The sequence below is a fragment of the Robiginitalea marina genome, from assembly GCF_024006985.1.
Classification (GTDB): Bacteria; Bacteroidota; Bacteroidia; order Flavobacteriales; family Flavobacteriaceae; genus Robiginitalea; species Robiginitalea marina.
Genome location: NZ_JAMXIB010000009.1, coordinates 57,330 through 115,000, shown reverse-complemented (window position 1 = coordinate 115,000; position 57,671 = coordinate 57,330). Strand labels below are relative to the sequence as shown.

The 57,671-nt window shown below is 55.9% G+C and carries 50 protein-coding genes (2 of these 50 cut by a window edge); 19 read left to right on the top strand and 31 right to left on the bottom strand.

Going from position 1 to position 57,671, the window contains the following annotated elements; all coding sequences use genetic code 11:
• Together NG653_RS11620 and NG653_RS11615 are read right to left on the bottom strand one after the other, a co-directional pair.
• Positions 1-783, bottom strand: the 5' portion of a protein-coding gene (locus NG653_RS11620) for a DUF819 family protein (protein WP_252741879.1). The gene continues 480 nt to the left of window position 1, outside the view; only the first 783 of its 1,263 coding nucleotides appear in the window; its start codon is at positions 781-783; the stop codon falls past the left edge of the window.
• Between the two features lie 65 nt (positions 784-848).
• Positions 849-3,047, bottom strand: coding sequence for a DUF5916 domain-containing protein (locus NG653_RS11615; protein WP_252741878.1), 2,199 nt, complete (start codon positions 3,045-3,047; stop codon positions 849-851).
• 151 nt (positions 3,048-3,198) lie between these two features.
• On the opposite strand from NG653_RS11615, the gene NG653_RS11610 reads away from it, so the two are divergent.
• Positions 3,199-3,972, top strand: a complete 774-nt coding sequence (locus tag NG653_RS11610; protein WP_252741877.1) for a S1/P1 nuclease — start codon at positions 3,199-3,201, stop codon at positions 3,970-3,972.
• Between the two features lie 4 nt (positions 3,973-3,976).
• On the opposite strand, the gene NG653_RS11605 is transcribed toward NG653_RS11610, so the two are convergent.
• The 3 genes from NG653_RS11605 to NG653_RS11595 are packed head-to-tail and all read right to left on the bottom strand — an operon-like array spanning position 3,977 to position 5,789.
• Entirely contained in the window at positions 3,977-4,261 is a 285-nt protein-coding gene (locus tag NG653_RS11605) for a TIGR03643 family protein (RefSeq protein ID WP_252741876.1), read from the bottom strand.
• A 38-nt stretch (positions 4,262-4,299) separates the two neighbouring features.
• A complete protein-coding gene (locus tag NG653_RS11600) occupies positions 4,300-4,908 on the bottom strand; it encodes an alpha-ketoglutarate-dependent dioxygenase AlkB family protein (RefSeq protein WP_252741875.1) in 609 nt (202 codons plus the stop codon).
• Complete coding sequence (locus tag NG653_RS11595; protein ID WP_252741874.1) at positions 4,908-5,789, bottom strand: AraC family transcriptional regulator; 882 nt, start codon at positions 5,787-5,789, stop codon at positions 4,908-4,910. The genes NG653_RS11600 and NG653_RS11595 overlap by 1 nt, the downstream gene beginning before the upstream one ends.
• A 205-nt stretch (positions 5,790-5,994) precedes the next feature.
• Between NG653_RS11595 and NG653_RS11590 the strand changes: the two genes are divergently transcribed.
• Complete coding sequence (locus NG653_RS11590; protein WP_252741873.1) at positions 5,995-6,357, top strand: hypothetical protein; 363 nt, start codon at positions 5,995-5,997, stop codon at positions 6,355-6,357.
• A gap of 65 nt (positions 6,358-6,422) precedes the next feature.
• Here NG653_RS11590 and NG653_RS11585 read toward each other — a convergent pair whose 3' ends face one another.
• The 3 genes from NG653_RS11585 to htpG form a co-directional block, all read right to left on the bottom strand.
• Positions 6,423-7,055: an MOSC domain-containing protein gene (locus tag NG653_RS11585; protein ID WP_252741872.1), complete on the bottom strand. Its 633-nt coding sequence runs from the start codon at positions 7,053-7,055 to the stop codon at positions 6,423-6,425.
• A gap of 40 nt (positions 7,056-7,095) precedes the next feature.
• Positions 7,096-7,431, bottom strand: coding sequence for a DoxX family protein (locus tag NG653_RS11580; protein WP_252741871.1), 336 nt, complete (start codon positions 7,429-7,431; stop codon positions 7,096-7,098).
• A gap of 109 nt (positions 7,432-7,540) precedes the next feature.
• Positions 7,541-9,427, bottom strand: coding sequence for a molecular chaperone HtpG (gene htpG / locus NG653_RS11575; RefSeq protein ID WP_252741870.1), 1,887 nt, complete (start codon positions 9,425-9,427; stop codon positions 7,541-7,543).
• Between the two features lie 359 nt (positions 9,428-9,786).
• On the opposite strand from htpG, the gene NG653_RS11570 reads away from it, so the two are divergent.
• Both NG653_RS11570 and NG653_RS11565 read left to right on the top strand, forming a co-directional pair.
• Positions 9,787-10,446, top strand: coding sequence for a TetR family transcriptional regulator C-terminal domain-containing protein (locus tag NG653_RS11570; RefSeq protein ID WP_252741869.1), 660 nt, complete (start codon positions 9,787-9,789; stop codon positions 10,444-10,446).
• A 15-nt stretch (positions 10,447-10,461) separates the two neighbouring features.
• The gene (locus NG653_RS11565; protein ID WP_252741868.1) at positions 10,462-11,769 is read left to right on the top strand and encodes an ABC1 kinase family protein; all 1,308 of its coding nucleotides are present in this window, start codon (positions 10,462-10,464) and stop codon (positions 11,767-11,769) included.
• 13 nt (positions 11,770-11,782) lie between these two features.
• On the opposite strand, the gene NG653_RS11560 is transcribed toward NG653_RS11565, so the two are convergent.
• Complete coding sequence (locus tag NG653_RS11560; protein WP_252741867.1) at positions 11,783-14,218, bottom strand: alpha/beta hydrolase family protein; 2,436 nt, start codon at positions 14,216-14,218, stop codon at positions 11,783-11,785.
• 199 nt (positions 14,219-14,417) lie between these two features.
• Here NG653_RS11560 and NG653_RS11555 point away from each other — a divergent pair, with 199 nt between their 5' ends.
• On the top strand, positions 14,418-15,425 hold the full coding sequence (locus tag NG653_RS11555) for a 3-oxoacyl-ACP synthase III family protein (RefSeq protein WP_252741866.1): 1,008 nt from the start codon (positions 14,418-14,420) through the stop codon (positions 15,423-15,425).
• A 139-nt stretch (positions 15,426-15,564) separates the two neighbouring features.
• On the opposite strand, the gene NG653_RS11550 is transcribed toward NG653_RS11555, so the two are convergent.
• Positions 15,565-18,024 carry a TonB-dependent receptor gene (locus tag NG653_RS11550; protein ID WP_252741865.1) on the bottom strand — a complete coding sequence of 820 codons (2,460 nt, stop codon included), beginning with the start codon at positions 18,022-18,024 and terminating at the stop codon, positions 15,565-15,567.
• Positions 18,025-18,326: 302 nt separating this feature from the next.
• Between NG653_RS11550 and NG653_RS11545 the strand changes: the two genes are divergently transcribed.
• Entirely contained in the window at positions 18,327-18,686 is a 360-nt protein-coding gene (locus tag NG653_RS11545) for a CoA-binding protein (protein ID WP_252741864.1), read from the top strand.
• On the opposite strand, the gene NG653_RS11540 is transcribed toward NG653_RS11545, so the two are convergent.
• Entirely contained in the window at positions 18,683-20,164 is a 1,482-nt protein-coding gene (locus NG653_RS11540) for a sodium:solute symporter (protein WP_252741863.1), read from the bottom strand. The genes NG653_RS11545 and NG653_RS11540 overlap by 4 nt on opposite strands.
• A gap of 134 nt (positions 20,165-20,298) precedes the next feature.
• Here NG653_RS11540 and recR point away from each other — a divergent pair, with 134 nt between their 5' ends.
• The 12 genes from recR (at position 20,299) to rimO (ending at position 30,590) form a co-directional block, all read left to right on the top strand.
• A complete protein-coding gene (gene recR, locus NG653_RS11535) occupies positions 20,299-20,916 on the top strand; it encodes a recombination mediator RecR (RefSeq protein ID WP_252741862.1) in 618 nt (205 codons plus the stop codon).
• Between the two features lie 80 nt (positions 20,917-20,996).
• Positions 20,997-22,343, top strand: a complete 1,347-nt coding sequence (locus NG653_RS11530; protein WP_252741861.1) for a dihydrolipoamide acetyltransferase family protein — start codon at positions 20,997-20,999, stop codon at positions 22,341-22,343.
• Between the two features lie 78 nt (positions 22,344-22,421).
• A complete protein-coding gene (locus NG653_RS11525) occupies positions 22,422-23,198 on the top strand; it encodes a 3'-5' exonuclease (protein WP_252741860.1) in 777 nt (258 codons plus the stop codon).
• Positions 23,199-23,241: 43 nt separating this feature from the next.
• Positions 23,242-23,853 carry a fumarylacetoacetate hydrolase family protein gene (locus NG653_RS11520; protein WP_252741859.1) on the top strand — a complete coding sequence of 204 codons (612 nt, stop codon included), beginning with the start codon at positions 23,242-23,244 and terminating at the stop codon, positions 23,851-23,853.
• A gap of 1 nt (position 23,854) precedes the next feature.
• Positions 23,855-24,193, top strand: a complete 339-nt coding sequence (locus NG653_RS11515; protein WP_252741858.1) for an Hpt domain-containing protein — start codon at positions 23,855-23,857, stop codon at positions 24,191-24,193.
• Positions 24,193-25,440: a competence/damage-inducible protein A gene (locus NG653_RS11510; protein ID WP_252741857.1), complete on the top strand. Its 1,248-nt coding sequence runs from the start codon at positions 24,193-24,195 to the stop codon at positions 25,438-25,440. The genes NG653_RS11515 and NG653_RS11510 overlap by 1 nt, the downstream gene beginning before the upstream one ends.
• A gap of 72 nt (positions 25,441-25,512) precedes the next feature.
• Positions 25,513-25,752, top strand: a complete 240-nt coding sequence (gene rpmB, locus NG653_RS11505; RefSeq protein WP_252741856.1) for a 50S ribosomal protein L28 — start codon at positions 25,513-25,515, stop codon at positions 25,750-25,752.
• Between the two features lie 20 nt (positions 25,753-25,772).
• Positions 25,773-25,955, top strand: a complete 183-nt coding sequence (rpmG, locus tag NG653_RS11500) for a 50S ribosomal protein L33 (RefSeq protein WP_014033526.1) — start codon at positions 25,773-25,775, stop codon at positions 25,953-25,955.
• A 6-nt stretch (positions 25,956-25,961) separates the two neighbouring features.
• Positions 25,962-26,114, top strand: coding sequence for a DUF4295 domain-containing protein (locus NG653_RS11495; protein ID WP_252741855.1), 153 nt, complete (start codon positions 25,962-25,964; stop codon positions 26,112-26,114).
• A 148-nt stretch (positions 26,115-26,262) separates the two neighbouring features.
• Entirely contained in the window at positions 26,263-27,225 is a 963-nt protein-coding gene (gene ftsY, locus NG653_RS11490) for a signal recognition particle-docking protein FtsY (RefSeq protein WP_252741854.1), read from the top strand.
• 46 nt (positions 27,226-27,271) lie between these two features.
• Entirely contained in the window at positions 27,272-29,044 is a 1,773-nt protein-coding gene (locus tag NG653_RS11485; RefSeq protein WP_252741853.1) for an amidase family protein, read from the top strand.
• Positions 29,045-29,288: 244 nt separating this feature from the next.
• The gene (gene rimO / locus NG653_RS11480; protein ID WP_252741852.1) at positions 29,289-30,590 is read left to right on the top strand and encodes a 30S ribosomal protein S12 methylthiotransferase RimO; all 1,302 of its coding nucleotides are present in this window, start codon (positions 29,289-29,291) and stop codon (positions 30,588-30,590) included.
• 22 nt (positions 30,591-30,612) lie between these two features.
• Here the strand turns inward: rimO and NG653_RS11475 are convergent, their stop codons facing one another.
• The 18 genes from NG653_RS11475 to NG653_RS11390 form a co-directional block, all read right to left on the bottom strand.
• Positions 30,613-32,844, bottom strand: coding sequence for a DUF349 domain-containing protein (locus NG653_RS11475; RefSeq protein ID WP_252741851.1), 2,232 nt, complete (start codon positions 32,842-32,844; stop codon positions 30,613-30,615).
• Positions 32,845-32,940: 96 nt separating this feature from the next.
• The gene (locus tag NG653_RS11470; RefSeq protein ID WP_252741850.1) at positions 32,941-33,672 is read right to left on the bottom strand and encodes a shikimate dehydrogenase family protein; all 732 of its coding nucleotides are present in this window, start codon (positions 33,670-33,672) and stop codon (positions 32,941-32,943) included.
• Positions 33,665-34,684 carry a DUF368 domain-containing protein gene (locus tag NG653_RS11465; RefSeq protein WP_252741849.1) on the bottom strand — a complete coding sequence of 340 codons (1,020 nt, stop codon included), beginning with the start codon at positions 34,682-34,684 and terminating at the stop codon, positions 33,665-33,667. Before NG653_RS11465 ends, NG653_RS11470 begins: the two co-directional genes overlap by 8 nt.
• Before the next feature lie 6 nt (positions 34,685-34,690).
• A complete protein-coding gene (locus NG653_RS11460) occupies positions 34,691-35,614 on the bottom strand; it encodes a DUF368 domain-containing protein (RefSeq protein WP_252741848.1) in 924 nt (307 codons plus the stop codon).
• Between the two features lie 29 nt (positions 35,615-35,643).
• Positions 35,644-37,044 (bottom strand): tetratricopeptide repeat protein, encoded by a 1,401-nt coding sequence (locus NG653_RS11455; RefSeq protein WP_252741847.1) that lies wholly within the window; start codon positions 37,042-37,044, stop codon positions 35,644-35,646.
• An 86-nt stretch (positions 37,045-37,130) separates the two neighbouring features.
• The gene (locus tag NG653_RS11450; protein ID WP_252741846.1) at positions 37,131-38,324 is read right to left on the bottom strand and encodes an aspartate aminotransferase family protein; all 1,194 of its coding nucleotides are present in this window, start codon (positions 38,322-38,324) and stop codon (positions 37,131-37,133) included.
• Positions 38,321-39,988: an OstA-like protein gene (locus NG653_RS11445; RefSeq protein WP_252741889.1), complete on the bottom strand. Its 1,668-nt coding sequence runs from the start codon at positions 39,986-39,988 to the stop codon at positions 38,321-38,323. Before NG653_RS11445 ends, NG653_RS11450 begins: the two co-directional genes overlap by 4 nt.
• Before the next feature lie 81 nt (positions 39,989-40,069).
• Positions 40,070-41,347 carry an adenylosuccinate synthase gene (locus tag NG653_RS11440; protein WP_252741845.1) on the bottom strand — a complete coding sequence of 426 codons (1,278 nt, stop codon included), beginning with the start codon at positions 41,345-41,347 and terminating at the stop codon, positions 40,070-40,072.
• Between the two features lie 11 nt (positions 41,348-41,358).
• Entirely contained in the window at positions 41,359-41,811 is a 453-nt protein-coding gene (locus tag NG653_RS11435; protein ID WP_252741844.1) for a Fur family transcriptional regulator, read from the bottom strand.
• A 94-nt stretch (positions 41,812-41,905) separates the two neighbouring features.
• Positions 41,906-44,113, bottom strand: a complete 2,208-nt coding sequence (locus tag NG653_RS11430) for a RelA/SpoT family protein (protein ID WP_252741843.1) — start codon at positions 44,111-44,113, stop codon at positions 41,906-41,908.
• Between the two features lie 205 nt (positions 44,114-44,318).
• Positions 44,319-45,416 (bottom strand): DUF6515 family protein, encoded by a 1,098-nt coding sequence (locus tag NG653_RS11425; RefSeq protein ID WP_252741842.1) that lies wholly within the window; start codon positions 45,414-45,416, stop codon positions 44,319-44,321.
• Between the two features lie 14 nt (positions 45,417-45,430).
• The gene (locus NG653_RS11420; protein WP_252741841.1) at positions 45,431-46,153 is read right to left on the bottom strand and encodes a DUF2092 domain-containing protein; all 723 of its coding nucleotides are present in this window, start codon (positions 46,151-46,153) and stop codon (positions 45,431-45,433) included.
• A 405-nt stretch (positions 46,154-46,558) separates the two neighbouring features.
• On the bottom strand, positions 46,559-46,918 hold the full coding sequence (locus tag NG653_RS11415) for a hypothetical protein (RefSeq protein ID WP_252741840.1): 360 nt from the start codon (positions 46,916-46,918) through the stop codon (positions 46,559-46,561).
• A 70-nt stretch (positions 46,919-46,988) separates the two neighbouring features.
• Positions 46,989-48,248 carry a M48 family metallopeptidase gene (locus NG653_RS11410; protein ID WP_252741839.1) on the bottom strand — a complete coding sequence of 420 codons (1,260 nt, stop codon included), beginning with the start codon at positions 48,246-48,248 and terminating at the stop codon, positions 46,989-46,991.
• Positions 48,249-48,337: 89 nt separating this feature from the next.
• Entirely contained in the window at positions 48,338-49,147 is an 810-nt protein-coding gene (locus tag NG653_RS11405; protein WP_252741838.1) for a TrmH family RNA methyltransferase, read from the bottom strand.
• Between the two features lie 65 nt (positions 49,148-49,212).
• Positions 49,213-50,502, bottom strand: coding sequence for an amidohydrolase family protein (locus tag NG653_RS11400; protein WP_252741837.1), 1,290 nt, complete (start codon positions 50,500-50,502; stop codon positions 49,213-49,215).
• A gap of 28 nt (positions 50,503-50,530) precedes the next feature.
• On the bottom strand, positions 50,531-53,482 hold the full coding sequence (locus NG653_RS11395) for an amidohydrolase family protein (RefSeq protein WP_252741836.1): 2,952 nt from the start codon (positions 53,480-53,482) through the stop codon (positions 50,531-50,533).
• 124 nt (positions 53,483-53,606) lie between these two features.
• Positions 53,607-54,677, bottom strand: a complete 1,071-nt coding sequence (locus NG653_RS11390; protein ID WP_252741835.1) for a DUF3810 domain-containing protein — start codon at positions 54,675-54,677, stop codon at positions 53,607-53,609.
• A gap of 74 nt (positions 54,678-54,751) precedes the next feature.
• On the opposite strand from NG653_RS11390, the gene NG653_RS11385 reads away from it, so the two are divergent.
• Entirely contained in the window at positions 54,752-56,206 is a 1,455-nt protein-coding gene (locus NG653_RS11385; RefSeq protein WP_252741834.1) for an aminoacyl-histidine dipeptidase, read from the top strand.
• Between the two features lie 98 nt (positions 56,207-56,304).
• Here the strand turns inward: NG653_RS11385 and NG653_RS11380 are convergent, their stop codons facing one another.
• Complete coding sequence (locus NG653_RS11380) at positions 56,305-57,405, bottom strand: peptidylprolyl isomerase (protein ID WP_252741833.1); 1,101 nt, start codon at positions 57,403-57,405, stop codon at positions 56,305-56,307.
• Between the two features lie 7 nt (positions 57,406-57,412).
• On the bottom strand, positions 57,413-57,671 hold the final stretch of the coding sequence (gldI, locus tag NG653_RS11375) for a gliding motility-associated peptidyl-prolyl isomerase GldI (RefSeq protein WP_252741832.1). Its footprint extends 302 nt past the window's final position; the window shows 259 of its 561 coding nt (coding positions 303-561); its start codon lies beyond the right edge, outside the window; the stop codon is at positions 57,413-57,415.

The following is a 57,671-nucleotide window of genomic DNA, read 5'->3' as shown; positions in this document are numbered from 1 at the left end:
CTCAAAGGAATCGCTCAGTCGCCCGCTCAGGCCATTTCCGAGGAAATGGGCCAGGCCGACGGCCACAAAGGCGAGGGAAAGCATTATCAGGTAATCCCTCAGGCTGGGGACCCGCGTGATGCTTTCCGAAAAGGCAGTCACCTTTTTTTTCAGGGCTTCAATGGACGAGGAGTCGGCTTTCAGCCAACGGTCGATCGCCTGGTTCCGGCCCACCCCCAGCAAGAGGATCGCCATCCAGATATTTGCGCATACCACGTCCACCAGGATCATTTCCCCATACCGGTCGGGGTTGAACTGGAAGATCTCGAACATGGCAGCCTGGTTGGCGCCCCCGCCGATCCAACTGCCGGCAATGGTCGCCAGGCCCCTCCAGATGGCATCGAAATCATTTCCCCCAACGGTTTCCGGGGAAAAAAGGGAAACCAGCATGATCGCCACCGGCCCGCCGATAATAATCCCCGCGGTTCCGGTGAGGAACATGATCAGTGCCTTCGAGCCCAACCGGGCGATGGCCTTCAGGTCGATACTGAGGGTCATCAGCACCAGGGCCGCCGGCAGCAGGTAGCGGCTGGCCATGAAGTACAGCCGGGAATGTTCATCCGAAATGATCCCAAGGCTCGCCAGGATGGCGGGAAGGAGGTAACATAAAAGGATGGCCGGCACCCAGTTGTAGAATTGTTTCCAAAATCCCTTTTGCAGGCCCGAGGTATAGAATACCAGCCCCAGGCATAGGGCCAGCAATCCGAATACGATGGTGTCGTCAGTAATCAGGGGTGTTTCCATTCCGGGAAGTTTTTGCCGGAAAAGATAGGGTAAAATTCAGGAACGCGAAGGCAGCCCCCCGGGGCTTAGATATTGAGCCAGTAAGTGAGCTTCAGGTTGATGGAGCGAAACTTGGGGTTGAAGGTGTCCACAAAGTAATTGTCGGTATAGACCAGAAACAGGTCCGAAAGGGGGGCAAAGCGCCATTGCAGGCGGCTGTTGATGCCCAGGTTGTCCCTCTGGTTGCTGTACTGGATCAGGGTCGACCAAAACAAGGACCTGGAAAAGGTAAGCTCCATGCGCGGTACGATAAGCCAGATATCAGCAGAGGGAAACGGATCAGGTAGCATGAGCTTGTCGTAATTCACCTGCACCGAGAGGAAGGCTCTGGGCTGAATCCTGAGGTTGGCCCCGGCTTCCAGGGAAAACCGCTGCCCGTTAAAAAATTCCCCTATGGTGCTTTGGGCGCGATAGGAAAAAATCCGCCTTCTGTCGGACTGGTAATCCAGGCGGACGCTATTGTAGTAATAATCCGAATCTTCAGGGAGCGGCGTCCCATCCGACCCGGTGGGATCGAAATCGTCGAACAGGTAAGTATATTGGGAGCGCATCTCGATGCTTGCCTGTGACTGGTCAGTGAAGCGGGCCTCCCAGGACCCCTGCAGCCGGTAATCGGTAAGTTGCATATCCAGGCTGGGGCTCCAGATCTGTTGGGAAAGCAACTGGAAGGTGTGGTTGTTCAGGTAACTGTCTTCCGGCCAGAAGGTGCGCGAAAAACCGCTGGTCCCTTTCACAATGTCGACCCTGGGGATAAACCCGAGGTCGGAACGAAAATTTTCCCCGATATAAACCCAGTCTGTGAAGGCGCCGTAATTGCGGGAATTGTAGCGCACGGTAGCCCCTGAAGACAGGTCTTTCCCGCTGGCATCGGGCTGGAAGGAACGGTGCAGGTAAAACCTCCCGTTCCACAGGTTGTCCTGGGAAATCAGGTTATAGTCCAGGCCCAGGACACGATTGAAACGTTCGTCCCGGGAAATGAAATCATCATTCCCCCCGGCCACCCGGTTGATGAAAAACAGGCCGATGTTGGAACGGGCAAAGACCACATGCTGTAAAGCCAGCATGGTATGGTTGTTCGACGGGATTTCATTGGGGGCGTCCTTTTCGGTCTGGATGCTGAAGAAACCAAGCCGCAGTTTCGGGTTCAACTTCCCGCTTAGGCGGACCCCGCCTACCAGGCGGTTCTCAATGGTGTTTCCGGCGGTGTCTTCGGCAATCCCGATGCGGCGCGAAAAGAACGGGTTGGCGTCTCGGGAACCCCCAAAATCAGCGAAGAGGTCGTTGTTGTCTATGAAGAATTGCCTTTTTTCAGGCAGTGATACCTCAAAACGGCTGAGGTTGGTCACCTGGTCATCTACTTCCACCTGGGAAAAATCGGGGTTCAGGGTCACATCCAGGTTCATGCTGTTGCCGATGGAAACCTTCGCATCGCCGCCTACCTTAAATAAGTTTTCGTTTTCCCGGTTTTCCCGGTCGTTAAAACTGCCTGCAGTTATATAGGGGATCAGGGCAAAGGGGGTGCGCGATTTGCCCAGGGGCCTTTCAAAGACCATGTCGCCCATAAAGGTCAGCCCGTAGATATTCTGGTTCTGGGGGATGTGTACCCAGGTACTCTGCTCGTTGGACTGGGTGTCAAACCGGTAGCTGTTGAACCGCCACTTGGTTTCCCCCTCCCTGAATTTGAAGGAAGTCAGGGGGATGATGAGTTCGGAAGTGTAATAGTTGTCGTAGATCTTCGATTCCCCTCTCCACTTTACGTCCCAGGAAATCGTAAACCCCCGAAGGTCGAGCCCGCCCCCGGAAACCAAACCCTCACGGCGTACCCCATAGGGATTGATCCCAAACAGGAAGGCATTGTTGGCATCGTTGAAGGTGTCGAACAGCAGGGTGATGTTATCGGAATTCCCGGCGCGGAAATCGCGCCGCAGGGACTCTATAGCATAGTTCCTCCCTGCGGTATGCACCGTAATCCCCACATAGAGGTTGGTGTCGTCATAGAGCATCTTGATTTCGGTCTGCTGCCGGGCGGAAATACTGTCTACGGGAAAATATTCCCAGAAATCTTCTGCCGCTTCCGCCAGGGACCAGACATATTCGTCAAGAACGCCGTCAAGCACGACGGGGTCAGTGACATATCGAACTGTAAAAGCCTTTTCGGGAAGGTTTTGCGTGTATGAAAGCAGAGGAACCAGCAGGAAAACCACCAGCCACCTTAATCTTTGCATGCGTTTGGTTTAATCGACCCTAAATGTAACCTTATCCTTCCAAAAAAAAGGTATTTTAAGGAACCTTTAACCGTTTTTTCGACCCGACCCCCTATGAATTCCAGGGACTTTTTTTTCGGGAATATGTACTTTTACGCCGAAAAATTATACCATGAAGAAAATCCTCCTGCTCTTATTTATTCTACCCTTAATGGCGCAGGCCGGAGCCCCCTATTGGGGAAAGACCGGCCATCGGGTGGTTGGGGAAGTCGCGCAGATGCACCTGTCCAGGAAGGCCCGGAAGGCAGTGGCCGAACTCCTCGGGGGGGAGGGCCTGGCAGAGGTATCCAATTTTGCCGATGACATAAAATCTGACCGCACCTATGACCGGTTCACCCCCTGGCATTACGTGAATTTCGGACCCGACGAGGCATATGGGGAAGGGAAGCTGAGTCCGGAAGGGGACCTGGTGGTGGCGATTGAAAAATGTATTGCAGTCCTGGAAACCCCTGAAACGCCACGGGACGAAAAGGTATTTTACCTTAAAATGCTGGTGCATTTTATCGGGGACCTGCACCAGCCGATGCACCTGGGCCGGGAGGAAGACCGGGGGGGCAACGACATCCAGGTGCAATGGTTTGGCCGGGGCTCTAACCTGCACCGGCTATGGGACTCCAACCTGATCGACAGCTATGGGATGAGTTATACGGAATTGGCCGGGACCCTTCCGAGGTGGTCGCGCCACAAAATGAAAGCCGCGCAGCAAGGCACCCTGCTCGATTGGGTGGGGGAGGTGCACCAGGTGACCAATGAGGTCTATGACTCCGTGGAGGCGGGGGAAAAACTGGGCTACGACTACAGCTACCAGTGGTGGGACACCGTGGAGCAGCAGCTCTTGCTGGGAGGGCTCCGTTTGGCAGAGGTCCTTAACCGGATTTATGGATAGGGGGCTACTTCCGCTTCGAAATTGCATTTCTGCTAATGGCCCGCTGGCGTGAGCACCTGAACCGGGTCACCCCCTTCGGGCGCAGCCCCAGGTGCTTGGCAGCCCTTCCCTGTACCCGCTTCCTCCAGCGCCGGAAACTTCCCGGTTTCAATTCCCGGCGCATCAACACGATGACTTCCGCCTCGGAAAGCCCGAACTGACCCGTAATTGCCTCGAAGGGCGTGCGGTCTTCCCAGGCCATCTCGATAATGCGGTCCCTGTCTTCCACGGGTAAAGAATCGCGCTCCATGGTTCAAAAATACGTTGCAAAATGGGAACATGCCAATCCTATTGGTGCCCCTGGGCGAGGATTTTTCGGAAGGTGAGGTTAATCCGTTGGCCCACCGGTTTCCGGGTCTTTGGCACCTGGTGAAGCCAGTGGTGCTGCATGGCCCCGCCCATGAGCAGCAGGCTCCCGTGTTCCAGCAGGAGCTTGAAACGCAATGCGGGGTCTGTCCGGTGTTTGAGGTGGAAGGCCCGGACTTGTCCCAGGGAAACAGAGGCGATGGCCGGGTTGGGCCCCAGTTCCCTTTCGTTGTCGGCGTGCCAGCCATTGCTGTCTTCCCCGTCCCGGTAAAGGTTCAAAAGGCAGGTGGTGAATTCATGCCCTGATTGCTCCTCTATGGAGTTGCGGAGGGTTTCCAGGGCAGGGGGGAAGGGTTCCGGGTGCATGGTGATGCCCGAATAGGTGTAGGTCCTGCCCGATTCCCCATAAAGGGCGGTCAGGCGGGGTTGGGGGTAGGTCTTCCCGAAAATGCGGATGTCGTCCTGCCTCCAGGGCACCTGCTCTAAAAGGAGCCTGAAAAGGGTGTCTGCATGTCCCTGGGGTAGGAACCCGGGGATATAATTCAACTCCGCATCGGGGAGCAGGGCCGACCCTGCCTGCAACAGTTCCATCAGCGCACCACCGATTTCAGCTCACTGCGGTACCGGGAGGGGCTCATGCCCGTAAAGGCCCGGAACGACTTGTTGAAATGCGAAAAATTGTTGAACCCGCTCTCGTAGCAGATTTCCGTTATGCTCATCTTGTTTTCGGAAAGCAGGTTGGAAGCGTGTACCAGCCGGTACTCATTCACAAATTGCACAAAGGTTTTATTGGTGACCTTTTTGAAATAGCGGCAGAAGGAGGGCACGGTCATATGCACCAGGTCCCCCATGGTTTCCAGGGAAATGGGTTGCTGGTAATGCTCCTTCACATAATTGAAGATGTCATTGATCCGTTCGTTTTCCTTCGATTGCAACTCCATGGAGAGGTGGTCGGCGTTCAAAAGCTCGTATTCCGAGGTATTGGCCAGTTCGTTGAGGATATTCAGGATGGCCAGCAGTCGCTGGAATTCCGATTTATACTCCAGGATTTCGATTTTCTCCCCGATTATTTTCTTTGCCGTACCCGTAAAGGCCAACCCGGCCTTCGATTTTTCAAATAGCCTGCGGATTCCGGTCATTTCCGGCAGGTTCATAAAATCGGGTCCGAGGAAGTCGGCCTTCATCTGCACCACGGATTCGCTGGTATTCCCCGTACAGGCATCCGTAAATCCGCAGTGCGGCAGGTTGGAACCGATCAGGATGAGGTCTCCGTTGGTATAATACGAGATATGGCTTCCGATTTGCCTCCTGCCCGTTCCGCCATTTACATAAACCAGTTCCACTTCGGGGTGGTAATGCCATACATTGTTTTTGTTCGGCCGGCTTGCATCGAATTTTTGATAGGTATAGGAATGCCCGAAATCGGGGGCAATGGATTCGAAAGCTGGTTTTGGGCTGATGAGTGTGTTCATAGCAAAAGTCTTCCTGTCCACTAAATTACGTTGGCTCTAACCCGGGAGATGGTGCGAAATTAACCAAAAACTATGCTATATTATCATTTAAGAGGTTTTTAACACCAGGAGGCGATAATATAGAACATATATTGGATAATCCGGTGGAAGTTTTCCGGGGGCTCCCCCCCTAAATTTGTACCTGTTAATCAAAAAACAAACAGTCATGAAAAGAAATTTGAAAAACTTCAGCGCAGCCCTTGTATTACTGGCCGTTACGGCAAAAGCAGGAGCAGCAACCACAGATCCCGTAAAGGACCCGGTGGAGGTTAAGGAGATCAAAGCCGGTACCCCGGTGGTACAGACCAAAGGCCAGAAGGTTTTTGTAAACCTGCTGAACCTCGAAGGGGAATCAGTAACCGTAAAGGTACTCGATAGCGACAACCGGGTATTGTACCTCCAGATTTTTGAGCAAACCCCTGTGGTGGAAAAGGCCTTCAGTTTCGAGCAAGCCTATTCCGGTACTTACAGCGTGGTAGTGCGCAACGGCGAAGACCTGTATTCGGCCTCCGTGAGGGTGTCGCGCTAGGCATCGGTTAGTTTAGTTTAGTTTGGTTTAATTCAGGAGAGGGGGGCTTTGGCCCCCTTTTCTTTTCAGCCTCTTTTAAGGAGTTGTTGCCTTTTTAATTCGGGCAGCCAGGCATGGGAAAGGGCTTTACTGACCAGTTCCCCGTCCCCGGGCCCGAAGAAAAGCAGCCTGTAGAATTCGGCAATACTGATCTTCTGTTCGGGCGCCTCCAGCAGTTCCATGGCATCGCCCGGGCGGACCGCCCCGGCTTCAAGGACCTGGGCATACGATCCCGGGTATCCCCTTTGGTGAAATTTTTCAATAATCCCCTGGTCGGCAAAACGGATACCCAGTTTGTAGCAGGGTTCCCGTGGGGTGGTGATACGCAGCAGGGCTTCCCCGACGCGGTAAATGCTGCCCAGCCATAGCCGGCTTTCATCGAGCCCTGCTACCGTGAGGTTCTCCCCGAACATCCCGTATTCCCAGCTCAGGCCGGGGTACTGTTCCCGCCAGTACGGGTATTGTTCATGCGAAAACAGGTAACAGGCCTTCAGGGCACCCCCGTGCGCTTTGGGGTTGCCAATGGTATCGCCCTCCACCCCCGAAAGTTTGAGGAAAATCCCCTCCGGACGGGGCGCCTTGTAGATACCCGTGACCTGGTTTTGTCCTTTCCACAGGATTTCCACGGGTTGGGCGGTATTGGTACTGGTGATTTTCATAGCGGGGCTCTCGTTTCCCAAAGATAGGGGATTACAAGGTTCAGAGGTAGCTAAAGGCCCAGTAGATCAGCAGGCCCTGAAGGGGGATCCGCAAGGCCAAAAACCAGGAGGGCAGGCCCATGGCCGCCTTCCGGTCGCGGAGCATGTGTATGTGTACGGGAATAAACATAAAAAGCAGGGCGAGGATGCCATAAAGGCCTGTTTCGCGGGTCGCCGGGAAAAAAAGCGCTGCCCCGAAGGCAATTTCCAGCAGGCCGCTGAGGTAAACCATAGGTTTTGGTCCCGGGATCCAGGGGGGGATGATCTTCTGGTATACCTTTGGGTAGATAAAATGGAGCACCCCGGCCAGGAGGTACAGGCAGCCCATCAGAACCATATGCCAGGGGGTTTCCACCCCCTAAAGATAGGCAGGGAATCCGGACTCAGGGACGCCAAATAAAAAAAACCGCCCCGTCAGGGGCGGTTTTTTGTCGTACAAGGACGACTTACTTTACCAGATCATAACTCCGTCGGATGAATGTGGTCAGTTCCTCCCCTTTAAGCAATCCTTTTGAAAGCCGTGCCAGGTCCACGCACTGGTTGATCAGGCGCTGGCGCTTCTTTTCGGTTTTCGTGGCCAGGATCTCCCCGACCAGGGGATGGTTGGTGTTCACCACCAGGTTATAGAGTTCGGGCATATTGCCCAGGCCAAACATGCCACCGCCGGTTCGCTGCATCTCCTTCATGCGCCTCATGAACTCGGGTTCTGTGATCATAAAGGGGGCTGCTTCGCTGTCTGCAGGTTCAAGCTGCACGGTATACGGGCTTTTCTCACCCAGTACGTCTTCCAGTTGCTTTTTCAGGGTCTGTTGCTCCTCGTCCGAAAGTTTTGATATCTGGGTGTCCTCCTTGCGGATGAGTTTGTCGAGGGAGTCGGCATCGACCCTGGCAAAGGAAAGGTTTTCCTTGCTGGTTTCGAGTTTTTGCATCAGGTGGGCCACAATGGGGCTGTCCATCAACAGCACCTCATAGCCTTTATCCCTGGCAGCGCGGATGTAGGCGTGCTGGGCTTCCCGGTCAGAAGCGTAGAGCAACACCAACTTGCCGTCCTTGTCGGTCTGCTGCCCTGACACCTTTTCCCGGAGCTCCTCAAGGGTATAATACGCCCCGTCAACGGTGGGGTAAAGGGCAAAACCCTCTGCCTTCTCAAAGAATTTTTCTTCCGACAGCATACCGTACTCGATGACAATCTTGATGTCATTCCACTTCTTCTCAAAATTTTCCCTGTCTTCCCTGAAAAGTGAATTCAGTTTGTCGGCCACCTTCCTGGTGATATAGGAAGAAATCTTTTTGACCGCCCCGTCGGCCTGCAGGTAGGACCGGGACACGTTCAGGGGGATGTCCGGGGAATCGATGACCCCGCGGAGCATGGTGAGGAATTCCGGGACAATCCCTTCTACATTGTCTGTGATGAAAACCTGGTTCTGATAGAGCTGGATCCGGTCTTTCTGAAGGGCCAGGTCCTGGTTGAGTTTGGGGAAATAGAGGATTCCCGTCAGGTTGAAGGGGTAATCCACGTTCAGGTGGATGTGGAACAGGGGCTCCTCAAATTGCATGGGATAGAGTTCCCTGTAAAAAGAGTTGTAATCCTCGTCCTTGAGGTCTGCCGGTTTCTTGGTCCAGGCCGGGGTAGGGTTGTTTACGATATTGTCGACCTCCCGGGTAGGTGCCGGTTCATCTTCCCCGGCCCCTTCAGGTTTGGGCAGCGTCTCGGTACGGGTGCCGAACTTGATGGGGACCGGCATGAACTTATTGTATTTGAGCAGCAATGCCCTGATGCGTCCTTCCTCCAGGAATTCCCCTGAGTCTTCGGCGATATGCAAAATGATCTCTGTACCCCGCTCTTTCTTTTTGCCCTTTTTAAGGGTGAACTCGGGGCTCCCATCGCAACTCCAGTGCACGGCAGGCGCGTCCTGGTAGCTTTTGGTCAGGATTTCCACCCGGTCGGCCACCATGAAGGAGGAGTAAAAACCGAGGCCGAAGTGCCCGATAATCCCGGCGTCCTTCCCGGCATCCTTATACTTGTCGAGGAATTCCTCCGCCCCCGAAAAGGCCACCTCATTGATATATTTTTTTACCTCTTCCTCCGTCATGCCAATACCCTGGTCAAGGATGTGCAGCGTTTTTGCCTCCTTGTCGATCTTTATTTCGATGAGGGGATCTCCCAGCTCAACCTTAGCCTCCCCGATGGAGGCCAGGTGTTTTAGTTTGAGGGTGGCGTCGGTTGCATTGGAAACAAGCTCCCTCAAAAAGATTTCGTGGTCGCTGTAGAGGAACTTTTTGATCAGCGGAAAAATATTTTCAACGGAAACATTGATTTTGCCTGTGGCCATAGCTAAAATTTCTTTTGTTAGTCAGTCCTGAGAAGATCAAAAAGGATACCAGCTCCCGGCAAAATGACAAACTGGCATTTACGGCACGGCCGGAATGTCACGAATTTAAATTTTAACACTATTTTTTGTTTCACAATAATGATTTATGTCTGAACATTGTTATCTTTGAAATGTTTTCGATTTTAAAGATTCCCACTTGGGCATTCTTATTTGAGAAACAGTTTGTTTATTAATTGGTTAGGTTGTTTGAAAAGCGCACTTTGCTGAAAAGTGCGCTTTTTCTTTTGCGCCTTTTGGGGAGATATTAACAGTTATAGTGTATAAGAAAACGTACATTTGATTAGACAAAAAGAATTGAAATGAGCCCTAAGAAAAAACCTGAAATATCGACTGGGGAAACCCTTGTGGCTGCCTACATGTCCGATACCCTGGAAAGGGAGAAATTTCCTGTTTCCGTCTATCGGTTTTGTAAGGATAATGCCCTGGAAGAATCTGAATTTTATAAGCATTTCGGCTCCCTTGAGGCCCTCCAAAAGGAAATTTGGGTCTCCTTTTACGACAAAACCCTTGGGCTGCTCAGAGAAGAGACGGCCTATGACGGGTATGCCCCCCGGGAGAAGATGCTCGGGTTCTTTTTTACTTTTTTCGAACTCCTGACGCTGAATCGCAGCTATGTGCTTTTTGCCCTGAAACAGGGGGAGAAGCCCCTGGAACGCTTTTCCCAGCTCAGCGGATTGCGCACCCGGATACGGGGCTTTGCCAGGGAGCTGGTGGAGCAGGGCAATGAGGAGCGCAGCAGTGCCATTACCCGGCATAGCCCGGCCCTGTTTTCCGAAGGCGCCTGGTTGCAATTCATGTTTTTGTTGCAGTTCTGGATGAAGGATGGTTCCCCGTCCTTCGAAAAAACCGATATGGCGATTGAAAAATCGGTCAACACGATTTTTGATGTCTTTGACAACACGCCCCTGGAACGGGTCCTGGATTTCGGGAAGTTCCTCTACAAGGAACATTTTGCTTAACCCCCCGCACCCCCTATGAAAACCCTCGACCGCATCCCCACTTCCAAGATAGAACGGGCTGGAAAGCTCGTGCAGACCGGAGTTAAGCTGGGGGGCAACTACATGAAGTTTTATGGGAAGAAGCTCCTGAACCCCGACCTCGAAAGGGAAGGGCTGGATCAGGACAACGCCCGTGACGTCTATGACGGGTTGAAGGACCTCAAAGGCAGTGCCCTGAAAGTGGCCCAGATGCTGAGCATGGAGAAAAATTTACTCCCCCGGGCCTATGTGGACCGGTTTTCCCTGGCCCAGTTTTCCGTTCCTCCCCTGTCTGGCCCCCTGGTGCGAAAAACCTTCCGGCGGTATCTTGGATGCAACCCCGAGGACTTGTTTGACCATTTTGAGCCCGAGTCTGTCAATGCCGCCAGTATCGGGCAGGTCCACCGGGCCAGGAAAGACGGGAAGGACCTGGCGGTTAAAATACAGTATCCGGGGGTTTCAGAGAGCATTAGCAGCGACCTGGCCCTGGTGAAGCCTGTGGCCACCCGCATGTTTAACCTGAAGGGGAAGGACACGGAGAAATATTTTAGGGAAGTAGAGGAAAAATTGAAGGAAGAAACCGATTACCTCCTGGAGCTTCGCCAGAGCAGGTCCATCACGGAGGCCTGCAGCGGGCTGAGCGGGATTCGTTTTCCCACCTACTACCCGCAGTGGTCCGGGGAGCGGATCCTGACCATGGACTGGATGGAAGGGGAGCACCTTGGGGAATTTACCAAAAACCCTTTTGCCCCGGATACGGGGAACCGCCTTGGGCAGGTCCTGTGGGATTTCTATATGTATCAGATCCACCACTTGCGCAGGGTGCACGCCGATCCGCATCCGGGGAATTTCCTGGTAGGGCCCGAAGGCGACCTGATCGCCATAGACTTCGGGTGCATCAAGGAAATCCCGGATTCCTTCTATACCCCGTATTTTGAGCTGGCCCGTAAAGAAACGTTCCTCGATGAGTCCCTGTTTACCCAAAAACTGTTCGAACTGGAAATCCTTTCCCCGGCCGACAGCCCTGAGGAACTCTATTTCTTCAAAGACCTGTTCCGCGAGATGCTGGAGCTTTTCACCCGTCCTTTCAACCAGGAGGAATTTGATTTTTCCTCCCCGGCATTCTGGCAGCAAATCGGACAGCTGAGCGAGCGCTACTCCAGGGATCCCCAGATCCGAAAGATGAATGCCAACCGGGGTTCCAGGCACTTCCTCTACATCAACCGCACCTTTTTCGGCCTGTACAATTTATTGCACGACCTCAGGGCAAGGGTGAGGATCCACGACTACCTCCAATACCTGTAGGCGGCCGACCGCTCTACCTGCCTTTGGCGTCCTCCCCGGGCCCGGGCTTCAGGTACTGCTCGAGCCACTGGTCCTGTTCCCAGAGCATGTGCAGGATGCTTTCCCTGGCCCGGTAGCCGTGGCTTTCCTTTGGGAGCATCACCAGGCGGACCATAGCCCCGAGTCCTTTGAGGGCATTAAAATAGCGTTCGCTCTGCATGGGGTAGGTGCCGGAATTGTTGTCGGCTTCCCCGTGGATCAGCAGTAGGGGTGTCTTCATCTTGTCGGCATGCATAAAGGGCGACATGTTGTAATAGATTTCAGGAGCTTCCCAGTAATTCCGCTGTTCGCTCTGGAACCCGAATGGGGTCAGGGTGCGATTGTAGGCCCCGCTGCGCGCAATACCAGCTGCGAACAAATCGCAGTGAGACAGGAGGTTGGCCACCATAAAAGCCCCATAGCTGTGCCCCCCGACCGCCACGCGTTTGGGATCGATATACCCCATGCGGTCCACGGCCTCGATGGCCGCCCTGGCATTGGCCACCAGCTGGGTGCGAAAACTGTCGTTGGGCTCTTCATCCCCTTCGCCGATAATCGGGAAGGCCGCATCGTCCAGCACGGCATACCCGCGGGTGACCCAGTATATGGGGGACCCCCAGGACGGATAGGTAAATTCATTGGGGTTCTGCGTATTCTGGCCGGCACTCCCCTTGTCTTTGAATTCCCGGGGATACGCCCACAAGATCATGGGGAGTTTTTCCCCTGATGCCCTGTCGTAGCCTTCGGGGAGGTAGAGGGTGCCGCTGAGCTCCAGGCCGTCTTCCCGGGTGTAGGTTATAACTTCCTTGTGGACTTCCTGCAGGCTTTTAAACGGATTTTCAAAGGAGGTTAGGGCCATGGGGGCCTTGCGCCGAACCAGGCTTTTGAAATAGTAGTTCGGGTACTGCGAAGGGGATTCCAGTTGTACCAGCAACTGGTCTTTTTCCGGATCGTACTCCAGGAGGGTTTCCTTTTTCCCGGGGATCCGCGATTCGTACAGCCGTAACTTCTGCCCCGACTCAAGGTCAATCCGGTCCACGAAGGGGAATTGCCCTTCTGCGGTAAACCCGTCTCCCAGCAAAAAGGCGTTTCCCTTGCGGTCGAGGGCCAGCACGGGTACCTGGAAGTCATTCCTGGTGGTCGCAAAAGAGCCCGGGTCACTGTACTGATCCTGATAATTGCGGTCAGAAAGGATTACCGGCTCCCGGGACGGGTCGGACGGATTGAACAGGTAGGTCTTCGTATTCCGCGTATCCCACCAGCGGTCGGTGGCGATGGCGGTCGTCGCATCCCCCCACAGGATGCCCCCGAAGCGGTTGATGGTTTTCAGCACCGGGGTGCCCTGCCCGTCAAATGGGGCTTCCAGCAGGAACACCTGGTCGCGGAAAGGAACGGCCACGGCGGGGTCGCCCCCATCCAGGGCTTCCACATAGACCAGGGTGGCCGGCTGGTCGTTTCGCCACGACAGGTCGCGCCGTCCGGGGCGTTCGGCCATAAAGCCTTTGGGGAGGTCCTCGATCAGGGGCACCTCCAGGACCTTGCGGACCAGGGTTCCATCCCTGTTGTAAATGGTTGTGGTCGCCGGGAAGCGGTAGTAGGGCACCAAATAGGAAAAGGGCTTTTCCAGGGTAACCGCCATCAGGTAGTTCCCGTCGGGGGAAAAGCTGAGCCGGTCATACATGGCAGCTTCTTTCCAGAGGGTAACCCGCCCGTCGAGGTGGACCCGCCTGAGTTCAGACCGGGCCAACTGTTCAAAATTAAAAGCGTCATCGGGGTTTTTCAGCAGGTCCTGGTAGGTCCGGTTCTGGGCCTTTTTCCCGTCGTTGGTCGCGATGGTCGGCCCGGAGGGCACCCGGTCTTCCCGCTCAATGAGGGGCTTCCGGTCTGCAGGCAGCATCTTTACCAGCACGGACTGGCTGTCTTTAAACCAGTTCACCACATCCCCGAGGTTGGCATTGAGCTGCGGGCTGGTCAGCCGCCGGGCGGCCGCGCGCTCCAGGTCTACCATCCACAGTTCCACGCCCTGGTCGGTGGTATGGGTCATGGCCAGGGTTTCTTCATTGGGCGAGAGGCTGAAGTTGGCCAGCCTGGGGTTTTTGGGGAGGCCACTAACCTGGCGTGTTGCCGGATCCCCCGGTTTTTGCACCCGCAGGTTGTGGTAGTAGGTGGTCCGGCTGCCGATATGGGTGACCGGGTTGATCCGCAGGCCCCCCAGGCGTAATTCGGGTTCGGAAAGCTCCGCGATGCTTTTATAGGGGCTGCGGTACATGAGCAGCATGTGCTGCCCGGAATCGGTGATCCAGACCCGCGGGGCCAGCGGGGCCTCGGCCAGTTCCAGGATTTTGGCAGGGGGCGTCTGGTAGGTCAGTTCTACCTGCGCATAGGTGCTGAACAGGCCGGCGAACAGGAGGAAAAAGAGGTATTTTTTCATGCGATTCGGAGTAAAAGGGGCTATTGGATTAAACACCTTTCCAAGGTACGGGAAATTTCAGAATTCATTGCGGGGCTGTTGTGCTCCCCATCACTTTGGGGGCTTTTTTTTAGGACAACTTGGCTTTTATGGGTATTTTTAAAGTTCGGCCGGGGGGGTGTTTCCCACCGCAACCCCGGCGACAAACTAAACGAAGCGTATGTACAACTCGAAGATTGTCGGGCTCGGATATTATGTGCCCGACCAGATCGTTACCAATGATGACCTTTCCAAAATCATGGATACCAATGACGCCTGGATACAGGAGCGCACGGGTATAAGGGAACGCAGGCACGTGCGGGCAGGGGAGGATACCACCACTTCCATGGGGGTTAAGGCAGCCCGGCTGGCGATCGAAAGGGCCGGGATAGACAAGGATGAGATTGAATTTATCGTATTTGCCACCCTGAGCCCCGATTATTATTTCCCGGGCCCAGGAGTGCTGGTACAGCGCGACCTTGAACTTCCCACCGTGGGCGCAGTGGATATCCGCAACCAGTGTTCCGGCTTTGTCTATGGGTTGTCCCTGGCCGACCAGTACATCAAAACCGGCATGTATAAAACCGTCCTGGTCATCGGCTCAGAACTCCATTCCCGCGGGCTCGATATGACCACCCGCGGACGGGGGGTTTCCGTGATCTTTGGCGACGGGGCCGGTGCTGCTATCCTGAGCCGGGAAGAAAACCCGGAAAAGGGCATCCTGTCATCCCACCTCCACAGCGAGGGGCAGCATGCAGAGGAGCTTTCCGTGATCGCCCCGGGAATGGGCACGCGATGGGTGACCGACATCCTGAAGGACAACGATCCGGACGATGTCTCCTATTACCCGTACATGAACGGGCAGTTCGTCTTCAAGAACGCCGTGGTGCGCTTCAGCGAGGTTATTATGGAAGGGCTGAAAAAGAACAACCTGCAGCCTTCTGATATCGATATGCTCATCCCGCACCAGGCCAACCTGAGGATTTCCCAGTTTATCCAGAAGAAATTCGGGTTGTCCGACGAACAGGTGTTCAACAACATCATGTATTACGGGAATACCACGGCGGCCAGCATCCCGATTGCCCTTACCGAGGCCTGGGAAAAAGGGAAGATCCGGGAGGGCGACCTGGTGGTCCTTGCCGCTTTTGGAAGTGGCTTTACCTGGGGGAGCGTAATCATCCGGTGGTAACCGCACCGGCTGTTTTTTGCACCCTCATTTTCCCGATGAAAAAGAAGGAACCCCGGCCTGAAAAGCCGGGGTTCCCGTTACACAGCGGGCCGGGAGGCCAACCAACCCATCCCCCCCGGTGCTGCGCTTTGCATGTGTTTCAGAAAAGCCCGCCGCTTCCCTCTTTGGTATTGCGGTCGCGGTTTTTCCGGCCCGAAGTCTGGTTCTTCCCGCTTCCGAAGCGATAGGAAAGCCCCACAAAAAGGTTCTGGCTTTCCCAGTTGAACTGCCCGCTCTGTATAAAAGGTTCGTCGGCGTCAAAGGCAAAGCGCATGGTGTTGAACACGTCGTTGAAATTCACGCTGACGCTCCCTTTTCCCTGGGCAAAGCTGTACCGGGCCCCAAGGTTTACAAAGTACATGGGGTCTGCCGTAAGCTGTATGGTGCGGTTTTGTCCGCGATAAAAGCCAAATACCTGAAAGGTTAGGTTTTCGGTAGCCTTCAGGCTGTTGTTCATCCTGAGGTTCCAGGCCGTGTTGTCGACCTCCTGTTCCACCACCACGATGTCATCCACCGTGGCATTCGACTGGTCGGTCAGCAGGCGCTCCGTGCGCCCGCGCTGGGTTTGCTGGTACAGGTCAAAGCTCATGTTGATGCTCCACCATGAGGTCGCCTTGAGGTTCCCCGACACCTCCACCCCATAAGCCGAGGTGTCGTCGAAGTTGTCGTAGGTAAGGATCATGCGGTTCAGGTCGAGCCGGTCCACAAAAACCGCCCGGTTGATCTCGTCCTGGATGGCCCGGTAGAACACCCCGGCCGTGAGGCTCCCAATCTTGAACCGCCGCGTGTAATTGGCCTCATAGGAATCGGTGAACTGGGGCAATAGTTCCGGGTTCCCGAAGGAAGAGATCAGGGGGGTGGCGAATTCCCGGATGGGGTTTACCTGCGTAAGCCCTGGCCGGTCTACCCTTCGGCTGTAGCTTAATTGGTACTGGTTTTTTTCGCCGGGGGTGTAGGTAAGGAAGGCCGAAGGATACAGCTGGGTGTATTCGTCGGTAAAGGAACGCACCCCATTGGTGTCGGCCTGTACCTCAACATCTTCCAAACGGAGGCCGGCCTGGAAAGACCAGCGCTCATAATTTCGCCCATAGGTGGCATAGGCCGAATAGATATCCATCCCATAGGTGAATTCAGTGCTTGGGGTAGGGACCAGGGTCCCCTCAGGGGTAAAGGACAGGCCGGTGGAACGGTAGCCCACCTCGGTTTCGAATACCCTGGCTTCGAGGCCGGCCTCGAGTTTGGATATGGTATCGAGGGGGATCACATAGTCGAGGTTTGCGATGGTCTGTAGCCGGTCAATATCCACAAAATCGGTGTAGTCCGGCAGGGTGGCTGCCCCGGTGGAGCGGAAATCGGCATCCTCCTGGCTGGTGTACCGGTTATGGTCGAACTCCAGCTCCAGGCTATGGCCTTCCCTGGGGAACTCCCATTTATAGTCGAGGTTGTACTGCTCACTCCGGTTATCGTTCAGGGTCAGCAGGTCAAGGGCTGTGTTGCGGGAAGGACTGTCGGCATAGGTGACCTGAACCCCCCCATTCCCCCGGCTGTCAAACAGGTTCTGGTTCGTAAAAACGGAAAGGGTATGGCGGTCGTTGAGATAGATGTCGATGCCGGCCTTATAGAGGTGCGACTTGTTGTTGTTGAGGAAATCAAACTCCTGCAGGGAGTTCTCAACGGGGCGAAAAATATGTCCGTCATTGACATACTTGCCTATATTGTTGCCGTAACTCCCATAGAGGTTCACCTTCCCCTGGCGATAGTTCAGGTCCACAGAGCTGTTGAACTTGGCTTCGATCCCTTTGGTCAGCCCCAGGTTGAGGTTGCCATTGAACCCGATATTCGCGTTTTTATGCAGGATAATGTTGATTAGCCCGCTCATTCCTTCGGGGTTGTATTTGGCCGAGGGGTTGGTAATCAGTTCAATCGCCTTGATGGATGTAGACGGGATTTGCCGCAGCAACTGTTCCACGGGCACGTTGGAAAGCTTCCCGTCAACCATTACCCGAACGTTGGTGTTTCCCCTCAGGCTGAGTTCCCCGGTCTGCTGGTCTACGTTCAGGGAAGGGATATTGTTCATGATTTCTGCAGCGGTGGCTCCGGTTGTGGTCAGGTCCCTGCCCACATTTACGACCTTCCGGTCCGTTTTTTGTTCAATGGTGGTGCGCTCCCCGACCACTTCCACCCCGCTCAATTCCATGGTGGCTTCTTTCAGGGAAATGGTCCCCAGGCGGACTTTCTTATCCTCCTTGCTGATTTCAAAGGGGATGGAATACGTCTGGTACCCAATGAACTGAACCTCCAGCAGATACTTTCCTTCAGGCAATTTTTCGATGTGGAATTGCCCTTCTTCCGTGGTTATCCCCCCGGTAATGGGCTCCCCGGTTCCGGGAGCGGTTTTGATGACCACGGCCGCATAGGCCACGGGTTGGCCAAGGCCCTGATCGATGACGGTTCCTTCAACGGAACCATCTTTCAGGTCGGGTTCAGGATTGGGCGCGGAAGCCAGGGATGGCCACAGGGCCATAAGGAAGCACCCCAGCAACAGGAGATGGGTTTTCATGACAGTTCGTTTTTGATGATTGATTGATGATAATTAAAAGACGACCCCGGTGGTTTTTTGTTACAAAGGCCCGTTGGCGGCAAGGCGGGAGGGTGCAATTCGCCGGGGGTATAAACGTCGAAACCCCATCGAAATCCGGATCCGGATTGATGGGGTTTCTGGTATTGACAGGCCTATCCAAACACTAACCACTAACTTAAGAACAAGGCCTGTCAAAGCGATCAGCTTTGCATCGTATCTTTATAGACGAAAACCCTGAAAGGTCGTTACAGGGCTTAACACACTTTAACAGGAACCGCGGCATGAAAAAAACCCTGGTATTCGGCGCATCGGTGAAACCACACCGCTATAGTTATATCGCCATCCGCCGGTTGGTGGATGCCGGGGTGGAAACGGTGGCGTTCGGCCTGAGGGAAGGGACCGTAAAAGGGGTGGCGATACAAACCAGCCTTCGGGGGTTCACCGGTATCCACACGGTAACCCTCTACATGCGCCCATCGCGTCAGGTACCCTTTTACGGGGAGATCCTCAGGTTACAACCCAAAAGGGTGATTTTCAACCCGGGAACGGAGAACCCGGAATTCTATACCCTGCTTCGGAAGGAGGGGGTGGAGGTCCTGGAGGCCTGTACCCTGGTCATGCTCTCCATGGGGCAATACTAAAGGCTGGCCCCTGTTTTTTCCCCTTTGTCGCGGATCAGCCACAGGCCTGCAAAGGTAAGCAGGCCGTTGAGGGGCAGCAGTTCATAACCCACCTGGTAGCCCCCCAGCCAGGACGGGGGCAGGTTCGCGATAAGGATGACCAGGCAAATCACCCCCAGGGCCACGGCCCAGACCAGGGAATCCTTAAGTTGGTAGCGGGTAAAGATCCCGAAGGAAAACAACCCGAGAAGGGGGCCGTAGGTGTAGGTGGCCACGGTCAGCAGGCCGTCGATGACATTTCGGTCCAGCACATATTTGAAGAGGATTACCACGGCAATCAGCAGGGCGCTCATGGCCAGGTGGGTCCGTTTGCGGATGCGTTTTTTGAGGGGTTCCGGTTTTTTCTGGATCCCCAGGAAATCGACGCAAAAAGAAGTGGTCAGGGAGGTCAGGGCGCTGTCTGCGCTGCTGTAGGCCGCAGCGATCAACCCGAGCATAAAGGTGACCGCCACCCCCCTGCCCAGGCCGGTATTCAGGGCGATTTCCGGGAACAGGAGGTCCGATTTCGGACTGCCATCCATCAGCGGGACCGTCACGCCGAAAGCCTCTGCATAAATAAACAACAGGGCGCCGAGCAGCAGGAAGACCAGGTTTACCACCACCAGGACCAGGCTGAAGCTGATCATGTTCATCCGCGCTTCCTTCAGCGACCGGCAGGTGAGGTTCTTTTGCATCATGTCCTGGTCCAGGCCAGTCATGCAGATGGTTATGAACATCCCGCCCACGAATGACTTCACCAGGTGGTTGCGTTCATTCCACGACCCGGTAAACCAGGTTTTGCTATACTGCCCCAATTCCGGGGAGCTGAGGAAATCGAAAAACCCCCAGCCCAGCCTCTGGTTGATGAAATAGATGGAAAGCCCCACGGAAGCCAGCATAAAAAAGGTTTGCAGGGTATCCGTCCAGACGATGGTCTTGATCCCGCCCCGGAAGGTGTAGACCCAGATCAGGGCTATGGACAGGACCACGGTCAACTCGAACGGGACGCCCCAGGCGTCGAATACGAATTGCTGCAGTACCAGGGCCACGAGGAATAGCCGGAAGGCTGCCCCCAGTACCCTGGAGATGAAAAAAGAGAGGGCACCGATTTTATAGCTCATCCACCCGAAGCGCTGCTCCAGGTATTCGTAGATGGAAGTCACATTGAGGCGGTAGTAAATGGGCAGCAGCACGAAGGAGATCACCAGGTACCCGGCCAGGTAGCCCATCACCACCTGCATATAGGAAAAGGAAGCGCTTTGGACGGCTCCGGGAACGGAAATGAAGGTGACCCCTGAGAGGGAGGCCCCGATCATCCCGAAAGCCACCAGGTACCAGGGGGAAGACTTGCCCGCCCGGAAGAAATCCTCGTTTGAGTCATTCTTCCCCGTAAAATACGAAATCAGCAGCAGGAGCAGGAAATAGGCTCCCACCAGGGCCAGGATAAATGCAGGGGTCATATGCCGACGGGCTAGTCGGGCTTCGGGGTACCCTTCGGCCAGGGGGGCTGCACCGGGCCAGGACCCACCAGAAGCCCTATTTTTATTTGGCTCCCAAAGTACAAAACTTAAAATAGATACGTAATTTTGTGCCTATGGAAATTTCATCCAAACTCCTGGAAAAGGCCGTTGCGGAGATGTCCCAATTGCCGGGGATTGGAAAGCGGACGGCCCTCAGGCTGGTGCTGCACCTGCTCAGGCAGCCCGTTTCCCAGACTGATTCCCTGGCCCAGGCCCTGCAGGAGTTGCGCACCCGCATCCGGCATTGCCGGGAATGCCATAACATCTCCGATTCCGACCTGTGCGAGATCTGCAACAGTTCCCGTCGCGACCGTTCCCTGGTCTGCGTGGTGGAAGACATCCGCGACGTCATGGCCATTGAAAATACCGGGCATTTCCGGGGGTTATACCACGTCCTGGGGGGGAAGATCTCTCCCATGGAGGGGGTGGGTCCACAGGACCTCACCATTGCTTCCCTGGTGGAAAAAGTAAGGGGGGGAGAAGTCAGGGAGCTCATCTTTGCCCTTAGCGCGACCATGGAGGGGGACACCACCAATTTTTATATCTACCGCCAGCTCGAAGGGCTGCCGGTAACCCTGTCGACCATTGCCAGGGGCGTCCCGGTGGGGGATGAACTCGAATACGCCGATGAGGTCACCCTGGGCCGTTCCATTTTACAACGGATTCCCTTCGAAGGTTCCCTGAATCGTTGAGGAAAAATATGTCAAAAATCGGGGGGTAATTTTATTATTTTTGCAAAAAATATCTTGTAGACAGCTATCCGGTTAAGAATATGTCAAGATTTGAACTGAAATTGCCACAAATGGGAGAAAGCGTGGCGGAAGCCACCCTGACCTCCTGGCTCAAAGAAGTAGGTGATCCTATAGAAGCGGATGAACCCGTTTTCGAGATTGCCACCGACAAAGTGGATTCCGAAGTCCCCAGCGAGGTGGAAGGGGTCCTGGTGGAGAAATGCTTTGAGGTGGACCAGGTGATCAAGGTTGGGCAGACTGTGGCCATCATAGAGGTAGGCGCGGGAAGCAGCGCACCTTCGGGGGTAGTTTCAGAAATGGCCCCGGTCGTGGAAGCTGCGGCGCAAGCTGAACAGGCAGTAACCCGGGCTGTGGAAACGGCTGCCCCGGTAGCTGCCCCGGAGGCCGTCCAGTCGGGGTCAGAGCGTTTTTATTCCCCCCTGGTACGGAATATGGCCCGGGAAGAAGGGATCAGCCAGGAGGAACTGGATGCCCTGCCCGGAAGCGGCAAGGACGGACGGGTGACCAAAGACGATATGCTGGCCTATATCGAGGGCCGCAAGAAGGGCCAGCCGGCTAAGGTCGCAGCCCCGGAAACGCCCCGGGCAGCTGCCCCCCAGGCCCAGGCAAGCGCTCCCCAGGCCCCGCCGGCCCCGAAACCTTCCATTTCCGCAGGGGCAGGGGACGAAGTGATCCCGATGACCCGCATGGGCAAACTGATTGCCAAACACATGGCGGAAAGCGTGTCGACTTCGGCCCATGTCCAGAGCTTTATTGAGGTGGACGTCACTAAAATCGTTCTCTGGAGGGACCGGGTGAAGGATGCCTTTCAGAAAAGGGAAGGGGAGAAGCTCACCTTCACCCCCATTTTCCTGGAAGCCGTGGCCAAAGCCCTTAAAAAGTTCCCCATGATGAACATCTCTGTTGACGGAGATGCCATTATCCGCAGGAAAAACATCAATATAGGGATGGCTGCCGCCCTCCCTGACGGGAACCTGATCGTCCCGGTCATCAGGAATGCCGACCAGTTGAACCTGGTGGGGATGGCCCGCGCGGTAAATGATTTGGCAGAACGGGCCCGAAACAATGCCCTGAAACCCGATGAAATCAAGGACGGCACCTATACGGTGACCAATGTGGGGACCTTTGGCAGCGTCTTTGGCACCCCTATCATCAACCAGCCCCAGGTGGGTATCCTGGCCCTTGGGGCCATCAGGAAGGTGCCTTCCGTGATCGAGACCCCGGCCGGGGACTTTATCGGCATCCGGTCGAAGATGTTCCTCTCCCACAGTTACGACCACCGGGTGGTCAATGGCGCCCTGGGGGGGATGTTTGCCAAAGCCGTGGCCGATTACCTGGAGGCCTGGGACGAGGACCGCGAATTCTGAAGACCGGATCGCCCGGTTACAAACAAGTAAGCAGGGGCCGTTGCAGGCTGCCCCAGTGAATACAGTTAACCATTTGGCATGGAATTAAACCTGAGCAGACCCATTTGTTTTTTCGACCTGGAGACCACCGGCACGAACATCGCCCAGGACCGCATTGTGGAAATCGCCATCCTGAAGGTATTTCCCAATGGGAACAAGGAGAGTAAAACCTGGCTGGTAAATCCGGAAATGCCCATCCCGAAGGAAGCCACTGCCATCCATGGGATTTCAGATGAAAAGGTGGCCGGGGAGCCCCCCTTCAGGGAACGTGCCCGGGAAGTGTACCAGATGATCCAGGGGTGCGACCTGGCGGGATTCAATTCCAACCGGTTTGACATCCCGTTGCTGGCCGAGGAACTCCTTCGGGCGGGCCTGGATTTCGATATGAAAAATACGGTGGCCGTGGACGTTCAGACCATTTTTCACAAAATGGAAAAGCGCACCCTGGAGGCAGCCTACCAGTTCTATTGCGGGAAGGAGCTGCGCGATGCCCACAGCGCGGCGGCCGATACCCTGGCTACCTATGAGGTCCTGCTTTCCCAACTCGACCGGTACCCGGAACTCGAGAATGATGTGAAAGCCCTTGCTGCGTTCTCCTCCCATTCGGAATCGGTCGATTTCGCCGGCTTCATCCAAAGGGATGATTCAGGGGACGAAATTTTTTCGTTTGGAAAACACAAGGGCAGGAAGGTCCTGGAGGTCCTGGAACAGGAACCCGGTTACTTTGGATGGATCCTCAATGCCGATTTCCCCCTGTACACCAAAAAGGTACTGACGCAGATCCGCCTGGCCCGCCTCAACAACCGTTTGTCCTGAGGATTGCCCTGAACGTTCTGGAAACCCATTAAAACCCCTGGAAATGAAATTAATTTGTGTAGGGCGCAATTATGCGGCCCATATCGAGGAGCTGGCCAATGAGCGACCCGCTTCCCCCGTGCTGTTCATAAAGCCCGATTCGGCCATTTTACCAAGGGAGCAGGATTTTTTCATCCCCGAGTTTTCCGGCTGCATCCACTATGAGGTGGAATTGCTGGTAAAGATCAGTAAAGTGGGCAAGCATATCGACAGGGCCTTCGCCCCTAAATACTATGACGAAATTTCCCTGGGCATAGACTTTACCGCCCGGGACCTCCAGGACCAACTCAAGGCGGCAGGCCTTCCCTGGGAAAAGGCCAAGGGGTTCGACGGTTCCGCCGTAATCGGGGAGTGGCTTCCGAAAAGCAGCTTCCCCGACCTGGGCCACCTTCGGTTTACCCTGGAGCGAAACGGGCAGGTGGTACAGGATGGGGATACGCGGCAGATGCTATGGAAGGTCGATGAACTGATCGCTTATATCTCCACTTTTTTCACCCTGAAAAAGGGGGATGTAATTTTTACCGGCACGCCTTCCGGGGTTGGGCCGGTAGCCCCAAATGATTACCTTTCCGGAAAGCTGGAAGGCAACGAAGTCTTTTCATTAAAAGTGCGTTAGTATGATTTACAGCCTGGATAAAATACAGGAGATGGCTGAAGGGGATGCCGAGTTCGTGGAATCGGTCCTCTCGGTATTCCTGGAAGAAGTCCCCACTGACCTGCTGGCCCTTGAAGGAGCAGTGAAGGCAGGCGATTACGAGCAAATTTATAAGATGGCCCACAAAATCAAGCCCAATGTTGACCTGTTGGGCATGGAACAGGCCCGGGCCCTGGCCCTGGAAATTGAAACCCTGGGGAAGGCTTCCGGGGACCTCGGGCTGATACGCAGCCATTTCCCCGTCCTGAAACAACAGGTGGAACAGGCGGTTTCTGAACTCCGGAAGGAATTTGGCTTCTGATGCTTGCGGAGATCATTACCATCGGGGATGAAATCCTGATCGGGCAGATCGTGGATACCAATTCGGCATTCCTGGCCCAGGAACTGCACCGGATCGGGGTTTTGGTCCAACAGATCTCCTCGGTGCAGGACGACCGCACCCATATCCTGAATGCCCTTCAGGAAGCCGAATCGCGGGCTGAGCTCGTGGTGATTACGGGGGGTCTCGGCCCAACCAGGGACGATATCACCAAGCATACCCTATGTGAGTTTTTCGGGGATCACCTGCGGGAAGACCGGGAGGTCCTGGCCCATGTGGAGGCGTTGTTCCGGGAGCACATTTCCACCCCCATATCCGACCTGAACCGCCAACAGGCGCTGGTTCCCTCCAGGGCCGAGGTGCTCCATAACCCCTACGGTACGGCTCCCGGCCTGTGGATGAGGGGAAAAAGGGCCGTTTTTGTGGCTCTTCCAGGGGTGCCTTTCGAAATGAAACAATTGTTTGCCGACCAGGTACGCCCGAGGATCCTCAAGGCGTTCCAGCGCCCGGTACTGCTGCACAGGACCCTGGTGACCTACGGGTTGGGTGAAAGTGCCATCGCCGGGCGGCTCGCAGGGTGGGAAGACACCCTGCCCCCCCATTTCAAGCTGGCATACCTCCCGAACCTGGGAAAGGTCCGCCTCAGGCTTTCAGCCCGGGGCTCAGAACTACAACCCCTGGAACAGGAACTAAACCGTTTCACCGAAGCCCTGAAAACCCTGGTTTCCGACATCCTGTTTGGGGAGGAAGACGGGGAACCGCTTGAGGAAACCCTTCGCAAGCGCTTCACCGACAAAAAAGCCACCCTGGCTGTGGCAGAAAGCTTTACGGGGGGGCGGATAGCTTCGCAGCTCACCGCTATCCCGGGGGCTTCGGCCTATTTTAAAGGGGGGGTGGTCAGTTATGCCACCGGGGCGAAAATTTCGGTGCTGGGGGTGCCTGAGCAGCTCATCGCCTCACATTCGGTGGTGAGTGCCCCAGTGGCCCAGGCCATGGCTGAAAATGTACGCATCCTCCTGGATGCCGATTTTGCGGTAGCCACAACCGGGAATGCAGGGCCGTCCAAAGGCGATTCCGATGAGGCCATCGGAAAAGTGTACCTTGGGATTGCCGGACCCCAGGGGTCTTATGCCCTTGAATTTTCAATGGGAAACCACCGGGAACGGATCGTACAGAAGTCGGTGCACAAGGCCTTTGAGCTCCTGCTCAAAGAAATCATAAAATTCTAAATAAGAAGTTTGGGCATACGGCAAAAATGACGTAAATTTGCACCCTGTTTTGAACCAAGTTAACCCTGCGCAATGGCAAAAGTCTGCGAAATTACCGGTAAGAAGGCAATGTTTGGGAACAATGTTTCCTTTTCCATCAACAAGACCCGGAGGCGTTTTGACGTAAACCTCTCCAAGAAAAGGTTCTACATTCCAGAGGAAGACCGGTGGGTTACCCTTCGCGTTTCCACCCGGGCCCTGAAGGCCATCAACAAGAAGGGGATTTCGGCAGTCCTGAAGGAAGCGAAACAGAAAGGGATTCTCAACAAGTAATCGCCTAAACACAGAGCATCATGGCAAAGAAAGGCAACAGAGTACAGGTGATCCTGGAGTGCACAGAGCACAAGGAGTCGGGTATGCCCGGGACATCCCGCTACATCACCACCAAGAACAAAAAGAATACCCCGGACCGGATGGAGATTAAAAAATTCAACCCCATCCTGAAGCGGATGACGGTACACAAAGAGATAAAATAAGGAATCATGGCAAAGAAAACGGTAGCAACCCTTCAGTCCAGTTCAAAAAGATTGACCAAGGCCATCAAGATGGTGAAGTCGCCCAAAACGGGTGCCTACACCTTCGTAGAGGCGGTAATGACCCCCGAGATGGTGAACGACTGGCTCTCCGAAAAATAGGAGTTCCGATAGCGAGTTAAAGCGATAAAGTGGCCGTTTCCCAGGGAAACGGCCACTTTTTTTTGGCATTGGCTAAGGTTCGCCTATCCCGGGACGTACCCCTCCAAAAGGTTTAAAGTGCTATATTTGCCGGGACACGCATTGGGCTATGAGTCTTTTCAAAAAGTTTTTTTCTTCTGAAAAAAAGGAAACCCTGGATAAGGGGCTTGAAAAATCCAAATCCAGTTTTTTCTCCAGGCTGAGCAAAGCGGTTGTGGGCAAATCGCGCGTCGACGACGAGGTTCTCGACGACCTGGAAGAAGTGCTGGTGACCTCCGACGTGGGGGTGGAAACCACCCTGAAGATTATCGAACGGATCGAGGCCCGGGTGGCCCGGGACAAATATGTGGGAACCGATCAGCTCGACAGTATCCTGAGGGAGGAAATTGCCGGGCTCCTCGCTGAAACCCACCACGGGGAAGCCACCGAATTCGAAGTGCCCCGGGTGGACGGCCCTTATGTAATCATGGTGGTTGGGGTCAACGGGGTGGGGAAGACCACCACCATCGGGAAACTGGCCCACCAGTTTAGCAAGCAGGGTAAAAAGGTCGTCCTCGGGGCGGCGGATACCTTCCGGGCTGCTGCCATAGACCAGCTCCAGGTCTGGGCCGACCGCGTGGGGGTGCCGCTGGTAAAGCAGAAAATGGGTAGCGATCCGGCCTCCGTCGCCTTTGATACCCTTAGTGCAGCCCTCAAACAACACGCCGATGTGGTGTTGATCGACACCGCCGGACGCCTCCACAATAAGGTGAACCTGATGAATGAGCTCACCAAGGTCAAACGGGTCATGCAGAAGGTGGTCCCGGATGCCCCCCATGAGGTCCTCCTGGTCCTGGATGGCTCCACCGGGCAGAACGCTTTTGAACAGGCGAGACAGTTTACGAAAGCCACTGAAGTGACGTCCCTGGCCGTCACCAAGCTCGACGGCACCGCCAAAGGCGGGGTGGTTATCGGGATTTCGGACCAGTTCCGCATCCCGGTAAAATATATTGGGGTGGGGGAAGGTATAGAGGACCTGCAGGTATTCAACAAACTGGAATTCGTGGATTCCTTTTTCAACCGTTCCCGCTGATGGCGCCCGCTTTTTCGAACACCCAAACCTGAAAAACCAGAAAACCATGGTTCGATATTCCCTTAAAGGCATCCCCAGGGTCTTGCTCCTGCCTGCTTTTGCCCTCGTGATGGGGCTTGCCCTTCAATCCTGTAAAGAGAAAACCCCTGCCCCCGGGGAAGTGACCCCCCCGGCCGGGGTGGACATGAATGAAGCCGTTTCCGGCGAAGAGCCAGACCCCGGCGCCCTTTGGACCCCCTACGACGATTCACTGGAGGTGGCAGCCAATGCGGACCATCCCCTGCCCAGGATGCGCTATAAACTCATCCAGTCGCGGGTGCTCGACAAAAACGCCGTCTTTTCGCCCCTCTACCCGGAGGTCCGGAAAATGACGGAGGCCGACTATTCCCGGCTGAAGCCGTTGATCCTGGAGAAATCCATCCCTGAAGTCCAGGCCCAAATCAAAAACGGGGACTTCAGTTATGAAGACCTCTGCCGGTTTTTCCTCTACCGGATTTACAAATACGAACTCGATCCCGCCACGACGCTGAATACAATAATTGCCCTAAACCCCAATCTTTTCCGGGAGGCCCGGCGCAGGGATTCGCTCAGGGCCATTGACCCTGCGGCCGACCTGCACCCCATTTTCGGGATGCCCGTGCTGCTGAAAGACAATATCAACACCGAAGAGATGCCCACTACTGCGGGGGCGATAGCCCTGATGGGCAACCGGACGGGTGATGCCTTTATCGTGGAGCGCCTTAAGGAAAAGGGGGCCATCATCATGGGCAAAGTAAACCTGAGCGAATGGGCGTACTATATGTGCCGGGGTTGCCCGGTAGGGTATAGCGCCGTGGGGGGACAGACCCTGAACCCCTATGGCCGGCGCCTCTTTGAAACCGGTGGCTCCAGTTCCGGGAGCGGGACGGCCATAGCTGCCGGCTATGCCATGGCTGCCGTGGGAACGGAAACCTCCGGTTCCATTTTGTCGCCTTCCAGCCAGAATTCCGTGGTGGGGCTGAAACCTACGGTGGGCATGCTCAGCCGCAGGGGCATCGTGCCAATTTCCAGTACCCTCGATACCCCGGGGCCCATGACGCGCAATGTCACCGACACCGGGATTTTGCTCGACGCCCTGATGGGGTATGACCCGCTGGATATGCAGGCATTCCAGGTCGGCTGGGATGCGGGGTGGTACCTTCCCGGGGGGGCCACCCTCCGCGGAAAGCGCCTGGGGGTTTTCCGCGCGCTGATGGAGTCCGATTCCCTGTATCGGGAAACCGTTTCCGGCCTGGAGGCGGCAGGGGCTGAGGTCATTCCCTTTGACCCCCCCGAAGTGGAACTCGAAGGTTTCCTGACCTTGTTGAACCTCGATATGAGGGAAGACCTCCCGGCCTACCTAAATTCCCAAATAAGGGATACGGTGGCCGTCGGGGTGCGTTCCGTGGCCGATGTGGTCGCCTTTAACAGGGCTGACACCCTTTTGAGGGTCCCTTACGGGCAGGCCCTGCTCGAAGGGATCCTGGCCGACAGTACCGGGGAGGAGGCCTTTGAAAAAGTGCGGTCCGACCTTAGGGCGGCTGGCCGGAGGTTCTTCACTGAACCCTGGGAGGCACACCGCCTGGACGCTGTCCTCTCCGTAAACAACTACCATGCAGGGTATGCCGCCGTAGCCCGGTATCCGGCCCTAACGGTGCCTATGGGGTACAGGGAATCCGGGGAACCCACGGGCCTCACCTTTATCGGGAAGCCCTTCCAGATCCCGGAATTGTTGCGCCTCGCCCATGCCTTTGAACAACTGGGCCCGGCGCGCCGCATGCCGGCAGGCTTTACCGACTAGGTGGACGGCCGGTCGATTGAATGCGTTGGCCTCCGGGCCGGGGCTTTTTGTTAACCGAATGGGGTCCTTTCCTGAAGGGAGCCGCCCTGCCGCGACCCGATCCGAAATGGGGCAGCCGCCGTCCTGAAAGCAATCCCATCCCGTATCCCTGGCCTTAGGGCATTCACGCATGCAAAAATGAAAAGACCGGCAAAATGGTCCATGATGTATCTCCAAGTCGTATTTTTGCACTTCAGTTGAACCGATGCGCACCAAATCCATTAAAAAGAATACCATTAATGTGATCACCCTGGGGTGTTCCAAGAACCTCTACGATTCCGAAGTCCTTATGGGCCAGTTGAAGGCCGGGGGCAAAGATGTGGTCCATGAAGGGGAAGGGAACATCGTGGTGATCAATACCTGCGGTTTTATAGCCAATGCCAAGGAAGAAAGCGTAAATACCATCCTGGAACAGGTGCGGGAAAAGGAAGCCGGACGTATCGACAAGGTTTTTGTGACCGGATGCCTCAGTGAGCGGTACAAACCGGACCTGGAGAAGGAGATCCCCAACGTAGACGCCTATTTCGGAACCCGCGACCTGCCGCGCCTGCTGAAGGCCCTGGGGGCTGATTACCAGCATGAACTGGTAGGTGAGCGGCTGACCACTACCCCGGCCAACTATGCCTACCTGAAGATCGCGGAGGGCTGTGACCGCCCGTGTTCCTTCTGCGCCATTCCCCTGATGCGTGGAAAACACCGCAGCCAACCTATTGAAGCCCTTGTACGGGAGGCGGAGGTGCTCGCTGCCAAAGGGGTAAAGGAGCTGATCCTCATTGCCCAGGACCTGACCTACTACGGCCTGGACCTCTACCGGAAAAGGGCCCTGGCCGATTTGCTCCGCGCCCTGGCGCGTGTGGAGGGCATCGAGTGGATACGCTTGCATTACGCCTTCCCCACCGGCTTTCCCCTCGATGTGCTCGAAGTCATGCGGGAAGAACCGATCATCTGCAATTATATAGACATTCCCCTGCAACATATTTCGGACCCTGTATTGAAGGCCATGCGGCGGGGGACGACTATGGAGAAAACCAACCGCCTGCTCGCGGAATTCCGCCGGCAGGTGCCCGGGATGGCAATCCGTACCACCTTGATCGTCGGCTTCCCCGGGGAAACGGAGGCGGATTTCCAGCTCCTGAAGGAATGGGTGCGCGAACAGCGCTTTGAACGCCTGGGGTGTTTCACCTACAGCCATGAGGAGAATACCCATGCGTATTCCCTCCCCGACGATGTCCCCGAGCACGTCAAGCAGGAGCGGGCCAATGAAATCATGGAATTGCAGTCACAGATCAGCTGGGAACTTAACCAGGAGAAGATAGGGCGTACCTACCGGTGCATGATCGACCGTATGGAAGGCGGCTATTATATCGGCCGGACCGAATACGACTCCCCGGATGTGGACAACGAAGTGCTGGTGGACGCTTCTTCCCATTACCTGCGCCTGGGAGCGTTTGCCGACGTGCGCATTACAGGGGCGGCGGATTTTGACCTGTACGGGGAGCCGGTCTAGGGGCCTTCCCGCCCGGGCTTCCTTATTCTGCTTCCTCTTCTTCGGGGCCAGCCTCCTCATGCTGGAGCTGGTGCTTAAGGATATTGAGTTTTTTGAGCTTGCCTTTCCATCCGTCCAGGGCGTCCTTTTTCCCTTCGATGTTTTCGATGACTTCCCGGGCTAAAGGGTTTTCTTTTGTGGGGTCCGAAAAGAAATTAAGGTTATTTTCCAACTGCCTGATCTCCCCTTTGACCTCTTCTATTTTTTTCCTGACGAATTGCCGCTCCTGTTCCACAGCCCTTTGGTCCTCAGCCTCGGAAAGCTGCTGAATCCGGTCTCCATACCGAAGGATTTCCCCTTCCTGCTTACTGATGCCCGATTTTCGCAGCAGGGCCTCCAGGATTTTCTGAAAGCGGGAGTTCAGGTGCTTTTTGTTTCGTGGTACATGGCCGATTTCGTTCCAGCGGGCAAGGAACCCTTCCAGGGCGGCAACATCCTTGTCGCGGTCGCCGGTAAGGGTATACTCCCGCAACTCTTCCAGCAGGGCCGATTTCAGCTCAAGGTTTTTCAACTCTTGTTCGCCGGCCCGGTTCCTGCCGGCGTGCACCCGGTCAAAGTACTGGTTGCAGGCTTCCTTGAATTGTTTCCAGATTTTATCGGAATATTTGCGGGGCACGTGGCCCGTTTCTTTCCATTCCTTCTGGAGTTGTTTCATTTCCGGGGTGGCGGCTTCCAGGTCTTCGCTGTCTTTGAGTTCCAGGGCGCGCTGCAGCAGGGCCCGTTTTTTGTCGAGGTTTTCCTGTTGTTCCTTTTTCTGGTTCTTGTAGTAGGCGTTTTTGGCCCGGTTAAAGGTCCGTACCGCCTTTTTAAATGAGGCCCAGGTAGCTTCATTGGATTTCTGGGGTACCTTCCCTGCCTTGAAAAACCGATCCCGAAGGGCTTCAACTTCTGCCATTTGCTTCTGGATGGCGCGGTGGCTGTTCCCCACGTTGCTGCCCAGGGCTTCGATTTGGGAGATGATTCGCTGTTTTTCCTCCAGGTTGGCCACGTACTGCTGCTCTTGCTGCTGGAAATATTCCTGCCTGCGCTGATGGATTTTTTTGGTCGCCTCGCTAAAACGGTTCCAGATAGCCTCGCGCTCTTCCTGGGCCACGGGTCCCAGGTCTTCCTTCCAGACCTTGTGGAGGACCTGCAGCTCCCGGAAAGCTTTGTTTATGTCTTCCTCTTCCAGAAGGGCCTCCGCCTTCAGGCATAATTTTTCCTTTTCCTCCAGGTTGAATTTAAAATCCAGGTCGCGCAATTCGCGGTTCAAGTGGAGGAAGTCATAAAAAATCTCCACATGGTGGTGGTAGGTCCGCCACACATCGTTATAGTTCGCACGGGGGATGGCTCCGGCCTTCCGCCAGCGCTCCTGCAGGTCCTTGAAGGTCTTGTAGGTGGTGGTCATGTCCTCCTCCATACTGACCAGGCCTTTGAGTTCCTCAATGATCGAGAGCCGGTTCTGCAGGTTTTCTTTCAGGTCACGGTCCAGGTTTTTGTAATACTGGTTTCGCTTTTCCCGGTATTCTGCGAAAAGTTCGTTGAACTGCCGCTTGGTTACCGAGTTGTACTTGAAATCGGCCTCATTGCCCCCCCGGGTTACAAAGGCATCTTTTTTCTCCTCGATAAAGTCCTGGAATTTCAGGTCGAATTCGTGCTTTATCGCATCCACATGCTTGCGGATTGCCTGAACCTTTTCCGTCCGCAACAGGCGCTGTAATTCGCCTACAAGGTTTTCCAGGGAAAGGGAGTGGTAGTCCAGAAAGGGGATTTGGTGCCTCCTTTCGTTTTCGGAGTCCTCGGCATCTTCAGCATTGGACTGGTCTATTTCTTCTTCAGGGTCCCCGCCCTTTTCCTCATGCGATTCAGAGTCCCCTGCAGCCTCTTCTCCAGTGGTTTCATGAGGTTCCCCTTTGGGTTTGGGCTCCGTTTTGGATTGAGCTTCCTGCGCGGGTTCGGCTACCCCTGTGGAATCGGATACCTTTTTGGCCTCAGGCTCTCCCGCGGGATGGGGTTCCTCTATGGCATCAGGCACTCTTTTGGTCCCAGCGTCCTGTGCGGGTTGGGGTTCCCCTATGGGTTCAGATGCCCCTTTGGTATCAGGTTCTCCCGCGGTTTCAGGTTTCCCTGTGGTCTCCGATTCCCCGGGTTCCGGAGCCATTTCTTTATCGGTATGTCCGTTTTGACCTTCCCCCCCTGCAGCGGGCTGCAGTGCTTGTTTTTCCTCTTCCGGCATGAGTCTGAATTTACAGTAATGCTGCGATCTCCATTCTAAGATACTAACATGGGGGCTTATCACAAAGGCAAAGCCGTGTTTTTTCGGCCCCCGGACTTATGGGCTCCAGAGTTCCCAGGAGGCTTCGGCCTGCAGCTGGAGCATTTCCAGGCCATTCTTGGTCCGGGCGCCCTGTTGCGCCCCCTTCCTGAGGAATTTGGTCTGTTCCGGGTTATAGATGAGGTCGTAGAGCAGGTGGGCAGGGGTAATGGCGGCATAGGGTATTGCAGGGGCCCCGGAAACCGCCGGGTAGGTGCCCAGGGGGGTACAGTTTATAATGACTGGAAATTCCCGCAACATTGCTGCATCCAGGGCTTCATAGGAAAGTTGCCCGGGGCCGGGGTCCCTGGAAACGAACCGCAGGGGAATGCCGAGCTGGCCCAGGGCATAGGCCACTGCCTTGGAAGCCCCCCCGGTACCCAGGATCAGGGCTGCGGTGTCAGACCCCCGCAACAGGGGCCTGAGGGAATCCCGGAAACCCACCACATCGGTATTGAATCCCTTCAACCCCCCGGGGGATACCCTGATGGTATTCACCGCACCAATGGCAGCGGCAGTCGGGTCCAACTCCTGCAGGTAAGGGATCACCGCTTCCTTGTACGGGATGGTGACATTGAGGCCTTCCAGGTCCGGATAACGGCTCAACAGGGCGGGGAATTCCCCGATTTCCCCAAGGTCGAAAATATCGTAGCGGCAATCGGCCAGGCCCATGCGGAGGAACTTCTCCCGGAAGTGCCCGGGTGAAAACGAATATGAGATGTTTTTTCCGATAAGACCAAACCTACGCATTGTTCAACCGGTATTTGCCGTACCATTCCAGGAAGACCAGCAGGGCAATGCCGGCCAGGATAAACCCCAGCGCCAGGGCCGTTTCTGCCGAAAAGAGTTCGGGAAGGTACCGCTGGTAATTGACGATAATCCGGTCGCCATTGGAGTCGAGCAGCAGGGTGCCTGCGCTGTCCTGGAGGTATATGGTTTTTTTCCAGGGCCAGACCACCCCCAGGGAACCGGTAATGAACCCGATGATCGCAGCGGTGGTCATGTGCCTGAAATGTTTCAGTACATATCCGAGCAGGTGAGACAGGCTCACCAAACCGGTTGCGGAACCCGCCGTGAAAACCGCCAGGATAAGCAGGGTATGCAGTCGTTCCCGGTTGTTTACAAAGCTGAAATCGGCCCGGAAAATTTCTGCCATGGTGTCGTAGAGGGCATTCACCGAATCGACCAGCAGCAGCACATAATTCCCGAGCAGGATGAGGATAAAGGACCCTGAAAGGCCGGGGAGGGTCATCCCCGAAACACTGATAATCCCGCAAAAAAAGACGAATATGAGGTTGTCATTCTCTTTGGCGGGGCTCAGGAAACTAATCGAAATCCCCACCAGAAGGCCCAGGAGGCCAATGGGAAGGGTTTTTTTATTCCAGTGCTTGAAGTCTTTGGATATAAAATAGATCGATCCGATGATCATGCCGAAAAAGAGCGACCAGACATAGAGCTCCTTTCGGTCCAGGAAATAATCAAGGACTTTGGAGACGCTGAAGTAGCTGAAAAGCATCCCCATGATAAGCAGGGAGAGAAACGGGCCATTCACATACCGGTAAAAACTCTTCCACCGCCCGCCCAGCAAAAGTTTGAAGGCCTTGAGGTTTACCTTCCGCAGGGAATAGATGAATTCCTCGTAAAACCCGACCACGAAGGCCACAATACCCCCGGAAACCCCGGGTACCTTGTTGGCGGCACCCATGGCCAGGCCTTTGATGAACAAAAGCACTTTGTCCGATAGGGATCTGGGGTGGTACATGCAGGGTCAGGAATTTTTTTGTGAAGCGAGGCGCTCCAAGACAAAAATAAGGCAAAATCCGAGGATAGCCAGCCCGAGGGCAGCTGCCCACTCAGGGTCGTCCGCATAATGCCAGGGGGCCACGTTGGCCTCGCGGACCACGACGGTTTTGCCGTCGAAATTACGCGTTTCGAGGGTTTCCTTCCAGGGCCAGATTTTCGGGAGCGAACCCAGGATAAAACCCGTGAGCAGGGAGAGGGTGGCATCCCTGAAGCGGGAAAACATCCATTTGAGCAGGCGCGAAAAAGTGAGCAACCCCACGATAGCCCCGGCCCCCACAAAGAAGATGATTTGCAGGTCGCGTTGGTGGACGGCATCCAGCACGCTTTTATAGGACCCCAGCAGCACCAGGATAAAGGCGCCTGAAATCCCCGGAAGGATCATGGCGCAAATCGCCAATGCCCCTGAAAGGAAGAGGTAGGGGAGGGTGGCCTGCTCTTCGGATACCGGCAGGGATACCAGCCCGTAGGCCACGACCATCCCGAGCAGCCCCATGGCCAGGATTCCGGGGCTGCGGACCCGGATGCTTTTGGCCACGTATAAAACACTGGCCAAAACCAGGCCGAAGAAAAAGGACCAGACCAGTACCGGCTGGTGTTCAAGCAGCCAGCTGATCCCTTTCGCCAGGGAGGCGACGCTTATGGCGATCCCGGAAAGGAGTGCCAGCAGGAAGCTCCCGTTGGCAGCCTTCCAGAAGGCGGCAAACCCTTCTTTCCTCCAGGTAAGCAGCAAGGCGGGTCGCAGGTTGTTCAGGGAGCCGATGAGTTCTTCATAAATGCCCGAGATAAAGGCAATGGTTCCCCCGGAGACCCCGGGGACCACGTCGGCTGCCCCCATGGCCATGCCCTTTAGCACAATCCATAAAAAGTGAATGGGAGTTCGTCCTGACATATCCGGTAAAAGCGCAAAAGTAGCCTTTTTTATTGGGAAGCCTTCTGGCATTCCCTTATAATGCGCTGTACCCCTTTGGCCCTTGAGATTTCCGGAAAAGCCTTCTTGAACAGGGTCAGTTTCTCCGGGGCTTTCTTCAGGGCCTTTCGCAACAGGCCCTCCCCTTCTTCCACCTGGTGGAGCAGCAGGGTGAACCCTGCAAGATGGAAGAGGAGTTCCACCGCATCGGGGTGGAATTCCATGCCCTGCTCCAGGATGGAAGCGGCAGCCTGCAGTTCCCCGCATTCCCTGAGTACCTCTGCCCAGAGCAGCCAGGAATCCACTTCGTAGTTGCCCAGCTCCGTGGCCTGCTTGAAGGCAAAATCGGCTTCATGCCACTCGCCGAGCGCCTTGTGGATAATTCCCGAACGTTTCCAGTAGGTGGGGTTTTCCCCATCTATATTCAGGGCCTTGTCGATATACTCCCGGGCCTTCAGGTAATCTTTCCTGCGGAGATAATAGTCGGTGATGGCCAGCCATCCCTTGTCGAGCAGGGGGTCCTCATGAACGGTCAGGTAGTAGTAATGCCTTGCCCGGTCGTCTTTGCCGAGTTTTTCATAACACCGCCCCATACGAAGGTAGGCGTGGGAGGTAGGATCCTCCATTTCGGTGGTGGCGGAATAATTTTCTATGGCTTCCCGGTACCGCCCCAGTTTTTCCAGCACCCGCCCTTTCTCGAAATAGGCGCCAAGGAAGGTGTCGTCTGAGATGATGGCGAAGTCAAAAGCCGCCAGGGCCTCCTCATAGCGTTTCAGGGTATAATATTGCTTTCCGAGCTGGTGCCAGGCGATCTGGCAGTACGGGTTGGTCTCCAGGTAGGCATTCAGGTACCGGATGGCCCCGTGGAGGTCGTCCAGGTATTCAAAGCAATAAATGATATTGTACAGGGAGGCATAATCTTCCGGGTCCGAATCCAGGCATTGCATAAAGCAATCCCGGGCTTCCCCATAGGCATCCATGAAAAGGTACTCCATGCCCAGGAGGGAGTAGAGGTCTGCGTCATCCTCGGCGATTTCGAGGGCTTGTTTGAGGAATTCGATGGCGCGTTCGTGGTTATCCTGCTTGGAGCAGATGTTTGCGCGCTGTACATAGATTTCCTCGTTGTTCGGATCCAGTAATTGAACCTGGTCGAGGACCTTTTCCGCTTCGTCGAACCGGTTTTCGAAGACCATTACTTCTACCTCAAGTAACCGGATGTCAAGGGAATGCGGGTGCTGCTGCAACCCCATGCGGATGGCTTTTTTGGCGAGGGAGATTTTTCCGTGGTTCAGGTAATGGTGGATAATGTCTTCAAATTCCTCAGCGTCAAAGAAATAGACGTCATCAGTCTTCAGCATGGATTCAAACTTCGAAATAGGGGGGGTGGGTTGCTCGTTCGGATCAGACGACATACATACCTTTTTGGGTTCCGTATGGAACTAAAAATATTTTTTTACGGGCTTGAACCCGGGTGGCCCCCGGGTTTCTTATCAACAAATTAGTTAACACCGGCCGGGGGGAGGGCATCTAGCAGTTCCAGGATCAGGGCGCAGCCCTCCCTGATTTCGCTTTCCGACAGGGTCAGCGGGGGGCTGATCCGCACTGCCCGGGGTTCGAAAAGGAGCCAGAAGAGCAGGAGTCCGGCCTCCATGGCTTTAAGGACCAGGAAGTTGGCAGTTTCAGGATCGTCCAGGATCAGGGCTAGCATCAGGCCCCTGCCCCGGATTTCCCGGATGCGGGGGTGTACCAGGAGCTCCCTGAAAAGCCGTTCTTTTCGCAGGGTTTCTGCAATCAGGTCCCCCTCAAGGAGTTCCCTGAGGGTAGCCAGGGCCGCAGCGGCTACTACCGGGTTGCCCCCGAAGGTGGTGATATGGCCGAGCTTCGGATTCTCCGAAAGGGCTTCCATATGTCCTTTGGAGGCGGTAAAGGCGCCTATCGGAAGGCCGGAGGCCATTCCCTTGCCCATGACCAGGATATCTGGGATGCAATCGAAATGTTCAAAGGCGAAGAGTTTGCCGGTGCGGCCAAACCCGGGCTGGATTTCGTCGAGGACCAGCAGGGCCCCGGTTTCCCTGCAACGCTGTCGCACCCTGGCCAGGTAGCCCGGTTCGGGAAGGATAAACCCCGCCCCGCCCTGTATCGTTTCCAGGATCACAGCAGCCGTTTTTGTGGAGATTCGTTCCAGGTCATCCACAGCGTTAAATCGGATATGACGGACGTCGGGCAACAGGGGGCGGAAAGGCGCCTTGCGCTCCTCATAGCTCATCAGGCTCAGGCTCCCCAGGGTATTGCCGTGGTAGGCGTCTTTGGCGGCGATCAGTTCCGACCGGCCGGTTACCCGCCGGGCCAGTTTGATGGCCCCTTCCATGGCTTCCGTTCCCGAGTTCACCAGGTACGTCGTCTGCAGGGGAGGGGGCAGGGCCGCGGCCAGTTCCCGGCACAGCTCCAGGGAGGGTCCCTGTATGAATTCCCCGTACACCATCACGTGCATATACTTTCCGGCCTGTTCCTGCACGGCCCTGACGACCCTGGGGTGGCAATGCCCCAGGCTGCAGGCCGATACCCCTGCGATAAAATCGAGGTAGGCCCTCCCATCACGGCCGTAGACATAGCTGCCTGCAGCCCCTGCGATTTCGAGGCCCAGCGGGTGGGGGGTGGTCTGCGATTGGAAGGCGAGGAAATCCCGGGTCATGGCAATGCTTTCGATGGGCGGGCTTTGGTTCTTGCCTGGGGGTCTGCGGGCAGCGGGGCTACGGGGTCGGTGGGGTTCCCGTTATCCAGGGGGTCGCCCCCCTCCCGGTCGATGGGTTCTTCCAGGCCCCGGATGACGGGAAGCACCAGGTTGTTGTCGTCTTCGTCGAACAATGCCTCCTTGGAACGGATGCGTTCCTCCCCCCTCCAGATGAACCCTTTAAGGATCCGGCTGTTCTCGGGGAGGTCCTTTTCGGGGAAGATATCCCCGTCAGGGTTTGTGAAGAAGGTGATCTCCTTAATGTCGCTTTGCTCGAGCAGCAGCCTTATTTTACTGCAAATGGTTTTGTTGATCCCGGTCAGCACCTCGTCGTCGTCGTACATATAGTACAGGACTTCCGTATTGCGGACCAGGTCTACAATTTTCAGCTCATCTTCGATAAACTTGCCGTAGAGGTCCATCCCCTTGGCCTGGTTGTACCCCCGGAAGCCCACGGTGTCTTCCGAGATAATAAAGGCGTTGCCGATCACCTTCAGGGAATCCATTTTGTCCGTTTGAAGGTCGCTGATCAGGTGGATGCTGTCGCCGGTCATCTGGTTTTCCAGGTTCCAGAGCACCGGGTCGCGGATGAGCTGGGTAACCCCTGTGCGTTGTTCGAAATGGATACTGTCGCATTTCCCGCTGAGGTCCGTCTTGTAGAATTTTGCATTCCGGAAGGCGCGGAGGATCCGCGCTTCTGGTTTCCCGGTTACCATAAGGGTGTCTCCGTGCATGTAGAGCGAATCCTGCTCCACCAGGCTGATCGATACCGCCCTTTTGGTGGCGAAAACCGAATCGCGGGCCCGGTGCACCTCGGCATAATGCGCCCGGATCACCCCGTTGTTGAGGGTATCGGTAACCTTGATGTTGTTGGTGGCCGAGGCGAACTCAGCGGCTTTGTCAAAATACACGCTGTCGCCCTCGATAATCCGGTTGCTGTAATGGATTTCGGTGTTTTTGATCCCGTATCCCCGCTCCACCTGCGTGTCGTAAAACCCCCTTTCACAATACAGGCGATAGGTCTCGCCCGTAATGGTGGAAGGGCCGTACATATAAGCGTTTTTGGAGGTGGTGTAGTAGTCCAGCCGGCTCGATTCCAGGGTATAGTCGGGGTTGTTGATCAGCACGCTATCGAGGAACTGGTATTTTTTCGGGATCATGTAGTAGCGGCCTATCCGGCTGGTGAGGGTGTTGACCGAATCGACGATTTTACCATGGTGGTTGTAGTATGATTCCTGATTCTGCCGGTCGAAATACAGGGTGTCGGTCGTGAGCGTCATGCTCCTGTTGGTCAGCCTGACCTCCTGGAAAGCCTTGGCCAGCTTTACGTTGCCGTCATATTCCACGTACCCGCTGGTCATAAGGATTGAGTCTCCCTGTTGCAGGCGTACATTCCCGATGGCCTCGAGGCGGTTTTCCTTTTGGTAAAGCAAGGCATAATCGCACCACAGGTCTGCCCCCTGGTGCTCGAACTGTACCTGTCGCTGGTCTTTTGAAAAAATGGAGGCACCCGGACGGAGCGATTCATCCTTGGTGAAGCTGCCCCCGTAAACGATATTGATTTTCTGACCCTGGTCCGTCCTTTGCTGGGCCCCGAGTATGAGGGGCAACCACAGGAGTACCATAACCATGCGCCGAGTCTTCACCCTGAAAGTTTCGTCAAAGGTAGCCATTTTAGTCCTAGCCCGCGCGCGTTACCCCCCTTGCTAAGGGTTGCGGTGGATGGTCTGGGTCCGGTCCGGTCCCACGGAGACAATGCGGATGGGCACCTCCAGTTCCTTTTCCAGGAACAGGATATACTGCTCCAGGGCTTCCGGCAGTTGGGAGGCCCGGGTCATCCCGGTCAGGTCTTCGTTCCACCCGGGGAGCTCGGCATAGACCGGGGTGAGGTACCGGGCCTCGATAGAATAAGGCAGGTGCCCGATTTGTTTTCCCTGGTAATGGTAGGCTGTGCAGACCTTGATGCGTTCAAATCCGCTCAGCACATCGGCCTTCATCATCATCAGCTGGGTCACCCCATTTACGCGGACCGCATACTTTAGGGCTACCAGGTCAAGCCAGCCACAGCGCCTGGGCCTTCCGGTAGTGGCCCCGAATTCGTTGCCCACCCTGCCCATGGTGGCCCCGTCTTCATCAAAAAGCTCGGTGGGGAAGGGGCCGCTGCCCACACGCGTGGTATAGGCTTTGAAAATCCCGTACACTTCCCCGATGTTGCCCGGGGCAATCCCCAGGCCCGTACAAGCGCCGGCCGCCGTGGTGTTTGAGGAAGTCACAAACGGATAGGTTCCAAAATCGATATCGAGTAGGGAGCCCTGTGCGCCCTCAGCCAGTATTTTTTTGCCCGATTTCAGCGCCTGGTACAGGTATTCCTCGCTGTCGATGAAGCGCAGTTCGCGCAGGTGCTCAACAGCGCTCAGGAATTCCGCCTCCAGCTCCTGCAGGTTGTATTCGATATCCACATTGTAGAAGTGGATCATGGCCTGGTGTTTTTCCGACAGGGCGCGGTATTTTTCTTTCCAGTCGGGGAGTTCAAGGTCCCCGACCCGCAACCCGTTGCGGCCCGTCTTGTCCATGTAGGCCGGCCCGATCCCTTTCAGGGTGCTGCCGATCTTGGCCTTGCCCTTGGCCGCCTCCGAAGCTGCATCCAACAGGCGGTGGGTCGGCAAAATAAGGTGGGCCTTGCGGGAAATCAGCAGGCTCTTTTCAATATCGATGTCAAACCCCCGGAGTTTTTCCAGTTCCCTGCGGAAGATCACCGGGTCGATCACCACCCCGTTTCCCACCAGGTTCACCGCGTTCTTGTGGAATATCCCGGATGGAATGGTATGGAGCACATGCTTGATTCCATCGAATTCCAGGGTATGCCCGGCATTGGGCCCCCCCTGGAAACGGGCGATGATGTCATAGCCCTCCGTGAGCACGTCGACAATTTTTCCTTTTCCCTCGTCCCCCCACTGGAGCCCGAGCAGCAGATCTACACGCATGTTTGGATGGGTTATTTTGTGGCTTCTTTGTTCTTGTTGCGGGTGCCGTAAAAATAAAGCGAGTGGTTGTTAATCTCGATGTCGAAAACCTCTTCGATGGTCTTTTTGATCGACTCGATCCTCGGGTCGCAGAATTCCACCACCTCCCCCGTATCGGTCAGGATCACATGGTCGTGCTGGCGGTCGAAGTACGATTTTTCGTATTGGGCCTGGTTTTTGCCGAATTGGTGCTTGCGGACCAGTTTGCATTCGAGCAGGAGTTCGATGGTATTGTACAGGGTTGCCCGGCTAACCCGGTAATTTTTATTTTTCATTTTGATATAGAGCGATTCTATATCAAAATGTTCTTCGTTGTCATAGATTTCCTGCAGGATGGCATACCGCTCCGGGGTTTTCCGGTGCCCGTTTTCCTCCAGGAAGGTGGTGAAGACATTTTTGACAATCTCCTGGTCTTTTCTGTTCATGAAAGCAGTTCTACAATCCACCCACAAAAATACGGCTAAAAAAGGGAATAGGGGCGAAAACCTTCCCTGAATTTGATTCCCCGGGGCACAGGCCTCAGACCCGTACTACCTTGTCAATCCCGTTGATTTGCTTCAGGTTGGCCATGAGCTTCTTGAGGATTTCCTTATTCTTTACCACCACCTTGATCCGTCCCGAGAAGGTACCCCCGTCTGTATTGAAGTTGATGTTTCGCATGTTCACATGCATTTCATCCGAGATGATGTCGGTGATGTCATTGATCAGGCCAATATTGTCGATGCCGCTCATCCGGAGTTCCGCCGTGAATTCCTCCTGGGTGGAATCGATCCATTTGGCCCCGATGATGCGGTAGGCGTAATTAGACTGCAGGGAGATGGCGTTGGGGCAGTCTTTTTTATGGACCTTGATCCCATCGTTGACGGTCACAAACCCAAACACGTCATCCCCGGGGATGGGGTTGCAGCAATTGGCCAGGGAGTAACTGAGCTTCTCTTCTTCCTTCCCGAAAACCAGCATGTCGTAAGTGGAGGTAATTTCCTCCCGGTCGATGGCTTCGGGAATGGGTTTCTTGCGCATCCGGTTCTTGAAGAAGTTCAGGAAGGCATTGTTGTAGGAGGCCGCGAACTCCCTGATTTTATGGTTGTCGATCACCCCGTTACCCACCCGGAAAAACAGGTCGAGGCTCGTGTTTAGTTTAAAGTAGACCACCATTTTGTTGATGACCTCCTCATTCAGGGTAATTTTCAGGGATTTCAGCTTCCGCCTCAGGATTTCCCTCCCTTCCTCGGCCACCTCTTTCTTCTCTTCCCGCAGGGTCGACCGTATTTTAGCCCGGGCCCTTGCCGTAGTGGCGTAATCGAGCCAGTTCTGGTTCGGCTTGGCGTTCTCCGAGGTGATGATCTCCACCTGGTCGCCGCTTTTCAGGGGGGTGTTCAGGGGCACCAGCTTGCCGTTTACCTTGGCCCCCCGGGTATGCATCCCTACCTCTGTGTGGATGTTGAAGGCAAAATCCATGGGGGTCGCCCCCTTGGGCAGCGATTTCAATTCCCCCTTGGGGGTAAAGACAAAGATTTCCTTGGCGTAGAGGTTGAGCTTGAATTCCTCCACGAAGTCCACCGCACTCCCATTGGAGCTTTCCAGGGCTTCCTGCAGCCGGTTCAGCCAGATTTCGATCCCCTGTTCCTTCTGGTCGCCGTGCTTGTATTTGAAATGCGCTGCGTACCCTTTTTCGGCGATTTCGTGCATGCGCTCACTGCGGATCTGCACTTCCACCCATCGGCCCTTGGGCCCCATCACCGTAATGTGCAGGGCCTCGTACCCCGTGCTTTTGGGGGAGGAAATCCAGTCGCGAAGGCGCACCGGGTTGGGGGTAAAGTGGTCGGTGACGATGGAATAAATTTTCCAGGCCAGGAATTTTTCATTCCTCCGGTCTGACTGGTAAATGATCCGGATGGCGAACTTGTCGTAGATCTCGTCAAAGGAAACATTCTGGGAAATCATCTTCCGGCGGATGGAATAGATCGACTTCATCCGCCCCTTGATGGTATAATTGAGGTTTTCCTTGTCGAGGGAGTCCCGGATGATGTTGGAGAAGTCCTCGATGTATTGCTTCTGGTCTTCCTTGGTATCCTCGATCTTGCTCTGTATGTCGGAGTATACCTCCGGCTCGGTGTATTTCAGCGACAGGTCTTCCAGTTCGGTCTTAATGTTGTAAAGGCCGATGCGGTGGGCCAGGGGGGCATAGATATAAAGGGTTTCCGAAGCGATTTTCACCTGTTTGTGCTCCGGCATGGAATCCAGGGTCAGCAGGTTGTGGTAGCGGTCGGCAATTTTGATGATGATCACCCTCACGTCGTCGTGCAGGGTCAGCAGCATCTTCCGGAAGTTCTCGGCCTGCTGGGAAATGTTCATTTCCTTTTTCAGGTGGGCGATTTTGGTCAGCCCGTCCACGATACGTGCCACGGTCTCCCCAAACAACCGCTCGATATCATCCAGGGTATAGGGGGTATCTTCCACCACGTCGTGCAACAGGGCGGCTGCGATAGAGGTGGCATCCAGGCCGATTTCGGAAGCGACGATCTTGGCCACGGCAATGGGGTGCAGCACATAGGCTTCCCCGGATTTTCGCCTCTGGTCCTTGTGGGCATCCACGGCAACGTCAAAGGCCTGCCGGATCAGCTTCTTGTCCTCATCGGACAGCAATTGATAGCTGATGCGCAGCAGTTCCTTGTACTGCTTGGCAATCTCCTTGTTTTCCTGTTCTATGTAGGCCTGGGTGGGCATAAAATTAAAAATAGCACAAATCCGAAGTGGAAACAACAAAAATCGTGCCCCGGCCAACTTGTCAGACAAAGGGCGCCTGCGGGCAAGCCATCAACGCAGTTTCCGGGCCGTTCGGGGACGCGCGCGACGGATCAGCGGGCCTTAAAAAAAGGGGGTGCGATGCCCTGGGCTATGAGGGAATGTATTTCAGGGATGCCCTGAGCTCTCAGGATTCGGGTTGTACCTCCACAATTTCGTACATGTCCTTTCCGTCGACCTGAATGGGCTGGTAATAGGTTTCCCCGAACTTCACGTAGGTGCGGTCCCCAACTTTGACCTCCTCCCCTCCTTCCGGAAGGTGGGGCACAATGGTCCCTGCCGTGGCCGGTACCACGGTATAGCCCTCGGCATTCTTCTCGTAATACGCGCCGCCGTAATAGTAGTTATAGGTGTTTTCCGTCACCTCGACCTTTTGGGCCGTATCGGGGATGTCGGGCACGGTGGCCCCAACCGGCGCCTGGACCACTTCAAAACCGTCGGCGGTCCTCAGGTAGTAATTGCCCTCTTCATAATGGTAATCTTCCTGGTTTCCGCTGTCATTGGTGATGCTCACAATGATGGCCGTAGTGGCGATGGTGGTCACAAAGAAGCCCCAGGGGTGCCATACGGGCCCCCAGTAGTAGGGCCTGTACGGATGCCAGTAATACGGGCTGTGGCAATAGAAATGAAAGCCTCCCCAGACGTAGGGGGGGCGCACATATACCCTGGGACTCGTGCGCACATAGGTATTTCGGCGGTTGACGTTGACCGTGCGGCTGTTGTCGATGTTGATGTTGGTATTGCCCCTGCGGCTGTTGTCTATATTGACCCGGTTGTTCGAAGTGTTGTTAACCCGGTTGCCTGCGTTTTCACGGACGGTGGTGACCTCCCGGGTCGCGGGCCTGGTTACCTCGGAAGTCCGCACGCTGGAGGCCCTGTCCCTTGCCGTGGTTGCGCTCCTGTCCGAAGTGGAGGGCCGGCTGGTGCTGACCGACCGGTTGGCCTGCCCGGCAGAAGGCCTCGAGATATCCCTGCTGGCGGATTTCTGATAGCCACCATTGATGCTGGACCGGTTTGAGGTGCCTGGCCTGGTGGTGGTCGTTGGCCGCGAAGCAGGTCTTGCAGCGGGTTTGGCTGTGGTGCGGGCCTGGGGGGAAGGACGGGACATTTGGCTCCTGGATGCCCGGTGGTCCAGTCGCTGCGCCCCGGCCTGAAACGGGGTCAGGAAGAAAAGCAGCAAGCTTGCTGCGGCTATGGTCAAAAGCGATGAGGTGGAAGGCTTCATGTCGTGGCGGTAGGTTATGATTTTGGCATGATACTGATCAGGTCGGCGTCTTTGGGCGGAATGAACTCAAAGATTTCATCGGGCAGGGAGGCGCTCGTGTTCCAGGAGCCGAAGGTGCCTTCGAAGATCTCCGGGGCGCTGCCTTTCTTCAGGACCAGGTATTTGCGGGGGAGATAAAAGGCCCCGTTTTCGATCCAAAGCTGGAAGTTATAGGTGTCGTTTTCTGCAATGATGTGGAAGTACTCCGTATTATCCAGGGTCTTGATCCCCGCATAGGAGATTTTATCAAAGTGGGAGAGGAGGTCATCGGCAAAAGACGGGTAGAAGATATCCGCTCCCGGAAATTGCATGCCAAAGGTGGTGTTCACGCTGTCAATGGCGCGGATGATGGAGCCGGGGGCAGGAATGGTGACATAATTGTTCTGATCAAAGGAATACCAGGTCATCAGCGATCCGTTGAACCAATACCCGCGGTGCCCCTTGTGGCCCCTGGAGCGCATGGTGAACCGGTCCGGTCCCCTCAGGTATATCTTGTGGGAGTCGAAATGCCGCTCCAGCATGCCCGCCTCATTGACCTGGTCTTCAACGGTGTTGAGGGTGAAAGAGCAGGCCTCGAGGCTGCCTAGCACCCCGCCCATTTTGTCTATGAGGGCTATGGCGATGGAGTCAATTTCCTTTTGGCCCTGGGAACTGCCCAGTACAGGAAGCCAGATCAGGAGGTAGAGAAGACGTTTCATGGCAGGAGTTCGGTAGATATTTTTACCCGCTTAAATTACTTTTTTGTTTCCGAATGCACAAGGGGCTGAGGCTGGATTTGTTCCCCGGGCCCAGCCTTGCCTCAGCAAGGGATTTGCTACCTTCCCGTATGGGCGCCTTCGCCTTTGCGGCAGCCACCCCCGGGTCTTTTGGAGTGCAGCCATTTTAGTTTCCTGCGTCTGAGCCACGGGGCTTTTGGTTTTGACAGGCCTTCGCCCAGGGCGTGAAACCCGTATGCCGGAACCTACCTACGGGGCAATAATCCCCGGGACCTTCCTTTGGCAAATGGCATCCTGGCGGCTATTGAAACCATGTTCCGGAAGGATGGGGGAACCTTTCACCCGGCTTCCGCGTAGTTTTTTCCAGCCATCTGGTACCTTCGGCATCTACCTGGGCGGTTTTCGGGGTTCCGGGCCCAGGTCTTTATAGGGATAGTCGTAGAGGTCGCTGGTCAAATAGTGGTACCAGTTCCAGAACTTCCAGGGCTTTGCCCTGAAGGTGCGGTATAGCCTTTGGCCGCTGCCTTCCGGATTCAGGCGGAGGTACTTCTCGAATTCGCGTTCCATCCGGGCGATTTCGGGTTCCTGTTCAGGCCCAATGGCGTACTGGAACGCTGCGCTTTGCGTTTCGAAGGTATAGATTATGCCTGGCCCTTCGGTAAGTACGCGGATGTATGCCGAAAAAACATTGCCCAGGGCCACCAGGGCCAGGATGGCGATTAGGGAATATTTCCAGGTTTGTTTCACTTTTTGCCCGTTTGCCGGGGTTACCTAAAGATACAAAAAAACCGGCAGGCGATTGCCCATGGCAATGGGCCTATCCGTTTTGTTTCCGTTGCCTCCCCTGACGGTTCAGTGCCCGTATCCGCGCTGCAAGGGGTGGGTGCGAGTAGTGTACAAATACATAGGCCGGATGGGGGGTGAGGTTGCTCAGGTTCTTTTGGGAAAGTTTCTTGAGGGAGGCTACCAGGGGTTGTGCCGCCAGGGTTTCCCGGGCGTAGGCATCGGCCTGAAATTCAAAACGCCTCGAAAGCCAATTCATCACCAGGCCCGTGGCAGCACTCACGGGGCTGTAGAGCAGGGCAAAACTGAGCAGGGCCGCGTGGAAGCTTGGCTGGGAAACCCCGATGGCCAGGGATAGCTCCGGATTGTTGATAAATAAGGAGAGCAGGAAAAGGGTCAGGCCGGTTAAGGCCACGGAGGCAACCAAATTCGCTGCGATATGTTTCTTTTTATAATGGCCGATTTCGTGGGCCAGCACGGCCACGATTTCCTCTTCTTCCAGGTCTTCGACCAGGGTGTCGTACAGGGCCACGCGTTTTTCACGCCCAAGGCCTGAAAAATAGGCGTTGGCCCGGGTGGAGCGCCTCGAGCCGTCGATGATAAAAATATTCTTCAGGGCAAACCCCACCTTGCCTGCGTAGGCCTCGATCCGGGATTTCAGGCTGCCTTCCTCCAGGGGTTCCTGTTTGTTGAACAGGGGCACGATCAACCGGCTGTAGAACAGGTTCAGCAGCAGGGTAAACAAGGCGATGAGCGCCCAGGCATAGATCCAGAAGGCAGTTCCCGCCCACTGGTAAAACCAGAGGATGCCGGCCAGCAGCCCCCCTCCCAACAGGCCCATAAGGGCCCATCCTTTGAGTTTGTCGGCAAAGAAAAGGGAAGGGGTGGTTTTGTTGAAGCCAAAGCGTTCTTCGATCACGAACGTATGGTAATAACTCAATGGGGTGGCGACAAGGTCGCTGCCGAGCCCCAGGATTCCGAAAAACACCAGCGCCCGGGGGAAGGGCAGGGGGCTCACCGACGCGGCTACCCGGTCTGCCCAACCGAACCCGCCGCCGAGGAAAAAGCACAGAAGGAGCAACAGGGAAAGGCCAGAGGAAAACAGGCCGAAACGGAAATTCGCCTGTTTATAGGCCTGGGATTTGCGGTATTGCTCCTGGTCGTAAAGGCCTTCCAGTTCCTCGGGTACCGGGTCGTTGAATTTGCGGGCATTGAGTATTTCAAGAGTTGTTTCCACCGCGTAATGCAGGATCAGGATGCCAATGATGCTATAGGAAAGGACCTGCGATACCATAGTTGTGCCTTATGATTTCAAAAGTAAAAATATTTCCCGCAGGGAAACGGCGACCGGTCAGGATTCCGACAGGTATCAGGCGCCCCGGATCACGGCCCAAACCCCCGCTGCCTCATGGCTTCGAAAATCAGGATGGCGGCAGCTACGGAGACGTTCATCGAATCGATGGCACCGGCCATGGGGATTTCCACGCGGGCATCCGCTTCCTCCTGCCAAAGCCTGGTAAGGCCATCCGCTTCCGTACCCACCACAAGGGCGGTTGGCCCCGTATAATCGGCCCGGTCATACCGCACGGCTCCCCCCAGGCTGGCGGCGAGTACCTGCATGCCCCGGTGTCGCAGGAAGGCCAGCACCTCCTGGCTGCTGCCCACGCCTACCGGCACGGTAAACAGGCATCCCACGCTGGACCTGATGACGTTCGGGTTGTACAGGTCGCCCTGCAGGTCGGCAATGAGCACGGCATCGAGCCCGGCAGCATCCGCGGTCCGCAAGAGGGCCCCTATGTTCCCGGGTTTCTCCGGGGCTTCGGCCACCAGCACCAGGGGCGATTCGCGCCGGAAAACAAGGGTTGCAAGGTCGTGGCTGCGGGTCGGCACCAACCCGATAACCCCCTCGGTTTTTCCCCGGTAGGCCAGGTGCCGGTAGACCTCAGGGCTCAGACTGACCAGGGGGTACTGCCCGAGTCCGGGCACTTCCCTCAGCTGCTGCTCCGACACGATTTCCGGGCAGAAGTACAACTTCTCCGGCCGGTAACCGCCTTTCAGGGCCAACTGGAGTTCCCGCAGGCCCTCCAGGACAAAGCGCCCATCGCGGATGCGGTCCCTGGACTTGCGGTTCCAGTGTTCCAGTTGCCTGATTTCCGGGTTTTGCGTGCTGCTGATGTGCTTGATCGCTGCCATGGTCCACAAAAAAACGGAACGATATCGACGATCGCCCCGTTTTCAAAGATACGGTTTCTTGCGGGTTACTGCCTGGCGTATTTGCCCATATAGCGCTTCCAGAGCTCTGTTTGGTGGGTTTCCAGGGAAACTTCCCTGCCGTCGATAAAGGCATGGGTGAGTTGGTTTCCGCGCATGTCGAGGGCGTCGCCCCCGGAAATGAAAAGCGTGGCGCTCTTTCCCTCGGCCAGGGTACCGTACCGGCCGTCAATTCCGAGTATTTTGGCGGTATTGCCCGTGATCAGCTGCAAGGCCGTTTCACGGTCCATCCCCTGCCCGACCACCTGTCCGGCATAAAAGGGGAGGTTGCGGATCTGGTGCATCATGGTCCCGTCGTTTTGAAGGCCGACCAACAGCCCTGCATCCACCAGGAGTTTGGGGAGTTTATAGGGCAGGTCGTAGTCTTCATCGACCAGGTTGGGCAGGGAATGCGTGTGTTGTACCAGCACGGGGATGTCGTGCTGTTTGAGGAGTTCAGTGACCTTGTAGGCCTGGTACCCCCCCACCAACACCAGTTTCCGGACACCGGCTTCCTTCAGGGAGCTAACAGCGTCCACAATCTCGCGCTCGCCGTCTGCATAGCAATACAGGGTTTTGGACCCGTCGAACAGCCCCTGCATGGAGGCAAAGGCCGGATTGACCGCCGTGGCGGCCCCGGCCCCGTAGGCTTGTGCATTGCGGATAAAGTCCAGGACCTCGTCCTGCTGCCCGCTGTATTCCTTATTCGGCTGGTATCCCCTTGGTTCCCCCATCCACCAGCGGCCCTGCCGGAAGGCATTGGGCCAGTGGAGGTGTATCCCGTCATCTTCCCTCACTATGGCGTCTTCCCAGTTCCAGGCGTCGAATTGCACGATGGAGGAAGTTCCCGAGATCCTGCCGCCCTGGGGGGTCACCTGCCCGAGCAGTACCCCATTGGGGCGCATGCTTTCCACGATTTGCGATTCCGCATTATAGGCAATGATGCTGCGGACGTGGGGAATCATATTGCCGATTTCCCCCTCGTCATCCGTGGCCCTTACCGAGTTGATCTCCACCAGGCCAATGGGCCTGGCCGGGGCGATAAACCCCGGGTAGACGTGCTTCCCGGTGGCATCGATCACCCTTCCGCTGGGCGCGATTCCGACACCAATGGCGGTGATGGCCCCTTCAGAGAAGACCAGGGTTCCCCCTTCGATGACTTCCCCGTTGCCCAGGTGCAGGGTGGCCCCGGTAATACTGATGGTTTCCGATTGGGGCGGGGCGGGGGTCTGTTGGCTCCTGCCCGCAACGGGGAGGATAAACAGCAAGGCGATAAGATAAAGTATATGCGATTTCATAAGGTTCGTTTTTACGATCAGTAAAGGCTTAAAGGCTGTCACAGGTAAAGGCCCGCCTTACGTTTTGTGCAGGGCCCCTCAGGGGGGCGCCTCCTTCTTTTTCCTCCAGCATGAGGTTGATCAGCAGGTTCCTTTCTTCGGCCATCTGGCGTTTCAGGGCAGCATCCTGTTGCCGGTCGAAATACGGCACCCCTTCGATATAGGTGGTTTCTGCCACGGCATAGACCGAAAGGGGGTGGTTGGACCAAAGGACCAGGTCGGCATCCTTTCCTTCCCGGATGCTCCCGACCCGGTCATCGATATGCAGGAGTTTGGCCGGGTTCAGGGTCACGGTCTTCCAGGCTTCCTCCTCCGAAAGCCCCCCGTATTTCACCGTTTTGCCCGCTTCCTGGTTCAGTCGCCTCGACATTTCCTGGTCATCGCTGTTGATGGCCACGGTCACGCCCTGGCTGTGCATAATGGCCGCGTTGTAGGGGATGGCATCCTTTACTTCGTATTTATAGGCCCACCAGTCACTGAAGGTGGAACCGCCCACCCCATGGGCGGCCATCTTGTCGGCAACCTTGTACCCTTCCAGGATGTGGGTGAAGGTGTTGACCTTGAAACCCATTTTATCGGCGACTTTCATAAGCATGTTGATTTCGCTCTGTACGTAAGAGTGGCAGCTGATAAAGCGTTCCCCCCTCAGGATTTCGGCGAGCACTTCCAGTTCTTCATCGTGCCGGTAGGGCTTCCCGGAATCCTTAAGGGCCTGGTATTCCTTGGCCCGCTGGAAATAGTTCATAAACACCTGTTCCACCCCCATGCGGCTCTGGGGAAACCGGTTGTAGCTCTCCCAGTTGCTTTGCTTAACGTTTTCGCCCAGGGCGAATTTGATGAATTCAGGCATGTTTTCATAAAGCATCTCCCGGGCGCTCTTTCCCCATTTCAGCTTGAAAATGGCGGAACGGCCCCCGATCGGGTTGGCCGAGCCGTGCAGGAGCTGCACACTGGTCACCCCACCCGCCAGGTTGCGGTAGATATTGATGTCCTTCGGGTCGAGCACATCGGTCATTTTCACTTCGGCAGAGGAATTCTGCCCGGCCTCGTTGATGGCCAGGGCCGCGATATGGGTGTGTTCATCGATGATTCCCGCTGTCAGGTGTTTCCCGGCAGCATCCACTACCCGGGCACCCCCGGCCGGGAGGTCTTTCCCGATGCGGGCGATTTTCCCCTTGCGCACCAGCACATCCGTATTTTCGAGGATACCGGCGGCTTCCCCCGTCCAGACGGTAGCGTTTTTAAAGAGTACATCTTGCTGCTGCGGCAGGGTGCGATATCCGTACCCCACGTTGGGGTAATTTAGCGGGACCAGTTCGGGGGCGTCTTTTTCCCTGGCTCCCGCTTTTGCGTTTTTGGGTTCGTACGCCCCCGTCTTCCCGGCGGAGAAGGTCGATTCCCTGCCGTCCGGGAGCACGATTTTACCGGACAGGGCATCGCTGTTTTTGCGGACAAGGCTGGTCATCCGGTACCGCTCCTCCCCGTCGGTGAAGGAAAGGTCGATCCAGTCGCCGGCATAGCTCAGTTTTGATTTGAGTTTGGCCGTGTCGCGGGTGACTTCAAGTTTTGGGGCTTCGGCCTTGCCGCTGACCGATAGGGTAAATTCCTTCCCGTTCGCCTGCAGGCGGTAATCGCCGCGGATGTCTTTCTGGTCCATGTCGGACAGGACATGGCGCTGGCCCATCACCCAGTTTTCGTAAAGGGTGGTTTCCTCGTCGAAGACCGGCCCGGAAGTGATCAGGAAGTTGGCGTGCCTTCCCGGTTGCAGGCTCCCGATCTCGGAGGCTTTTCCGAGCAGGCGCGCGGGCTCCATGGTCAGCGCTTCCAGGGCTTTCGCTTCCGAGAGCCCGTAATCCATGGCTTTGCGGATTTTCTTATGCAGATCTTTGGGTTCTTTTAGCCCATGCAGGGTAAAGGCGAACGGCACCCCGTTGGCATCCAGTACCGCCGGGTTGGACGGGGCCTGGTTCCAGTGCCTCATATCTTCCAGGCTCACGTACTGGGCCTGGTATGGGTTGGAAACGTCAAAGGCATCCGGGAAGTCGAGGGGGACAACCAGGGAAGCCCCCGTAGCCCTTATCTCATCGATGTTCTCATACTCCTTCCCTCCGGCCAGGATCACGTACTGTATCCCGAAGGCATCGCCGATGCCATCGGCCCTCAGCACATGCCCGTTATCGCCTGCCGCGAAGAATTGCACCATGTTTTTGTTCTCCAGCAGGGCTTCCAGGGAAAGGTCGGTGGTGGGCACGTTGCCCTTTGCGTACCAGTCGGCATCGTGGTAGAGCTGCCTGAGCAGGGCCATGGCCCCCATCAGGGAGGTGGGATACGATTGCTGTTTTTGTACGCTGCGCTCAAAGGAGAAGTACTGCCCTGAGGCATCTTCCAGAATCCGCTGTGCGTCGTTCCCCTTTCCATTGAGGGCGATGAGTACCCCACAGCCCCGGGCAATGCCGTCCTGGATGTGGCTGTTGACCACCCCAAACCCGGCTTCCCGCAGGTTGCCGGCTTTCTTATCGTCGTATTTATAGGCAGAGATGGCATCGGCCTCCGGCATAATGTGGTCGTTCCAGTAGTAGCCATCCCGGGTGGGGTCGTATTGGGGCGACCTCCTGCCACCCGGGCTCCGGGTCGGTTGTTCCACCCCATAGGACGAAAAGACGTCTATAAAGGAAGGATATACGGATTTTCCTTCCAGGTCCATAACAAGGGTGTTGGCCGGCAGTTTCACCCGCGTCCCCACTTCCACGACCTTCCCCTGGTGGATCAGCAGGGTACCCTGGTCGATCACCTGCCCCGGGGCCACGTGGATCCGGGCATTGGTGAGGGCCGTAAAATTGTTGTTGCTGGCTTTTACCCCGTCATTTTTAGGAAAATAATCCTGGGCAAAAACCACTGAACCCAGCCCGAGGAAGGCCAGGAGAGCGATTTTCCATTTCATGAGAAAAGTGCATTTGAATTAGTCGATTTAAATGTAGGATAATGCCCCGGCTTACCCGGCCCCCCCTTTTACTTTAACATATAATTAAGAATCTAAAAAAACGGATTTCCCTCCCGTCAGAAGGTCACATTCCCGGATTTTCCCTGTGGTACGCGACCATCAGGGAAACCACCCGGTTATAGCTCCGGATCCCGTCTTTCTGGCGATTGGCTTCCAGGTACTGGTTAAAAATGGCTTTGAAAACCGGTTCCATGGGGTTTTCAAAGGCTTTCCAGAATTCCTGCAATTCCCTGAAATTCCCCCGTACCCCGGGATGGATTTCCCCCAACAGCTTTTTATAGGCTTCCGGGTCTCTGCGGTTGACTTCGGAAAGGCAATGACTCAGCCCAAAGGTCAGGGCGGAATACCGGAAATAAGGGTCCGGGCTGTGGAGGGTGACCAGGTACCCGATGAAATTGGTTTCGTTCTCTGCGGAATATCCGAGCTGGTGTCCCACTTCATGGCCACAGACCACAGGATACCGGAAGAGGGGCAGGCGGCGGTTAACCTGGGCTTCCCCGGTAAAGGGGTTCAGGTAACCCCCGTACCCCATATAGGAAAGAAGGGTGCTGAATAGCGAGGGTTTCAGGCTGGGGGGGGTGTACCGGAAGGGGGGATAGGCTTCAGCCAGGCCCCCGTAGGCTTCCAGGGTTTTTTCAAGGATTTCCCGCTTGCTGTAGGGCAACCTTACAGGCTGCAGGGTGTCCCCACACAGACGGCTTTGGAGCAGGTTGGTCTCCCGGCCCAGCCGTGCGGTGAGGCTTACCAGTTCGCTGGTGGTATAGGACTCCCTGAGCCCAAGGACATGGGAGAGCGGCATCCTGAAATAGTTCAGCCCCCACAACAGGTAAAAGGAAAAGTAGAGTACGGCAACCCCGGCGGCGACATCCCTGAAAAAGGACCACGGGTGGTTCCTGATCCAGTGCCACTTTCGGATGACCCATGCCAACCCGGCGATCCCGAGCAGGAAATAACAAAGGTCGCCGACTGAGAAGGGGACCCATCCGTACAGGTATCGGAAAAAGGTGGAGATATGGGGGTAAAGCCCCTGGCTGTAGGCCGACTCCACCCATTGCGGGTGCCCTGATACCCAGGCAATCAGCACTACCTGCAGGGGGAGGGAAAGGGCAAGGCCATTTTTCAAGGGATGCGCCATGGGGGTAAAAATAGCCAATTCCCCTTCATGCTGCCCGGGAATGGTTATTTTTGAACTTCTAAAACCACACCTCCATGTCCGATGCCATTGCCCGATTGGAACCCAGGTCCCTCTGGAAGCATTTTGCCGCCCTTAACGCCATTCCCAGGCCTTCAAAAAAGGAAGGAAAGGTCATCGACTTCATGATGGACTTCGCGGCTTCCCTCGGACTCGAAGCCTCCCGCGACGCCGTTGGGAATGTGCTGGTCCGCAAACCGGCCAGCCCCGGGATGGAGGATCGGAAAACCCTGGTCCTGCAGGCGCACCTCGATATGGTCCACCAGAAAAACAACGATACGGACTTCGATTTTGAGGCCGGGGGCATCCGCATGTACACCGACGGGGACTGGGTGCGGGCAAAGGGTACTACCCTGGGTGCCGACAACGGACTGGGAGTGGCCGCCATTATGGGGGTGCTCGCTTCAAATGCCATTCCGCACCCTCCCCTGGAAGCCCTGTTCACCATAGATGAGGAAACCGGGATGACCGGGGCCAAAGGACTTAGCCCTGACCTGCTGAAAGGGGAAATCCTGCTGAACCTCGACACAGAACAGGACGACACCCTGGAAATCGGCTGCGCAGGGGGCATAGACGTCACGGGGACGGGGAAATACACCCCGGTGCCCACCGGGGAAGGCCATACCGGGTTCCGGCTCCGGGTAAAGGGCCTGCTCGGGGGGCATAGCGGGATGGATATCCACAAAGGCCTTGCGAACGCCAATGTACTGATCGCCCGGATCCTGATGGCAGCCTGGGAGCAGGGCCGCTTCAGCCTTTCAGAGCTCCACGGGGGCAACCTGCGCAACGCCATCCCGCGGGAAAGCGAGGCGGTGCTGGCAGTCCCCAAAGCCGGAAAGGCCGACTTCCGGGAGGCCGTGGAGGGGGAAATGGCTGCGATCCTGGAGGAGTTTGGCCCGAGGGAGCCCGGCCTGCAGCTGCTCCTGGAAGACATCCCGGCCCCGGGGCCGGGCATGGGCCCGGAAGCCGTTAAAACTTTGCTCTCCTGCCTGTGTGGCCTCCACCATGGGGTTTACGCCATGAACCAGGAGTTCCCTGGCCTGGTGGAGACTTCCAACAATGTGGCCCAGGTATCCGTCCAGAACGGGGAAATCCGGATCGGGTGCCTGACCCGCTCTGCCCGGGAATCCTCGAAGGCCAACCTGGTTCGAAAACTCCGCGCCGTGTTTTCCCTGGCCGAATACAGGACTGAAACCAGCGGGGAATACCCGGGCTGGCTGCCCGACCCTTCCTCGGAAATCCTGTCGCTGCTCAGCCGGCGGTATGAGGCCCTCTTCGGCCAGCCCCCTGTGGTGGGGGCCAGCCACGGCGGGCTGGAATGCGGGATCTTGAAGCACCATTACCCTGAAATGGATATGGTCAGTTTCGGCCCAACCATCCTGGGGGCACATTCCCCCGATGAGCGGGCCTCGGTGAGTTCTTCGCAGAAATTCTGGAAGTTGCTGCTCGACGTACTGGAGCATACCCCCTGACGGGAGGATCAAAAAAAGCCCGGCGAGCGCCGGGCTTTAAACCATTTAAGCGGGAACGGGAATAACCGCTTCCTTCGCCTGTCTGTAGGGGCGATACCCTATTCCACTAGGCTGACCATTTCCAGGTCGAATACCAGGTCGGTATTGGGGGGGATGGGCCCGCTGCCCTGGCTGCCATAGCCCAGGTGCGACGGGATGAAAATCCGCCATTTGTCACCTGCCTTCATCTGCAACAACGCTTCCCTAAACCCGGCCACCAGGCCCATATTGGGGCTGAAGGGAATGGTGAAGGGGCTGAAGTCACCCCGGTGCATGGCAAAAAGCTGCTCGTACCTGCCGAATTCCCGGGCGATGGAATCGTTGCTCGTATCGAAGAGGGTGCCGTCTTCGAGCCAGCCGGCGTAGCCTACCGAGATCCTCTGGCCTTCCACCGGGGCGGGTCCATCCCCCTCTTTCAGGACGATATACCTCAGGCCCGAGGGCAGGGCGGTAGCGGTCTCCTTCTGTGCCTGCAATTGTTCCCCGAAAGCCCTGATTTTCGCCTGCAGGGCTTCTTCCTCGGCGAAGTATTCCGAGAGGATTTGGACGGCGTCAAACCCTTTTGCCGCCTTGCCCTGCCGCACGATCTTCACCTTGTCCATCAGGACGGAATCGACCGGGCGGTCTGTGGCATCCGTGGGCACGGCAGCGATGGAATCGATCACTTCCAGGCCGGAAACGACCTCTCCGAAAACGGTATGCCGTCCGTTGAGCCAGGGGGTTTCCTTATGGGTGATGAAAAACTGGCTTCCGTTGGTCCCGGGCCCCGAATTGGCCATAGACAGGATGCCTTTTTTGGAATGGGTCAGGGAGGGGTCGGTTTCATCCTTGAACCGGTATCCGGGGTTTCCGCTCCCGGTGCCCGTCGGGTCCCCGCCCTGGATCATGAAATCAGGGATGACCCGGTGGAAGATGAGCCCGTCGTAATAGGGTTTCCCCCTGTAGGCCTCGCTCACAAATGGGTTGTTCCCTTCGGCAAGGCTCACGAAATTGGCTACTGTGAGCGGGGTTTTTTCCTGTTCCAGGCGGATGATCATAGCGCCCTTGGAGGTCTGCATTTCTGCGTATATCCCTTCCCCGAGTTCGGCGTACTGGTTCGACTTGCAGGAGGCGGTGGCCAGGGCCAGCAACAGGCCCAGGGCCACAGGGATGTTTTTCATGGGAAAATTAGTTTTCATCGTGATTTTCATCGGTTTGTTTTTCTATTTCAAGGACAGTAAGGGTACATTTCAGGGGTACGTTGGGGCCGATCCGGTCATTGTCGCCATGGTACCCGAAAGCCAGGGAAGAGGGGTATAAAAACGTTGCGGTTTCCCCTTCTCCCAGCATTTTAACGCTGGCCCGAAGGCCCGGGAACAATTCCATTTTATCGACCTTGTAGCGGATAACCCCGGTTTCCTCCCGCGTATACAGGGTATCCTCATTC

Coding starts and splice junctions, on each gene's coding strand:
- NG653_RS11615 (WP_252741878.1), bottom strand. CDS start 3,047: ATGCAAAGATTAAGGTGGCTGGTGGTTTTCCTGCTGGTTCCTCTGCTT.
- NG653_RS11610 (WP_252741877.1), top strand. CDS start 3,199: ATGAAGAAAATCCTCCTGCTCTTATTTATTCTACCCTTAATGGCGCAG.
- NG653_RS11605 (WP_252741876.1), bottom strand. CDS start 4,261: ATGGAGCGCGATTCTTTACCCGTGGAAGACAGGGACCGCATTATCGAG.
- NG653_RS11600 (WP_252741875.1), bottom strand. CDS start 4,908: ATGGAACTGTTGCAGGCAGGGTCGGCCCTGCTCCCCGATGCGGAGTTG.
- NG653_RS11595 (WP_252741874.1), bottom strand. CDS start 5,789: ATGAACACACTCATCAGCCCAAAACCAGCTTTCGAATCCATTGCCCCC.
- NG653_RS11590 (WP_252741873.1), top strand. CDS start 5,995: ATGAAAAGAAATTTGAAAAACTTCAGCGCAGCCCTTGTATTACTGGCC.
- NG653_RS11585 (WP_252741872.1), bottom strand. CDS start 7,055: ATGAAAATCACCAGTACCAATACCGCCCAACCCGTGGAAATCCTGTGG.
- NG653_RS11580 (WP_252741871.1), bottom strand. CDS start 7,431: ATGGTTCTGATGGGCTGCCTGTACCTCCTGGCCGGGGTGCTCCATTTT.
- htpG (WP_252741870.1), bottom strand. CDS start 9,427: ATGGCCACAGGCAAAATCAATGTTTCCGTTGAAAATATTTTTCCGCTG.
- NG653_RS11570 (WP_252741869.1), top strand. CDS start 9,787: ATGAGCCCTAAGAAAAAACCTGAAATATCGACTGGGGAAACCCTTGTG.
- NG653_RS11565 (WP_252741868.1), top strand. CDS start 10,462: ATGAAAACCCTCGACCGCATCCCCACTTCCAAGATAGAACGGGCTGGA.
- NG653_RS11560 (WP_252741867.1), bottom strand. CDS start 14,218: ATGAAAAAATACCTCTTTTTCCTCCTGTTCGCCGGCCTGTTCAGCACC.
- NG653_RS11555 (WP_252741866.1), top strand. CDS start 14,418: ATGTACAACTCGAAGATTGTCGGGCTCGGATATTATGTGCCCGACCAG.
- NG653_RS11550 (WP_252741865.1), bottom strand. CDS start 18,024: ATGAAAACCCATCTCCTGTTGCTGGGGTGCTTCCTTATGGCCCTGTGG.
- NG653_RS11545 (WP_252741864.1), top strand. CDS start 18,327: ATGAAAAAAACCCTGGTATTCGGCGCATCGGTGAAACCACACCGCTAT.
- NG653_RS11540 (WP_252741863.1), bottom strand. CDS start 20,164: ATGACCCCTGCATTTATCCTGGCCCTGGTGGGAGCCTATTTCCTGCTC.
- recR (WP_252741862.1), top strand. CDS start 20,299: ATGGAAATTTCATCCAAACTCCTGGAAAAGGCCGTTGCGGAGATGTCC.
- NG653_RS11530 (WP_252741861.1), top strand. CDS start 20,997: ATGTCAAGATTTGAACTGAAATTGCCACAAATGGGAGAAAGCGTGGCG.
- NG653_RS11525 (WP_252741860.1), top strand. CDS start 22,422: ATGGAATTAAACCTGAGCAGACCCATTTGTTTTTTCGACCTGGAGACC.
- NG653_RS11520 (WP_252741859.1), top strand. CDS start 23,242: ATGAAATTAATTTGTGTAGGGCGCAATTATGCGGCCCATATCGAGGAG.
- NG653_RS11515 (WP_252741858.1), top strand. CDS start 23,855: ATGATTTACAGCCTGGATAAAATACAGGAGATGGCTGAAGGGGATGCC.
- NG653_RS11510 (WP_252741857.1), top strand. CDS start 24,193: ATGCTTGCGGAGATCATTACCATCGGGGATGAAATCCTGATCGGGCAG.
- rpmB (WP_252741856.1), top strand. CDS start 25,513: ATGGCAAAAGTCTGCGAAATTACCGGTAAGAAGGCAATGTTTGGGAAC.
- rpmG (WP_014033526.1), top strand. CDS start 25,773: ATGGCAAAGAAAGGCAACAGAGTACAGGTGATCCTGGAGTGCACAGAG.
- NG653_RS11495 (WP_252741855.1), top strand. CDS start 25,962: ATGGCAAAGAAAACGGTAGCAACCCTTCAGTCCAGTTCAAAAAGATTG.
- ftsY (WP_252741854.1), top strand. CDS start 26,263: ATGAGTCTTTTCAAAAAGTTTTTTTCTTCTGAAAAAAAGGAAACCCTG.
- NG653_RS11485 (WP_252741853.1), top strand. CDS start 27,272: ATGGTTCGATATTCCCTTAAAGGCATCCCCAGGGTCTTGCTCCTGCCT.
- rimO (WP_252741852.1), top strand. CDS start 29,289: ATGCGCACCAAATCCATTAAAAAGAATACCATTAATGTGATCACCCTG.
- NG653_RS11475 (WP_252741851.1), bottom strand. CDS start 32,844: ATGCCGGAAGAGGAAAAACAAGCACTGCAGCCCGCTGCAGGGGGGGAA.
- NG653_RS11470 (WP_252741850.1), bottom strand. CDS start 33,672: ATGCGTAGGTTTGGTCTTATCGGAAAAAACATCTCATATTCGTTTTCA.
- NG653_RS11465 (WP_252741849.1), bottom strand. CDS start 34,684: ATGTACCACCCCAGATCCCTATCGGACAAAGTGCTTTTGTTCATCAAA.
- NG653_RS11460 (WP_252741848.1), bottom strand. CDS start 35,614: ATGTCAGGACGAACTCCCATTCACTTTTTATGGATTGTGCTAAAGGGC.
- NG653_RS11455 (WP_252741847.1), bottom strand. CDS start 37,044: ATGTCGTCTGATCCGAACGAGCAACCCACCCCCCCTATTTCGAAGTTT.
- NG653_RS11450 (WP_252741846.1), bottom strand. CDS start 38,324: ATGACCCGGGATTTCCTCGCCTTCCAATCGCAGACCACCCCCCACCCG.
- NG653_RS11445 (WP_252741889.1), bottom strand. CDS start 39,988: ATGGTACTCCTGTGGTTGCCCCTCATACTCGGGGCCCAGCAAAGGACG.
- NG653_RS11440 (WP_252741845.1), bottom strand. CDS start 41,347: ATGCGTGTAGATCTGCTGCTCGGGCTCCAGTGGGGGGACGAGGGAAAA.
- NG653_RS11435 (WP_252741844.1), bottom strand. CDS start 41,811: ATGAACAGAAAAGACCAGGAGATTGTCAAAAATGTCTTCACCACCTTC.
- NG653_RS11430 (WP_252741843.1), bottom strand. CDS start 44,113: ATGCCCACCCAGGCCTACATAGAACAGGAAAACAAGGAGATTGCCAAG.
- NG653_RS11425 (WP_252741842.1), bottom strand. CDS start 45,416: ATGAAGCCTTCCACCTCATCGCTTTTGACCATAGCCGCAGCAAGCTTG.
- NG653_RS11420 (WP_252741841.1), bottom strand. CDS start 46,153: ATGAAACGTCTTCTCTACCTCCTGATCTGGCTTCCTGTACTGGGCAGT.
- NG653_RS11410 (WP_252741839.1), bottom strand. CDS start 48,248: ATGGTATCGCAGGTCCTTTCCTATAGCATCATTGGCATCCTGATCCTG.
- NG653_RS11405 (WP_252741838.1), bottom strand. CDS start 49,147: ATGGCAGCGATCAAGCACATCAGCAGCACGCAAAACCCGGAAATCAGG.
- NG653_RS11400 (WP_252741837.1), bottom strand. CDS start 50,502: ATGAAATCGCATATACTTTATCTTATCGCCTTGCTGTTTATCCTCCCC.
- NG653_RS11395 (WP_252741836.1), bottom strand. CDS start 53,482: ATGAAATGGAAAATCGCTCTCCTGGCCTTCCTCGGGCTGGGTTCAGTG.
- NG653_RS11390 (WP_252741835.1), bottom strand. CDS start 54,677: ATGGCGCATCCCTTGAAAAATGGCCTTGCCCTTTCCCTCCCCCTGCAG.
- NG653_RS11385 (WP_252741834.1), top strand. CDS start 54,752: ATGTCCGATGCCATTGCCCGATTGGAACCCAGGTCCCTCTGGAAGCAT.
- NG653_RS11380 (WP_252741833.1), bottom strand. CDS start 57,405: ATGAAAAACATCCCTGTGGCCCTGGGCCTGTTGCTGGCCCTGGCCACC.